The organism is Streptomyces sp. NPDC059909 (genome assembly GCF_042730885.1).
Taxonomy (GTDB): Bacteria; Actinomycetota; Actinomycetes; order Streptomycetales; family Streptomycetaceae; genus Streptomyces.
This window is the reverse complement of the sequence record NZ_JBHWKX010000020.1, coordinates 57,672-99,813: the sequence shown is the minus strand read 5'-3', so window position 1 is coordinate 99,813 and position 42,142 is coordinate 57,672. Positions and strand designations below refer to the sequence as shown.

General features: G+C 71.4%; 39 protein-coding genes (1 of these 39 running past the window's edge). 19 read left to right on the top strand and 20 right to left on the bottom strand.

The window, feature by feature from the left end; genetic code table 11:
• Positions 1-131 precede the first annotated feature (131 nt).
• On the bottom strand, positions 132-1,427 hold the full coding sequence (locus ACFV9O_RS16395) for an MFS transporter (RefSeq protein ID WP_385417896.1): 1,296 nt from the start codon (positions 1,425-1,427) through the stop codon (positions 132-134).
• The gene (locus tag ACFV9O_RS16390) at positions 1,424-4,792 is read right to left on the bottom strand and encodes a BTAD domain-containing putative transcriptional regulator (protein ID WP_385417893.1); all 3,369 of its coding nucleotides are present in this window, start codon (positions 4,790-4,792) and stop codon (positions 1,424-1,426) included. Before ACFV9O_RS16390 ends, ACFV9O_RS16395 begins: the two co-directional genes overlap by 4 nt.
• A gap of 207 nt (positions 4,793-4,999) precedes the next feature.
• Between ACFV9O_RS16390 and ACFV9O_RS16385 the strand changes: the two genes are divergently transcribed.
• The gene (locus tag ACFV9O_RS16385) at positions 5,000-5,755 is read left to right on the top strand and encodes a 4'-phosphopantetheinyl transferase (protein WP_385417891.1); all 756 of its coding nucleotides are present in this window, start codon (positions 5,000-5,002) and stop codon (positions 5,753-5,755) included.
• On the opposite strand, the gene ACFV9O_RS16380 is transcribed toward ACFV9O_RS16385, so the two are convergent.
• Together ACFV9O_RS16380 and ACFV9O_RS16375 are read right to left on the bottom strand one after the other, a co-directional pair.
• Positions 5,734-5,973, bottom strand: coding sequence for a hypothetical protein (locus tag ACFV9O_RS16380; protein ID WP_385417888.1), 240 nt, complete (start codon positions 5,971-5,973; stop codon positions 5,734-5,736). The genes ACFV9O_RS16385 and ACFV9O_RS16380 overlap by 22 nt on opposite strands.
• Positions 5,973-6,851 carry an alpha/beta fold hydrolase gene (locus tag ACFV9O_RS16375; protein WP_385417885.1) on the bottom strand — a complete coding sequence of 293 codons (879 nt, stop codon included), beginning with the start codon at positions 6,849-6,851 and terminating at the stop codon, positions 5,973-5,975. Before ACFV9O_RS16375 ends, ACFV9O_RS16380 begins: the two co-directional genes overlap by 1 nt.
• Positions 6,852-6,916: 65 nt before the next feature.
• Here ACFV9O_RS16375 and ACFV9O_RS16370 point away from each other — a divergent pair, with 65 nt between their 5' ends.
• Positions 6,917-7,450, top strand: coding sequence for a cysteine hydrolase family protein (locus tag ACFV9O_RS16370; RefSeq protein ID WP_385417883.1), 534 nt, complete (start codon positions 6,917-6,919; stop codon positions 7,448-7,450).
• Here the strand turns inward: ACFV9O_RS16370 and ACFV9O_RS16365 are convergent.
• From ACFV9O_RS16365 to ACFV9O_RS16320, 10 genes are all read right to left on the bottom strand, one after another.
• Entirely contained in the window at positions 7,437-7,826 is a 390-nt protein-coding gene (locus tag ACFV9O_RS16365; RefSeq protein ID WP_385417881.1) for a PPOX class F420-dependent oxidoreductase, read from the bottom strand. The genes ACFV9O_RS16370 and ACFV9O_RS16365 overlap by 14 nt on opposite strands.
• On the bottom strand, positions 7,823-9,346 hold the full coding sequence (locus tag ACFV9O_RS16360; RefSeq protein WP_385417878.1) for an FAD-dependent monooxygenase: 1,524 nt from the start codon (positions 9,344-9,346) through the stop codon (positions 7,823-7,825). The genes ACFV9O_RS16365 and ACFV9O_RS16360 overlap by 4 nt, the downstream gene beginning before the upstream one ends.
• Complete coding sequence (locus ACFV9O_RS16355; RefSeq protein ID WP_385417875.1) at positions 9,343-10,920, bottom strand: MFS transporter; 1,578 nt, start codon at positions 10,918-10,920, stop codon at positions 9,343-9,345. Before ACFV9O_RS16355 ends, ACFV9O_RS16360 begins: the two co-directional genes overlap by 4 nt.
• 148 nt (positions 10,921-11,068) lie before the next feature.
• Positions 11,069-12,106 (bottom strand): 3-oxoacyl-ACP synthase, encoded by a 1,038-nt coding sequence (locus ACFV9O_RS16350; protein ID WP_385417872.1) that lies wholly within the window; start codon positions 12,104-12,106, stop codon positions 11,069-11,071.
• Positions 12,093-12,788 carry an HAD family hydrolase gene (locus tag ACFV9O_RS16345; protein WP_385417869.1) on the bottom strand — a complete coding sequence of 232 codons (696 nt, stop codon included), beginning with the start codon at positions 12,786-12,788 and terminating at the stop codon, positions 12,093-12,095. The genes ACFV9O_RS16350 and ACFV9O_RS16345 overlap by 14 nt, the downstream gene beginning before the upstream one ends.
• Positions 12,789-12,792: 4 nt before the next feature.
• Positions 12,793-13,758, bottom strand: coding sequence for an aldo/keto reductase (locus ACFV9O_RS16340; RefSeq protein WP_385417939.1), 966 nt, complete (start codon positions 13,756-13,758; stop codon positions 12,793-12,795).
• Positions 13,759-13,882: 124 nt separating this feature from the next.
• Positions 13,883-15,121 (bottom strand): beta-ketoacyl-[acyl-carrier-protein] synthase family protein, encoded by a 1,239-nt coding sequence (locus ACFV9O_RS16335; RefSeq protein ID WP_385417866.1) that lies wholly within the window; start codon positions 15,119-15,121, stop codon positions 13,883-13,885.
• Positions 15,118-15,357, bottom strand: coding sequence for an acyl carrier protein (locus ACFV9O_RS16330; protein WP_385417863.1), 240 nt, complete (start codon positions 15,355-15,357; stop codon positions 15,118-15,120). The genes ACFV9O_RS16335 and ACFV9O_RS16330 overlap by 4 nt, the downstream gene beginning before the upstream one ends.
• Positions 15,358-15,367: 10 nt before the next feature.
• Positions 15,368-16,414 carry a beta-ketoacyl-ACP synthase III gene (locus tag ACFV9O_RS16325; RefSeq protein WP_385417860.1) on the bottom strand — a complete coding sequence of 349 codons (1,047 nt, stop codon included), beginning with the start codon at positions 16,412-16,414 and terminating at the stop codon, positions 15,368-15,370.
• Positions 16,411-17,406, bottom strand: a complete 996-nt coding sequence (locus ACFV9O_RS16320) for an AfsA-related hotdog domain-containing protein (protein WP_385417858.1) — start codon at positions 17,404-17,406, stop codon at positions 16,411-16,413. The genes ACFV9O_RS16325 and ACFV9O_RS16320 overlap by 4 nt, the downstream gene beginning before the upstream one ends.
• 296 nt (positions 17,407-17,702) lie before the next feature.
• On the opposite strand from ACFV9O_RS16320, the gene ACFV9O_RS16315 reads away from it, so the two are divergent.
• Positions 17,703-18,752 carry a DUF2278 family protein gene (locus ACFV9O_RS16315; protein WP_385417857.1) on the top strand — a complete coding sequence of 350 codons (1,050 nt, stop codon included), beginning with the start codon at positions 17,703-17,705 and terminating at the stop codon, positions 18,750-18,752.
• A gap of 113 nt (positions 18,753-18,865) precedes the next feature.
• On the opposite strand, the gene ACFV9O_RS16310 is transcribed toward ACFV9O_RS16315, so the two are convergent.
• Complete coding sequence (locus ACFV9O_RS16310) at positions 18,866-20,677, bottom strand: ABC transporter ATP-binding protein (protein ID WP_385417855.1); 1,812 nt, start codon at positions 20,675-20,677, stop codon at positions 18,866-18,868.
• 281 nt (positions 20,678-20,958) lie between these two features.
• Between ACFV9O_RS16310 and ACFV9O_RS16305 the strand changes: the two genes are divergently transcribed.
• Positions 20,959-21,321 (top strand): VOC family protein, encoded by a 363-nt coding sequence (locus tag ACFV9O_RS16305; RefSeq protein WP_385417853.1) that lies wholly within the window; start codon positions 20,959-20,961, stop codon positions 21,319-21,321.
• Between the two features lie 13 nt (positions 21,322-21,334).
• Here ACFV9O_RS16305 and ACFV9O_RS16300 read toward each other — a convergent pair whose 3' ends face one another.
• On the bottom strand, positions 21,335-22,597 hold the full coding sequence (locus tag ACFV9O_RS16300) for a CehA/McbA family metallohydrolase (RefSeq protein ID WP_385417850.1): 1,263 nt from the start codon (positions 22,595-22,597) through the stop codon (positions 21,335-21,337).
• Between the two features lie 139 nt (positions 22,598-22,736).
• On the opposite strand from ACFV9O_RS16300, the gene ACFV9O_RS16295 reads away from it, so the two are divergent.
• Positions 22,737-23,378 (top strand): cysteine hydrolase, encoded by a 642-nt coding sequence (locus ACFV9O_RS16295; protein WP_385417847.1) that lies wholly within the window; start codon positions 22,737-22,739, stop codon positions 23,376-23,378.
• Positions 23,379-23,534: 156 nt separating this feature from the next.
• On the opposite strand, the gene ACFV9O_RS16290 is transcribed toward ACFV9O_RS16295, so the two are convergent.
• Positions 23,535-24,164, bottom strand: coding sequence for a GNAT family N-acetyltransferase (locus ACFV9O_RS16290; RefSeq protein WP_385417844.1), 630 nt, complete (start codon positions 24,162-24,164; stop codon positions 23,535-23,537).
• A gap of 152 nt (positions 24,165-24,316) precedes the next feature.
• On the opposite strand from ACFV9O_RS16290, the gene ACFV9O_RS16285 reads away from it, so the two are divergent.
• Entirely contained in the window at positions 24,317-24,547 is a 231-nt protein-coding gene (locus tag ACFV9O_RS16285) for a hypothetical protein (protein ID WP_385417842.1), read from the top strand.
• A 188-nt stretch (positions 24,548-24,735) separates the two neighbouring features.
• Here ACFV9O_RS16285 and ACFV9O_RS16280 read toward each other — a convergent pair whose 3' ends face one another.
• The 3 genes from ACFV9O_RS16280 to ACFV9O_RS16270 form a co-directional block, all read right to left on the bottom strand.
• Positions 24,736-25,566, bottom strand: coding sequence for a rod shape-determining protein (locus tag ACFV9O_RS16280; protein ID WP_385417839.1), 831 nt, complete (start codon positions 25,564-25,566; stop codon positions 24,736-24,738).
• The gene (locus tag ACFV9O_RS16275) at positions 25,563-25,934 is read right to left on the bottom strand and encodes a TraR/DksA family transcriptional regulator (RefSeq protein WP_385417837.1); all 372 of its coding nucleotides are present in this window, start codon (positions 25,932-25,934) and stop codon (positions 25,563-25,565) included. The genes ACFV9O_RS16280 and ACFV9O_RS16275 overlap by 4 nt, the downstream gene beginning before the upstream one ends.
• Before the next feature lie 70 nt (positions 25,935-26,004).
• Positions 26,005-26,331: a TraR/DksA family transcriptional regulator gene (locus tag ACFV9O_RS16270; protein ID WP_385417834.1), complete on the bottom strand. Its 327-nt coding sequence runs from the start codon at positions 26,329-26,331 to the stop codon at positions 26,005-26,007.
• Positions 26,332-26,764: 433 nt separating this feature from the next.
• On the opposite strand from ACFV9O_RS16270, the gene ACFV9O_RS16265 reads away from it, so the two are divergent.
• From ACFV9O_RS16265 to kdpB, 13 genes are all read left to right on the top strand, one after another.
• On the top strand, positions 26,765-27,718 hold the full coding sequence (locus tag ACFV9O_RS16265) for a HAMP domain-containing sensor histidine kinase (RefSeq protein WP_385417936.1): 954 nt from the start codon (positions 26,765-26,767) through the stop codon (positions 27,716-27,718).
• A 2-nt stretch (positions 27,719-27,720) separates the two neighbouring features.
• On the top strand, positions 27,721-28,380 hold the full coding sequence (locus ACFV9O_RS16260; RefSeq protein ID WP_385417831.1) for a response regulator: 660 nt from the start codon (positions 27,721-27,723) through the stop codon (positions 28,378-28,380).
• A 660-nt stretch (positions 28,381-29,040) separates the two neighbouring features.
• A complete protein-coding gene (gene secD, locus ACFV9O_RS16255) occupies positions 29,041-31,407 on the top strand; it encodes a protein translocase subunit SecD (RefSeq protein WP_385417828.1) in 2,367 nt (788 codons plus the stop codon).
• Positions 31,408-31,603: 196 nt separating this feature from the next.
• Complete coding sequence (locus tag ACFV9O_RS16250; protein WP_385417826.1) at positions 31,604-32,119, top strand: (2Fe-2S)-binding protein; 516 nt, start codon at positions 31,604-31,606, stop codon at positions 32,117-32,119.
• Positions 32,116-34,545 carry a xanthine dehydrogenase family protein molybdopterin-binding subunit gene (locus tag ACFV9O_RS16245; protein WP_385417823.1) on the top strand — a complete coding sequence of 810 codons (2,430 nt, stop codon included), beginning with the start codon at positions 32,116-32,118 and terminating at the stop codon, positions 34,543-34,545. Before ACFV9O_RS16250 ends, ACFV9O_RS16245 begins: the two co-directional genes overlap by 4 nt.
• The gene (locus ACFV9O_RS16240; RefSeq protein WP_385417820.1) at positions 34,542-35,396 is read left to right on the top strand and encodes an FAD binding domain-containing protein; all 855 of its coding nucleotides are present in this window, start codon (positions 34,542-34,544) and stop codon (positions 35,394-35,396) included. The genes ACFV9O_RS16245 and ACFV9O_RS16240 overlap by 4 nt, the downstream gene beginning before the upstream one ends.
• A gap of 13 nt (positions 35,397-35,409) precedes the next feature.
• The gene (locus tag ACFV9O_RS16235) at positions 35,410-36,300 is read left to right on the top strand and encodes an AAA family ATPase (protein WP_385417817.1); all 891 of its coding nucleotides are present in this window, start codon (positions 35,410-35,412) and stop codon (positions 36,298-36,300) included.
• 5 nt (positions 36,301-36,305) lie between these two features.
• The gene (locus tag ACFV9O_RS16230; RefSeq protein ID WP_385417814.1) at positions 36,306-37,445 is read left to right on the top strand and encodes a VWA domain-containing protein; all 1,140 of its coding nucleotides are present in this window, start codon (positions 36,306-36,308) and stop codon (positions 37,443-37,445) included.
• A 418-nt stretch (positions 37,446-37,863) separates the two neighbouring features.
• Entirely contained in the window at positions 37,864-38,961 is a 1,098-nt protein-coding gene (locus tag ACFV9O_RS16225; RefSeq protein ID WP_385417811.1) for an XdhC family protein, read from the top strand.
• A 23-nt stretch (positions 38,962-38,984) separates the two neighbouring features.
• The gene (locus ACFV9O_RS16220; protein ID WP_385417808.1) at positions 38,985-39,620 is read left to right on the top strand and encodes an SRPBCC family protein; all 636 of its coding nucleotides are present in this window, start codon (positions 38,985-38,987) and stop codon (positions 39,618-39,620) included.
• A 574-nt stretch (positions 39,621-40,194) separates the two neighbouring features.
• A complete protein-coding gene (kdpF, locus tag ACFV9O_RS16215; protein ID WP_290353327.1) occupies positions 40,195-40,284 on the top strand; it encodes a K(+)-transporting ATPase subunit F in 90 nt (29 codons plus the stop codon).
• 4 nt (positions 40,285-40,288) lie between these two features.
• Complete coding sequence (gene kdpA, locus ACFV9O_RS16210) at positions 40,289-41,953, top strand: potassium-transporting ATPase subunit KdpA (RefSeq protein WP_385417806.1); 1,665 nt, start codon at positions 40,289-40,291, stop codon at positions 41,951-41,953.
• Positions 41,950-42,142 carry the start of a potassium-transporting ATPase subunit KdpB gene (kdpB, locus tag ACFV9O_RS16205; RefSeq protein ID WP_385417804.1) on the top strand. The gene runs 1,955 nt beyond the window's last position, so only the first 193 of its 2,148 coding nucleotides appear in the window; its start codon is at positions 41,950-41,952; its stop codon lies beyond the right edge, outside the window. Before kdpA ends, kdpB begins: the two co-directional genes overlap by 4 nt.

Here is a 42,142-nt window from a genome sequence, read left to right as displayed (position 1 = left end):
GGAGCCGCCCGTCCCGGCCCGCTGCCGGGACTGCTGCGGGGTCCGTTGTGGGGACCGCCGCGGCGCGGTCTCCCCCCCCGCTTCCTTCCTTCCCCCCCCCCCCCCCGGGGCCCGGTGCAGAGCCAGAGGCCCTAACCCACCTTGGTCAGCTCGACGTCCTTCGTCTCCCGGTAGCGGAAGAACGTGACGGTACTGATCAGGCACAGCGCGACGACGTACCACGGGTACCACTCGCCGTGACCGTGGGCGGACAGGTACTCGATCAGATAGGGCGCGGTTCCGCCGAACAGAGCCACCGTCAGCGAATAGGGCAGCCCGATACCGCTCGACCTGAGCCTCGTGGGGAACATCTCCAGCATGGCCGACGGTGCTGCCGCCGCGCAGCAGCCGAACAGGAGAAGCGCCGCCGTCATCACCACGAAAAGCCAGAGAGCGGAGCCGGTGACGAGGCTGAAGAACAGCGGGGAAAGGCAGGTGAATCCGGCGCCGAACACCAACAGCAGAGGGCGCCTTCCGAACCGGTCGGAAAGCATGCCGAGAAAGGGGAGCGCGGCCACGAAAATCACTTGGGCGCCCACCGAGGCCCACAGCGCGGAGTCCGCCGGAACGTTGAAAGCGTGCTGGGCGTACAGCGGCAGATACGAGGCGAAGGTGTAATAGACCACCGTCGTTCCGAGCGTGAATCCGACCACCCGGGCCGAGGCCCTGGGATGGTCGCGCAGAACGTGCCATGCCGGATTCCCGACCCGGTCGCCCGCCGCGCCGAAGACGTCCGTCTCATGAATACGCCGGCGCAGGTACCAGCCGTACACGGCGAGCAGTGCGCCGAAAGCGAAGGGGACGCGCCACCCCCAGCTGCCGAGGGCGTCGGCGGGGAGCGCACTGTGCAGGATCAGCGAGAGCAGGGTGGCCGCCAGCGTGCCCACGGTCGTGCTGATGTAGATGGCACTGGAGTACAGACCACGGCGCCCGTTCGGCGCGATCTCGTTCACGTAGGTGCTCATCGCCGTGATCTCGCCGCCGGCGGACAGGCCCTGAACGGCCCTGGCCAGCACGAGGAGCACCGGCGCCAGCACGCCCACCTCCTGATAGGGCGGCGCGATCGCGATCAGGAGGCTTCCGCCCGCCATCAGCATGAGGGAGAGCCGCAGTGCCGCGGAACGGCCACGACGGTCGCTGTACGCCCCGATCAGCGCCCCGCCGAGCGGCCGGAAGAAGAACCCGACCGCGAAGATCGCCAGGGCCTGCAGAACCGCCGCCGTCGCATCCCCGCCCGGATAGAACTGCGGGGCCAGCAGGGCGGCGAAGGCCACGTACGAACTCCAGTCGTACCACTCCATGGCATTGCCGATGGAGACCACTGCGACTGTTCTGGCGTTCCTGCTCTTCGATGTGCTGACAATAGGCGCGGTGGCCGTGCTGTTCACGTCGTCCCTCGGATCGTGGGGGTGGAGGAGCCGCTGCTGCGGCCGGTGGACGGAGGCTGGTGCGGCAGGTCGAGCCGGGCGCGTACGTCGTCGGCCTGGGGAGCGCCCACCTCGGTGAACGCCTCCAGGGCTTCGGACCAGTACGCCCGCGCCCTGCCGGGATCGTCGGCGATCGCCGCGACGGTGCCCAGGACCTGCTTCGCCTTGGCCACGTTCAGCCGCTGGGCGGTGGGCACGGACAGCGACAGCGCCCGCTCGGCGCACTCCTCCGCCCGATGCGGTTCGCCGAGGCTCAGATACAGGGGGCCGAGCTCCAGGAGGACCTTGCTGCGGGCGACCCGGTTCGCGCTCCCGTCCGCCAGCCGCCACGCCGACTCGGCATGAGCGGCGGCGCTTTCGCGGCCCAGGAGACAGTCCGCGGCGGCCATACGGGCCAGTGCGTAGGCCTCACCGTCGACATAGCCGATCTGCCGGGCCCCGTCGAGCGCCATGGACGCGTACCGAGCCGATTCCGGCAGGGAATTCAGCCCCGCGCTGATCGCCGACAGCACGCACAGCGTCTCGACCTCGTAGGTACGGTCGCCGCACTCCTGGAATGCGGCCAGTGCCCGCTGCGCCGACTCCAGCGCGGCCTCGTGCCGGCCCCGGTCCTGGTCGACGAGCGCCAGCCCGTACAGGGAGATGCTCCTGTCGTAGGACGAGTCGATGGACTCGGACACCTCCAGGGCCTGGGTGAAACAGTCCCGCGCACCGGACAGCTCCCCGGCCGCCTGGCGCACCAGACCCAGGTTGCGCAGACCGTACGACCTGATGTGGTGCAGCCCCAGCGCACTGGCGGTGGACAACGAGGCCGTGATGAACGTGGTGGCGCCGGCCATGTCGCCCTGGGTCCAGTGGATGGACCCCAGCAGCCCGAGGGTGGTGGCCTCCAGACGGGGGGAGCCGATGTCGCTCGCGATCCTCAGCGCCCGCTGCGCGGCCCGCTCCGCCTCCTCGACCTGGCCCAGGCTCAGATGGGCGAGACTCATGTTGTTGAGGGTGGCGGCGACCTCCTCCCGCATGCCGAGAGCGCTGTGCACGGCCAGGCTCTTCTCCTGATGGGCCATCGCCCGCCGGTAGTCGCCCACGGTGTTGTGCAGATTGGCCAGGCTGCGGTGCATCGACCCGATTCCGTGCTGGTCGTCGCACCTCTCGGCCGCGGCCAGGCCGATACGGGTCACCTCGTCCCACTCGGTCCGGTACTTACCGGTCCAGAAGAATCCCCGCAGCGCGTCCGCCAGATACCAGGAGAGGTAGTGCGGGCCCTCCGTGCCGAAGTACCTGACGCAGGCCATCAGATTGCGGCGCTCGGCCAGCAGCCAGGCCATCGCCTGGCTCTCGTCGGAGAACTGGGGGGCCTCGAAGACCGGCTTCACCGTCGCCGGCAGAGGCAGCCGGAGGAACTCCGTGTGCAGCACGTCCACCGCGGTGCGGGCCCCCATCAAGTACCACTGGCCGAGCCGTTCCACGGCCTCGGCGCGTTCGCGCGCCGGGTGCTCGGCATGGGCGCGGTCCCGCGCGTAGTCCCGCAGCAGGTCGTGGAACTGGTAGCGGCCGGGAGCGTGCTGCTGGAGAAGATTGGCCGCCTCCAGCCGGTTCAGGCTGGTGCGCGCCTGGGCCGCGCTGATGTCGGTCAGTACGGAAATGGCGGCGGGGGAGAAGTCGGCTCCGGGGAAGATACCGGCAAGCCGGAACACCACACGGTCCTCAGGACCCATGGCGTCGTAGGACAGCGAGATTGCCGCCGACACGGCGGAGGTGGTGTCGCCGTCGACGGACAGGGCCGCGAGCCGGTTCCCCTGCCGCAGGCGTTCCAGGTACGCGTCGGTCTGCCCACCCGGAGCGCTGATCAGGTTGGCCGCGGCGATACGCAGAGCCAGCGGCAGATACGCGCACAGGGACGCCACCTCGCGCACCACGTGCGGTGCGACCGCCACCGCGGACTGCCGCAGCATGCCCGTGACCAGTTCCTGCGACTCCTCCGGGCTGAGAGTGCTGACCTGGACCACCTGTGCGCCGTGGCTGACGGCGAGCGCCCGGAACTGCCGCCGGCTGGTGATCAGCACCGAGCATCCCGCGTCACCGGGAATGAGCGGCAGCACCTGGTCGATGCTCGACGCGTTGTCCAGCACCACCAGGACGTTCTTGCCGGTCAGCTTCGACCGGTAGAGGTTGACCTGCTCCGTCAGGTCGACGGGGATCTGGCCGGCCGGCACGCCCAGGCTGCGGAGGAACTGCGAGAGGACCTGTTCCGGGTTCAGCGGCGTGTGCTCGCCGACCCGCTCGTAGCCGCGGAGATTGACGTACAGCTGGCCGTGCGGGAACTCCGCCTGGACCCGGCGCCCGAGACACACCGCGAGCGCGGTCTTGCCCACACCGGGCGGACCCGAGAGCACGACGACGGGAACCCCGGTGCGGCCGGGCGACGGCGGCAGCTGGGCCTCGATCCGGTCGACGAGGTCGTCCCTGCCCACGAATCCCAGTGCCAGTGGCGGCAGTTGGGCCGGTGCGGTGACCGCCTCGGCGGTCTCGGGCCGGAATCCGCCCGGTACGGCCAGACCCGGGTCCGATTCGAGAATGCCCGAGTGCAGGGCCCGCAGCTGCTCGCCGGGCTCGATGCCCAGCTGCTCCACCAGCTCACGGCGGGCCTGCTGATAGACGTCCAGCGCCTCCGCCTGCCGCCCGGCCCGGTACAGGGCCAGCATCAGCAGGCCCCAGAAGTGCTCCCGTAACGGGTTGTCCATGGCTGCCGTACGCAGCTCCTTCACCAGCTGCGCATGGCGGCCGAGGCCGAGTTCGGTCTCGAAGTACGTCTCCAGGGCGGTGAGCCGCTCCTCCAGCAGCGCATCGAGCTCGTCCTGGCGCAGCGTGTCCGAAGGGATGTCGGACAAAGGGGTTCCCCGCCACATGTCCAGGGCCTCGGCCAGTAAGCGCGCGCGCTCGGCCGGCGCGTCGGCCTGGCCGGCGGTCCGGACCAGGCGGCGGAACCGGCTCAGGTCGAGTTGACCCTCGGCCACCTCGATCCGGTAGCCGTTGGCCGCGGTCACCACGAGGTCGGAGTCGCCGAGGAGCACACGCAGACGTCTGACGTACGTGTGCAGTGCCCCGCGCGGATTCGACGGCCTTTTCTCGTCCCACAACCAGTCGGCCAGGCGGTCGTTCTCGACGACCGAACCGGCCCGCAGCAGCAATGCTGTCAGGAGAACGCGCAGCTTCCCCGAATCAATTGCTATGTCTTTACCCGCCACGGATATGGAGAGCGGGCCGAGAATCCTGAAGTCGTTCTCGTCCGAGCATGCCTCGACACCCGTTGTCGCCCCCGTCATACCGTTCTCGACTCCCCCAGTCGTTCATGCCGTACGTTCCATGACGTACGAGCAAAGGGCTTGTGCGGAAGCCCGTTCGGCAGGATAGCCGAGCTTCGGGGCGAGCCGGGGGCGCGGGGTTGTCCGATTCATCACACGGTATCGTCACGGCGCGAAGAGCACGGGCTCCGAGATGATGCCCAGCACCTGAAGGAGGGGTTCCGGCCCGTGATCGAAGGCCTTCTGCCGAACGGCGTGGCGGTGGTTGAAGATGTAAGCGATGAGCCGGGAGATATCTCCGGCTTGTTTCCCGAAGAAGAAGCCGCCATTTCCGCGGCGTTGAAAGAGCGAAGGTATCAGTTCGCCGCTGCCCGTGCCTGTGTCCGCAAGGCGATGACGAGGTTGGGGGAGCCACCCCTGCCGGTCCCCGCCGATGCGGTCGGCGCGCCGAAGTGGCCCTCGGGGCTGGTCGGCAGCATCACGCACTGCCGGGGCTACCGGGCCGCGGCGCTCGCCCGGAGCGCCGACATCGAGACGCTCGGCATCGACGCCGAACCGAACCTTCCGCTGCGGGAAGGGGTGCTGCCGCTCGTCGCGTCCCCCGAGGAACAGGAGCGGCTGCGGGACCTCTCGTGCCATGTGCCCCAAGTCCACCTGGACCGTGTTCTCTTCAGCGCCAAGGAAGCGGCCTACAAGGCGTGGTACCCGCTGTACGGCGTCCGGCTGGGGTTCGGGGACGCGGAGCTCACCCTGTCCGGCCGGGTGTGCGACGGCGGCGGGCCCGGCCCTTGCGGTGACGAGGCGACCGGGACCTTCCGGGCCCGCCTCCTCGCCCGGGACAGCACAACGGCGCATTCCCCCCACGAGGAGTTCCAGGGCCGCTGGGCCGTACGGGGGTCCTTCATCCTGACGGCCGTGGCGCGGACACGAGATACGAGGGACCGAGGGCCCGGGACGGCCTCTCAGAGTTCTGAAGCCGTGTGAGCGGCCCGGAGTTCGGCATCCAGCGGTCCCGCCGATCCGATGAACCAGCAGAGCGCGGTCCACAGGGGCGCCGAGGAGTGAGCGTCGTCGAGCCGGAACGCGCCGTGCATGCTCCGCAGCGTTCGCAGGAAACGGTCCTGCACCTCGCTCTGCCTGCCGCCGCCCGCCGGGACCGGCGCGGCGTCGCTGAGCGGCCGGACACCGTCCGCCGGTTCCATCACCAGCTCCTTCGCAACTGGGCGGCCCGCAGATGGTCCACGATCAGCGACCGGATCACCGGCGCCCAGTGCGGGGGAAAGATGTGCCCCATTCCGGCGATGCGCCACAGGCGTGCACGCGGGATCGCCCGGCACAACTCCCGGCCGTGTTCCAGGGGGAACACCGGGTCCTGCTCCCCGTGGACGACGAGCGTCGGTACGTCGATGGCCCCGATCCGTGCGGTCAGCGGGGGCGTCCGGTCCAGGGCCGCCAGATGGTGGCCGGCGGTGTCCGGTGCCACGCTCCGCCGCATCACCCGCTTCACCAGGCCTTCCCAGTAGGACCGGTCGAACGCCACGGTCGGCCCCAGCAGCACACGCCAGCCGTCGACGGCCGCGGCGAACTGCTCCCGGGGACCGGACGGAGGGGAGGCGGTGAGCCGGGCCGCCCGCTCGAGCATCGGCCGGCGCGGGCCCGGCAGTCCCGTCCGCGGCGGCACCCGTACGTCGCCGTTCGCGTCCGGTGAGCTGGAGAGCAGGACGAGCGACCGTACGAGCTCGGGACGGTGCAGGGCGAGCAACTGGGCCACCATGCCCCCGACGGACTGGCCGACCACGTGCGCCGCGGCCAGGCCCAGTCCGACGATGACGTCGGCGGCGTCCGCCGCCAGCGCGGACAGGTCGTAGTCCCCGTCGGACTTCGAGGACTTCCCGGTGTCGCGGTGGTCGTAACGCACCACGAAGAATCCGTCGGCGGCGAGCAGTTCGCACAGCACGTCCGGCCAGACGATGCCCTGGGCCGTACCGCCCATCACCAGCAGGATCGCGGGATCCGCGGGGTGGCCGAACGTCTCCGTCCACAGCCTTGACCCGTCCTTTGTCGTGATTGACCTCTCCACCGGGCTGTGCTTTCCCCTCCTGATAGCGTGCCGGGAGACCGCCGATCATCCGCCATGGGGGAAGAATGACCAGCGCACGCACGGCACTTGTTCTGATTGATCTGCAGCAGTGGATCGTTGACATGCCGTGGGAGCCGGTCGCGGGAGGCGTCGTCGTCGACGCCTGCAGGGAACTGCGCGATCGCTTCACGAACGCCGGCTCCTCGGACGTGGTCCTCGTCCGGTACGTACGGGCCGACGGCGCCGACGGAGGTGTCGGCGCCGCCCCCAACCGGCTGGTCCCCGGCCTCGAACCCCGCGCGGACGACCATCTGGTGACCAAGAACGGGCTCGACGCCTTCGAGGGCACCGGCCTCGACGACCACCTGCGCGGATCCGGCGTCACCCGGCTCGTCCTGGCCGGGCTCTCCACCGCGCACGGGGTCGCCGCGACCGCCGCGACGGCGAAGGCGCTGGGCTACGACGTGGCGGTCGCCGCCGATGCGACCGCGAGCCGCAGCCAGGGCGAGCACCGTGCGGCACTGGAGCAGCTCGCCGGACTCGGCGTGCGGATCGGCCGCGTCGAGGACCTCCTGCCCGAACCGGTCACTGGTAGCTGACCGACGTGGGCTTGACCACGTAGACGATCCGGTGCGCGACGTCCGGCGGCGGGCCGTCGAGCTTCATGCCGTACCGCTCCGCCAGGGCCGCGAAGAACGCGCCGGACGAGTCGTCGTCGATGCGGACCACCTCGCCACGGATCTCGAGGTAACGGTAGGGCTGCTCGGGGTCGTTGACGGACACCGCGACATGCGGATCGGCCGTGATGTTCTTGTACTTGTAGCGCGTCGTCGTATTGGTGAACCGGACGAACTCCCCGTCCCAGGAGAACCACATGGGATTCACCTGCGGCCCGCCGGCCGGCCGGATCGTGGCCAGATGGCCGAACAACGGCCGCTCCAGAAGATCCCGGTGGCTTTCCGGAATGAGACTCATGGCTGTGCCTTCACTTTCTGTCGTTCGCTCTGTTGCGTGGTCTGCGACGCCCTGAGAAGGGGACGGAACAGGTCGGTCAGCCGTGCCCGCATCGCGGGGACGTCCTTCGCGATCCAGTCCACGTGACCGTCCGGCCGGGCGAGTACGAACGCGTCCCTGCCGCGCCGCGGGACGACGCGGATGTCGAGCACCGGACCCAGCTCGTCCCCGCACCACCTCGACAGGTCCCGCACCGCGTCGCCGGGGCGCGCGCAGACGATCAGGGTGTGGCGCAGGTCGTCGAGCTCCGCGCGCAGCGGCAGGGGCACCAGCGCCCCCGGGACGAAGCCGGCCGCTTTGCGGCCCGCCGCGGGCTCGGCCCGGTACTTCGTCCGCAGGCCGGCCAGCCACGGGATGTAGGCCAGGTCGAACAGGCGCAGGCCCGACGCGAGCCGCAGTACGTTGTCGCGCAGGGCGACGTGGTGGCCCTTGCGCAACAGCCAGATGCGGGTCTGCACGTCGGCCTGCCGTACGACCGACCGCGCGACGTCGCCGCGTTCGCTCACATAGCTGTCCAGCAGGCGTTCGCCCGTCCGCCCGTGCCAGACGAGGGCGAGCTTCCAGGCGAGGTTGTGCGCGTCCGTGACTCCCGTGTTGAGCCCCTGGCCGCCCGCCGGACTGTGGATGTGCGCGGCGTCCCCGATCAGGAACGTACGGCCCACCCGGGTCGTGTCGGCGTGCCGTGCGTGCACGGAGAAGACGCTGATCCAGTCGGGGTCGCGCAGGGTGATGCCTCCGGGCCCGCGCTCGTCGACCAGGGCCTGCACCGCGGCCAGATCGACCTCGTCCTGCGTGAGCCCCTGCGGCGCCGAGGTGAAGACGCGCCACCGGCCGTCCGGCAGACCGCAGGTCACCAGGATCCCGCGCGGTGAGCAGAAGTAGTGCGTCATCCGGTGGTCGAGCCGGGTGTCGATCATCACGTCCGCGACCACGAAACGCAGTTCGTATGTGGATCCCTCGAACCCGACCCCCAGGTGGCCGCGGACGGTGCTGCTCGCGCCGTCCGCTCCGATCAGATAGGCGAACTCCTCCTCGTGCTCCGTGCCGTCCGGGTACCTCAGCCTGGCCCGGACCCGGTCGGGGAGCTGATCGAAGCCGAGGAGCTCGGTCCGCCACTCCGGGGCTCCCCCGACGCGGGCGAGATTGGTCCGCAGGATCGCCTCGACGTCCGGCTGCGGGCAGATCAACGGCTGGGTCGCGGGCCGGTAGCGCAGGTTCGCGATCACCTTCCCGTCGGAGTAGTACCGCATCTGCGACTGCGGCAGCGCGCGGGTGGCCAGCAGCTCTTCCCCGCCGACACGACGGATCAGCTCGAGCGTCCTCGGCCAGAGTCCCAGCGCCTTCGAGAGCGTGCCCGGTCCTTCGGCCTTGTCCACGCAGCGGACGGGTACACCGCGCCGGGTGAGTTCGATCGCCGCCGTGAGCCCGGCCGGTCCCGCGCCTGCGACGAGGACCGGCAGCGCGTCGGACGGGCCGGTCATACCGCGGCCTCCTCGGGCACGAACCCGGCCGGGGCGGCCGGCTCCGCAGGCTTCCTGCGCTCGCGCAGCATCACGCTCACCAGGACGGCACTCGCGGCGCAGATGGCGGCCACCGTCCACAGAACGGTGTGCAGGGCGCCGGTGTAACTCCCGGTGAGCAGATCGAGGAACTCGGTCCGGGCCGCACCGGTCGTACCCTCGGCCGCCCCGGCCAGATCGCCGCTGATCACCCGGTCGGCAAGGGCCCCCGCGTCGCCGCCGGCCGCGCCCGGTACGGTCGCCAGTCCGTCGGCGATCCGGTCCCTGGTCGAGTTGAGGAGCACCGCGCTCATCACCGCGATGGCGAACGCCTCGCCGGCCAGGCGCATGGTGTTGAACATGCCGGCCGCGGCACCCGCCTGCGCGGGCTCGACGGAGGTGATCGCCACCCCGTCCACCAGACCGGCGGTCATGCCCATCGCGACGCCCAGGAGCAGCAGCGGGCCGGCCAGGGCGGGCACCGGGACATCCGGGGCGATGACGGTGAGCCAGCCGGCACCCACCGCGGCGACGACCAGGCTCAGGCCCAGGATCAGCCGGGTGGACACCCCGTGCTTGACCAGCTTGCTGACGACCAGCGGAACCACCAGCACCGGCAGGGTGAGCAGCATCATCGTGGCGCCGGAGCCGTTCGTGCCCATCCCTGCGACCCCGGTGAAGTAGGTGGGGAGCAGCACCAGCAGGCAGACGAAGCCGAAGGACAGGGCCACCGGGATCAGCGAAACCGCCATGAACCTGCCCTGCTTCAGCAGGGAGAGGTCGAACATCGGCTGCGCCTGACGGAGTTCCGCGACGACGAACAGCGCCATGAGCACGACCGCACCGGCGATCAGCGCGGGCGTCCCACCGCTCGTCCAGCCCTCCTGCGGCCCCCGCACGATGGCGAGCATCAGGCAGAACAGGCTGAGCGTGAAGGTCGTGGTGCCCGCCCAGTCGACCTTGGTCGCGGCAGGGTTCTTCGACTCGGGCATCAGGGGGACGGCGATCAGCACGACCACCGAGACGACCAGGTGGGAGAGGAAGACGGAGCGCCAGCCGAAGGCATCGACGAGGAATCCGGCGGTGGAGGGGCCGAGCGCGAGTCCCGCGCCGGCGGAGGAGCCGAGGACGGCGAAGGCCCGGGCCTGTGCCGCCCCCTCGAACGTCGTCGCGAGTATCGCGGCGCCGGCGGTCATGACCGCCGCGGCCCCGAGCCCGGCCAGGGCCCGTGCCACGTCCAGTACGAGGATGTCCGACGTCAGAGCGCTGGCCAGCGTCGACAGCGCGAACAGCGCGGTGCCGGCGCCGAAGACCAGCCGTCGGCCCAGGATGTCCGCGAGCGAGCCGCACCCGAGCATGAAGCAGGCGAACGCGAGGTTGTAGGCGTTGACCACCCACTGCAGCGGAGCGAGGCCCACGTGCAGCTCGGAGCTGATCTCCGGAAGCGCGACGGAGGTTCCGGTCAGCGACGCGGGCAGGACCAGAACAGCGAGGCATACCGCGATCAGGGTGATGGTCGGATTGCCGCGACCGGTTGCCGGATGAGCCGTGCTCATGGAAAAGGTTCCCTTTCAGGGGTCGGTTCAGGGGACGATGCGGGGTTCGAAGCCGGGTTCGAAGCGGGGTTCGAAGCGGTGCTGACGAGTGTTGGAGAGGGGAGGGGAAGGGGAGTGGACGGGAAGTCGATACGGGCCGTACGGCACCTCAGCGGGCGGGGCGGGCGACGACCACGCAGGTGAAGCCGAACCCGCCGCCGGCCGAGACGGCGATCGCGATCTCTCCGGGGGCGAGGAGGTTCTGCTCCCCGATGGCCGCCAGGTTGGCGGCCGTGTCGCCGGCGCCGAGGTGACCGGTCCGGTTGCCGAGTTCGACGATCGTGGCCTTGGTCAGACCCTCGACCGCGGGGTGGTAGGTCTCCCGGCGGACCTTGACGCCCACCCGGGGCAGGGCCAGCAGACGGATGCGCGGATCGTCGAATGCGATCCCGGCCTCGTCCAGAGCGGTCGTGACGACGGCGCGCAGCGCGTCGTGCACGCCCTGGTAGAAGCCGTCCAGGCCGACGTCGGTGATGAACGCCTTCTTGGTGCGCCTGACGTCGATCCGGTCGCTGATCCAGCGGCTCGCCGGCGTGAACGCGTCCCGGCCACGGTGCAGCCCTTCCGCGGCCGACACGGCCGCGCTGGACATGCCGAGAAGGGTGAACTCGTCGACGCTGTCGTCGCGTTCGTGCAGCAGCACGGCCGTCGCGCCGTCGCCGTAGAAGACGCCGTAGTCGCCCGCCCAGCGGTCGAATCCCTCGTCCGCGAAACGGTCACCCGTGGTGACCAGAGCGGTGCCGACCGAGCCGTCGGCCAGTATCCGGGCCGCCGCGGCCTCCAGCGCGGTGCCGCCGCCGTTGCACATCACCTGGATGCCCAGCGGTACGCCGTTCACGGCGCCGACCCGGTGGGCGACGTAGTGGGCGGGCGACCAGAAGTCGTGGCCCTGGTGATGGATCCACGCGTGGGCGGTGAAGCCGAGGTCCGCGCCGCTCCAGCCCGCGGCCATGAGTGCGCTGTCGGCCGCCGCCACGGCCATGTCCGGTGCCGAGATGCCGTACGACACGGGGACCTCGGTGACACCGGTGTTCGTCAGGTCCTCCACGCTGATCCGGTCCTGCGCGAGCGCGTTCCGCGCGGTCTCGACGGTCTCCGGCAGCCAGGTCCTGACCGCCCGGATCCCCAGTCCGTTACCGAGTCGCATGAGTGAGTTCCTCCGTGGTCTGCCGGGACGGGGCGGAAGGGTGCAGCCGGGTCCATCCGGAGCGGGCCGCGTGCGCGCCGAGTACCGGGTCGTCGCCGACGATCCCCGCGGTGCCCACGGCGAGCAGCAGGGGAAGGTCCGATGCGTGATCGCCGTAGGCGAAGCACTCCTCGGGCCGGGCGCCCGTCCTGCTCATCAGGGCGCGCGCGGCCGTCGCCTTTCCCTCACCGATGACCGTGGTGAGGACCTGGCCCGTGTAGCGGCCCGCGACGAGCTCGGGCTCCGTGCACAGCACGTGATCCGCGCCCAGATGGGCGGCGACGGGGTCGAGACAGGCCCGGAACGAGCCCGAGACCAGCGCGATCCGGGCCCCTTCCGCCTGATGCCTGCGGAGCTCCCGCACCACGTCGGCGTGGAAGAAGCCGTCGCGGGCGGCCTCCCGGGCGAACCAGGCCCGCCCGCTCCCGGCGACTTCGGCTTCCGTCATTCCCGCGTAGTTGCGGTAGTAGAGGCGGTTGGTCTCCTCCCGGGGTACGCCGGCCTCCGCCATCCCCGTCAGCTCGGCCGCCGCTGCGCGGTAACGCTCCGGATCGGCCAGGTGGAACTCGAGGAAGGAGAACATGCTCTTGACGTCGATGAGTGTCTCGTCGACGTCGAAGAACGCGATCGTCGTTCCGCTCATGGGGTCAGTACCTGCTTCCCAGAGCGGCGGGAAGCGAGCCGAGTTCGGCCAGGTCCTGCTCGGTGAGCACCAGGTCCGCCGCCGCCACGTTCTCGCGCAGATAACGGGAGTTCTTCGTGCCGGGGATCGGGACGACCCGCTCTCCCTGCGCGAGGGTCCACGCGATGGCGACCTGGGCGGGCGTCGCCGATCTGCGGTCGGCGACTTCCCGGATCACGTCCACGATCCGCTGGTTCGCCTCCATCGCGGCGCGGTGGAAGCGGGGATGGCCGGCCCGGAAGTCGGACTCCTCGAACTGGCCGGCGTGCAGCGTCCCGGTGAGGAATCCGCGGCCGAGCGGCGCGAAGGGAACGAAGCTCGCCCCCACGCTGTCGCACCAGCCCACCATGCCGCCGGAGGGCCCTTCGAGGGGATCACGCGTCCACAGCGAGAGTTCGGACTGGACGGCGGTCACCGGATGGATCCCGTGGGCCTCCACGGCCTGCTCGACGGTGGCCTCGGACAGCCCGAGGAAACGCACCTTCCCCTCCGCCACCAGCTCGGCCATCGCACCCCAGGTCTCGGCCAGGGGCACCGCCGGGTCGATCCGGTGCACGTAGTAGAGGTCGATGACGTCGACGTCCAGCCGTCGCAGACTCGCCTCGACCGCACGGCGCATGTAGGCGGGCGAGTTGTCGCGATGGGCCGACCGCGCGTCGAGGTCGTCGAGCACGATCCCGAACTTCGTGGCGAGGACGACCTCGTCCCGGCGCGCGGCGATCGCCCTGCCCACCAGCGTCTCGTTGTGGCCGGCGCCGTACAGATCGGCCGTGTCCAGGAGATTGACCCCGAGGTCCAGCGCCTCGTTGATGACCCGGACGGAACGCTCGTCGTCCCGGGCGGACTCCTGGTAGAGCCAGCTCATTCCCATGCACCCGAGGCCGACGGCGCCGATTTCGAGTCCTGTGTTGCCCAGCTTCCTCAGGCGCATCATGTGTGCCTCCTTTCCTGATGTCGCGGTGTCGCGGTGACGTGGATCGCGGTGATGTGATTCGCGGTTTCGCCGTTTCGTGGTGACGCGGCGGGTGCGGCGGCGCGGCGACGTGCGGCGCGGGTCACGCGGCCGAGAGCACGAGTGCCGCGTTGTGTCCGCCGAACCCGAGTGATGTGCTCACCGCGATCTCCATGGCGGCGGCCGTCGCCGCCCCCGTCGCCACGTCGACGTCGATCTCCGGATCGAGCTGCTCGAGGTTGGCCGTCGGGGGCACCACGCCGTGGTGCAGAGCCAGCGCGGTGAATCCCGCCTCCACCGCACCCGCCGCGGCGAGCGGGTGCCCGGTGACCCCCTTGGTCGAGGTGACCAGCGGACGCCCGCCCAGAACCCGGCGCAGCACCCGGCCCTCGGTGACGTCGTTCAGCGGAGTCGACGTGCCGTGCGCGTTCACGTGGTCCACCTCGTCCGGACCCACACCGGCGTCGGCGAGGGCGGCGCGCAGGGCGCGCTCCATGCCCGCTCCGCTCGGGTCCGGTGCGGTGGCATGGTACGCGTCCGACGACGAGCCGAACCCGACCACGTGGGCGTACGCCGAGGCGCCGCGGGCGCGGGCGTCCTCCGGGCGCTCCAGTACGAGGATGCCGGCGCCCTCCGCCGCGACGAAGCCGTCACGCGCCGCGTCGAACGGCCGGGACGCCCCGGCCGGGTCCTCGCCGCGCCCCGACAGTCCGCCCATCCGCTGCAGTCCGGTGATGGTGGCCCGGGTCAGCGCGGACTCGGTGCCGCCGGCCAGCACCACGTCGCACGCGCCGGACCTCAGGAGGTCCCTGGCCAGACCGATGGCGGTGGCGCCCGACGCACAGGCCGTGGCCGTGACCATGCTGGGGCCGAAGGCCTTGACGTCGATGGCCAGATAGCCGGCGACCATGTTCGACATCCCCATCGGGATCATCAGCGGAGAGACGCTCTTCGGCGCGTCCTCGAGGAACCTGCGGTACTGCAGCTCCAAAGTCGCGGTGCCGCCCAGCGAGTTGCCCACGACCACCCCGACGCGGGTGCCGTCCCAGGTGTCCGGGTCCAGTCCGGCGTCGGCCACGGCCTGGCGCGCGGCCACCATGGCCAGCTGGGTGAACCGGTCCAGCCGCCAGGCGCTGCCGGCACCCAGCAGTGCTCCGGCGTCGAAGTCCGGGACCCGGCACGAGAAGTCGACGGGGAGACCGGCGAGTTCCGGATCACGGGAGGCGGTCGCCTGCCCGGAGCACACCCTTTCCCAGCCGGTCTCCGCGTCGATGCCGGCGGCGGTGACGAGACCGAGACCGGTGATCGCCACGCCGAAGGGCCGCCTCGGTGGGAGCGTCACGCGCGCACGCCCTGGGACTCGATCAGCTCGACGGTGCCGGCGATGGTCGTCTCGCCCTGAAGGGCGTCGTCACCGAGGCCGGCCCCCAGCTCCTTGTTGAGGATCATCGTCAGCTCGATCAGCGCGAGCGAGTCCAGCGCGAGATCCTTGTACGTCATCTCCGGCCCGATCTTCGCGGCGGGCACCCCGAGCTGCGTGACGAGCACTTCGGCCAGCTTTTCCTGCACTGCACTCATGGTTCTTCCTTCACTTCGCCTGTGTGGACAGAGTTTTCGCCGGGAGCCCCGGCAGCGGTTCGACGGACAGTGCGGGGAACTCCAGGGCGGCTGCTCCCCAGGTGAGCCCGCCGCCGAAGCCGCAGAGCAGCACCCGGTCGCCCGGAGTGATCTCTCCCGAGTGCACGCCGTCGACCAGCGCGAGCGGGATGGAGGCGGCCACGGTGTTGCCGACCCGGTCCAGATTGACCACCAGCCGGTCGTCGGACAGGCCGAGTTCGGCCCCCACGGCCGTCAGGATGCGTATGTTGGCCTGGTGGGCGACGAGCCGGTCGACGGTGTCGACGGGCCAGCCGATGCGGTGCGCAAGCCTCCGGGAGGACTCGCTCATCCGCGTCACCGCGTTACGGAACACCGAGCGGCCCTGCATGGTGAAGTACAGGTCACCGGTGTCGAGGGCGCCTCGCGAGCGTTGCTCGGACCCACCGCCCGGCACGGTGATCATGTCGGCCTGGGAGCCGTCGCTGCCCAGGTCGAATCCGAGGAGTGCCCCGGGCTGTCCTGCTGTCCCCGCGTGCAGCAGGACGGCCCCGGCCCCGTCGCCGAAGATCGCCCTGGTCGTGCGGTCCTCGGGGTTGAGGATCGTGGAGAAGGTGTCCGCGCCGATCACCAGCGCGCTGTCGGCGACTCCCGCACTGATCATGCTCGACGCACTGGCCAGCGCGTACACGAACCCGGTGCAGACGGCGGCCACGTCGAACGCGGGAATCTCACCGAGCCCCAGCCGGCTGGCGACTTCGGGCGCCGTGGCCGGGCACGGGTGATCCGGGGTACTCGTCGCGAGCACCAGGAGATCCACCTTCGACCTCCCGGCCGAGGCCAGGGCACGCGCCCCGGCCTCGACCGCGACGCCCGACGTGGAGAGCTCGGGAGGGACCACGAACCGCTGCCGTATCCCCGTCCGCGTGGTGATCCACTCGTCCGTGGTGTCGAGCTGCAGGGCGAGGTCGTCGTTGGTGACCCTGACCGGCGGCAGCCAGCCCCCGAGCCCGGCCACCACCGCTGCCCGTCCGGTCACCGCTCACTCCGGTGGGACGCCGGGACGGCCGAGGCGTCCATGGTCCCGGCCGCGATCTCGTCACCGTTCTGGACGACCGAGATCCTGAACGTCTGGATCCCCTCGTTCCGGTGCTCGGGGACCGCGCTCACGGTCGTCGGCGCGTCGAGCTCGGCGAACTTGGAGAAGGCGAGATCGAAGCCGACCACCGTGGTCTCCGCCGCCTGCTGTCCGAAGAGCTCCGCTCCGGCCAGCAGGCACGCCTGGCGAGCGGCCTCCGTGAGGACCATGCCAGGAACGTGGTCCTGCGCGTGGTCGAACATGCTCACGTTGTCGTTCGCGACACGGACGCCGGCCGTGATCCCCTCCTCGTTCCGCACCGGATCGACCAGCAGGGCGTTGACCGCGTTCGCCCGCCCGACCTCCCCCGGGGAGACCGTCGCCGGCGTGGCCGGCACGTCGTCCGAGGAGACGGGTGCGCTGCCCCGCCGTGCCGACCGCAGATAGGAGTACGTCGCGGAGGAGAGGTAGCCGACCTCCATGTGGATGTCCCCGACCGCCCGGCCGCCGATCAGCAGTCCCATGTCGTAGGAGACGGAACGGGTCGGTGCCGACGATCCGAAGGCCCGGTCGGTCGTCACCTCCATGGTCAGCTCGGCAGGAGTGCCGGCGTGCGCGGTGAACAGGCCGGGCAGCCGCATCGACCACGACTGCAGGATGAACTTGGTGTCGTCGTCCACCCCGACGTGCACGTGCGCGCCGTACGTCTCGGCCTGCCGCGCGCACTCCAGCAGCAGAATCGGGTCGATCACGGTGTGTCCGGCGTGATCCGTGAAGTAGGCGTGGGAGGAGGGGAGTTGGGCTCCCGCCCGGAAGCTCTTCCCGCCCACCACCGCGGTGTCGGTGAGAAACACCTCCGACAACGCCCGGCGGTGGAGCAGCCGCCGGTCGACGGACCGGACGAACCGGAGCTCCTGCACGCCGGGATCGATGGCACTTTCGGACACCGTCATCGACGGATTCCCCCTCTCGGAAAAGCGCGGCGGTTCCGCTCCGGTGCTCACGGATCTCTCCGTGCTGAACGGGTGGACGGAAGCGTTCGCGACTGACGGGAGGAGAAGTTAGCGACGGGCTCTTTCATCTCACTGACAGCACGAGCAAGGCACCGATCGTGCACGGGGATTTCATGTGGGCGAAGGCGTGTCGGCCTGGAGGCCCGGTGATGCCACCGGTGTACTCCGGACGGTCGTCCGTGCGCCGCACGGGTGGCCGAAAAGGCCCGTCAGCCCACAACGCCGAAGGATGACCAATGCCGCTGAAGGAATACGGTGTGCTGGCCGCTCGTGCGGTCGCACGGCGCCGTGAGGGCGCCGACCGCACGCCCCACTACCAGATCCATCTCGTCGACGACACCGGTACCCACTACAGGGCCGCGGTCAACGTCAAGTCGCAGGAGGCCCCTTCGGAGCTGCTGTACGCGGTCGACGAGGACTTCCGCCACCCGGTGACGGAGCTGCTCCCGGCCGCGGGCAGCGGCTGGTCGCGGCTCGACTCACGCGAGGGACAGGGCGCCCTCGACTTCGTGCGCGGCGGCCTGTTCGACCCCGCGTCCCTGCGGCCCCTTCCCGCGGATCTGCCCGGCACGGCCAACGACCTTGCCGATCTCCTCGACCGCCATGTGGAGCGGGCGATCGCCGACGGGACGGCGGTGCTGTACGTGTTCGGGGAGCGCTGGGGTCCCGAGGACACGGCGGACAAGATCTTCGGCTTCCGTCCCGGCAACGGTGTGCACGACGTCCATATGAACCAGGGCAACAGCAAGCGTTTCGAGTCCCAGGACGGGGTGTGGCAGGACGGCGCGCTGCTCATCCGTCTGCCCGGGGACTCCGGCTGGGTGGCCGTCTTCCTGGCCTTCCAGTCGCAGGCGTGGCAGACCGACGACATCACGGGCCACGCCCTCGCGTCCCCGCCCCAGTGGCCGACCGACCCGGAGGCGCCCGGGCAGCCGGACGAGCCGGGCGACGGTGCCGCGCCGGTCGTGCGGATCGTGTCGGCGATGGTCAATCCGGCCGGCCAGGCGCCGGAGACCGAGACCGTCGTCCTCCTCAACGGCTCGCCGGCCGTGGTCGACCTCGACGGCTGGCATCTCGCCGACCGGAACGGGCGCCGTTTCTCCATACCCGCCCAGCGACTCGAAGCGGGTACGAGCATCACGGTCACCGGACGCGACGGATTCCAGCTGGGCAACCGGGGCGGCACCATCACGCTCACCGACCGGGCGGGCCGTACCGTCCACAGCGTGACGTACACGGAGGGGCAGGCCCGGCAGGAGGGGCACCCCATCAGCTTCGAGGCGTAGGGAGAGGGAGCGGGAACAGGGACGAGGGACCGGTCCAGGTCGCTTCCCCATGACCTGGACCGAGGCCCATGGGCGTCCGCCGTGCCCACCGCCAGGCGCCCTCGCGCGGTCGCTCAGTCGGCGGCCGTCAGGAACTGGGTCGTCGCGAGCTCGGCGTACAGCGGATCGGAACCCACCAGCTCGGAGTGCGTGCCGATGGCCTGGACCGTGCCGCCGTCCATGACGACGATCCGGTCGGCCAGCGTCACCGTGGACAGCCGGTGCGCGACCACGAGCACCGTCGTGGTGCGGGCGACCTCGGCCACGGTGTCCCGCAGCGCCGCCTCGTTGACGGCGTCGAGCTGCGACGTGGCCTCGTCGAGGAGCAGCAGTCGAGGACGGCGCAGAAGGGCGCGGGCGATGGCGACGCGCTGGCGCTCCCCTCCGGAGAGCTTCGTGCCGCGGTGGCCGACCAGGGTGTCGAGGCCCTTGGGCAGCCGGGCGACGAGGCCGTCGAGGCGGGTGGTGCGCAGGACCTCCCGCAGGTCGTCGCCGGTGGCGTCCGGCGCGCCGAGCAGTAGGTTGTCGCGCAGGGACCCCGACAGCACGGGCGCGTCCTGCTCGACGTAGCCGATGGCGGCCCGCAGTTCCGGGATCTTCCAGGACATCAGGTCCCGCTCGTCGAGGAGGATCGTGCCGGACGTCGGCTCGTAGAACCGCTCGATGAGGGAGAAGACCGTGGTCTTGCCGGCTCCTGACGGGCCGACGAAGGCGGTCATGCCGCGGGGCGGGACGGTGAAGCTCACCCCGTGGTGCACCGCGGGCAGGTCCGGTGCGTAACGGAAGTGCACGTTCTGGAAGGCCAGTCGGGCAGGCTCGGCACCGGACGCCGGCAGAGCCGCGGGGCTGCTCACCGGTTCGGTCGGCAGCCGCTGGGCCTCCTGGATGCGGCCCACGGCCGCGGCGCCGACCTGGTACTCGGTGACGGCGCCGACGAGTTGCTGGATCGGCGGCATCAGATAGAAGACGTACATCAGGAAGGCGATCAGCGTGCCCACGTCGATCGCCCCGGAGGCCACCCGCGACCCGCCGACGGCGAGGACCGTGAGAAATGCGATCTGCGAGGCCAGGCCCGCGGTGTTCCCCGCCAGCGCCGTCCACTTGGCCGCCCGCACGCTGGACCGCCAGGACTCGGCGGCGGCCCGGTGGATGGCCTCCTCCTCGCGGTGCTCGGCCCCGGACGCCTTGACCGTGCGCAGGGCACCGAGCATCCGCTCCAGCGCGGCGCCCATCAGACCCACCGATTCCTGGGCGCGCTTGCTGGCACGGTTGATCCTGGGCACGAGGATCCCGATGACCGTGCCGGCGAAGAGGAGCACGCCGAGCGTGACGGCCAGCAGCACCGGGTCGAGCACGCCCATCATCGTCACGGTCGCGACCAGCGTGAGGCTTCCGGTGACCGCGCCGACGAGGGAGTCCGTGGTGACCTCGCGCAGCAGGGTCGTGTCGGAGGTGACCCGGGACATCAGATCACCGGGCTCGGCGTGGTCGACGGCGGATATGCGCAGGCGCAGCAGATGGGAGACGAGCCGGCGCCGCGCGGTGAGCACCACCGACTCGGCGGTGCGCCGCAGCACGAAGGCGCCGAGTGCCCCGATCGCCGCGTTGCCGACGACCAGCAGGGTCATCAGCAGCAGCGCGCCGGTCACCGGCCGGTCCGCGCCCAGGTTGTCCACCAGCCGCTTGGCCGCCAGCGGCAGGATCAGCCCGGTGGCCCCGGTGATCAGGCTCAGCAGCCCGCCCAGCAGCAGCCAGTGCCGGTACGGGCGTACGTAACCCAGCAGCACGCGCCACGCCGGGGGATCCGCGGCCGCCCCGGCGACGCCGGGGGAGGTCTGCGCGTGCGCGGGCTGTGTGTCCGGCTGCGTGTCCTGCTGGGTGTCCATGAAGGTCCTCGCGGGGGTGCCATGACGGGCTGACGAACTGCTGTGCCCTCAGTGAAGCGGATCAGCGGGCCCGGCAAGGCAGGTTCACGAGTCCTGTGGCACTGCACGGGTCACACGTCGCGGTGCTGTGTGACGGTGACGGTGGCGGCCGCAGGCCGGCACGATCGCGATGCAGCCGCAGAAGACGCCGAGTCCGGTCCACGGCGGCAGCCCGTCGCCGTCGGTGCTGACGTTCGCGTGTCACGCCGGGTCGCCGCAGCGCCGTGGTGAACACTGGCCGCATGGCAACAGGCATGTTCAGCGGCGCACACGTCATTCTCTACAGCCAGGACGCCGACGCCGATCGGGCCTTCATCAAGGGTGTGCTCGGTTTCGCGCACGTCGACGCCGGGCACGGCTGGCTGATCTTCAAACTGCCGCCCGCCGAGATCGCGGTGCATCCGACCGAGGGGCCGGCGCAGACCGAGTTCTATCTGATGTGCGACGACCTGGACGCCGTACTCGCGAAACTGACCGAGCACGGCGTCGAGATCACGCAGCCGGTGAGCGAACAGGGCTGGGGGCGGCTCACGGCGGTGCGCATGCCGAGCGGGTCCGAACTTCCGCTCTACCAGCCGCTGCACCCCGTCGCCCACAGCCTCTGACGCACGTCGGGTCCTACGGCTGGAGCCACCACGGGCTGGAGTAGGCGACGCCGAGGTCGTTGCAGGGGTGGCCCGCCGGGCCGGGCTGCCCGTTCGGCTGCGAGGGATCCGAGATGCGCAGCACGACCCACGCACCGTCCTCGACGTCGAGCGGGACGGTGAACTCGACGAGGCTCCCGGACGTTGTCGCGATCACGTCGGCCACGTTCGGCGCATCGGTGCCGGGGCGCAGCACCTGGACGTGGAGGGGCTTGCCCGCCCAGTCGGGACCGCGGTCGAGGTCCACGGCGAAGCGCACGTCGCCGGAGGCGAGGGGCAGGGTGCCGCCCATCTGCACGCCGTACGCGGTGGCGTCGAGGCGCAGGCCCGAGTACCTGGTCGCGAAGAAGCGGCGGGCGCGCAGGGCTTCGAGCACACCGGCACGGGTGTTCTCGGTGACCCACAGCCCGGCGCGCCCCACGCCCTCGGGGTGGCCCCACTCGGTGCCGTGGTGGTCGCTCACACCGGTGATGCCGGTGCGCCAGCCGGCGTTGAGACAGGCGTTGAGGTGCGAGGACCCGCGGTCCGCCCAGCCGTCGAAGAGGTAGTCGTCCCCGCGGTTGAACATCTCGACGCTGACCATTTTGTCGCGTGCCGCGGGCACGTACGCGAAGTCGTCGAAGCGTCCGGCCTCACGCCCAGGGTGGTTGAAGCCGGCGACACCGTCCCGGCTGCCGAGCCAGCTGTAGAGCGAGCTCATCGAGCCGGCCCCGCCCAGGTCGACGAACTGGTCCGTGAACCAGACGTTGGCGTGGCCGATGAGCGGGTGCGACCACTCGAAACCGCGGATCGCGGTGTAGGCGCCCGGGTCGTCCGCGGCGTCGGCGAGCTGTTTGGTGCGGTCCCATTCGCTCTTCGTCAGGCCGTTGATGGCGAAGAGGGTGGTGTGGTCGGTGAGCGCCGCGACGTCGAGGCCGGCGTCGCGCATGGAGGCGAAGGCCGGCGCGGGGTCGCCGTCGCCGTCCGACATCAGCGTGTGGTTGTGCAGATCGGCATGGACCAGTTGGGTGCCCTGGGTGACCAGGGACGCGCGGGAGGCACCGGCCCGGGGCGCCGGCGCGGGGCCCGACGCGGTGCGGGTGGCGGCCGCGTGGGCGGTGCCGGGTGCGGCAGCGGCGATGAGCAGGCCGCTCGCACCGGCGAGCAGGGAACGCCGGCTCGGTCCGGGGCCGTGGGCGTGGGCGTGGGCATGACCGTGGGCGTGGGGGTGCGCTGCGTCATCGTGGTGTCCACTCATGGCCTACAGTTCAGCGGCTTGGCAGGAACACGACCAGAATGCGGGACTCCCGACGGGTGAACGGTCGAGTTCCCGCCGCGGGGCAGCCGTTCCGCGCGGGTGCGTTCGTGACGGGGAAGGCAGGGGTAGCGTCACGACCGTGGATGAGCGATATGGGCTTGGCGTTCCCCGTTCCCTGACGGAAGCGTGCGATCCGCGACGTACGGCACTGCTGGTCTACGACATGCAGATCGGTGTGCTGAACCAGATCGGCGAGCGCGGCCGAGTCGTCCGCCGGGCCGTCGAGGTCGTCGAGGCCGCCCGGGCCGCCGGGGTCCGCACGTACTTCCTGCGGCACGTCACACTTCCCACCCAGCTGATGGGCGCCTCCCAACTGCGCATGTGGCGCGCCTGGCAGCGGGCCGAGCGAGCCGCCGACGTGGTCTCCCCCTTCCCGCCGGACGCCGCGCAGACGCAGCTCACGCCCGAGTTGCGGCCGACGGACCGCGAGGCCGTGATCGACAAGATCACCATGTCGGCGTTCGAGGGCACCTGGCTCGACATCGCTCTGCGCGACTGCGGGATCACCACCGTCGCCGTCATCGGCGTCGCCCTGGAGATCGGCATCGAGCCCACCGTCCGCCACGCGGCGGACCTCGGCTACGTACCGGTCGTCATCACGGACGCCTGCGGGGCCGGCGACCCGGAGGCCGGCGAACGGTCGCTGGCCGCGCTGCGTTTCGCCGGTGACGCCCTGCTGACGACAACCGAGGAGTTCCGCGCCGTACTCGCTCCCCAGTGACGGGGAGTGCGAGCGCCACGGCGTCGGCGGCGCGAACGGACCCGTGCGCGAGCGGTCACCACCCCTGCCCGGCGCGGCCATGGCGAGAAGCTCCACCCAACTCCGCGGGAGCTGCGGAGGTCCGACAGTACAGCGGACCCCGACCGGGCAACGGGCTCAGAGCGCGCCGGGCAGCAGCCCGGTGGCGGCCGGGACCGCGTCGCGGCCGGGGGACGTCGGCGCCGGGGCCGTGAGGTACAACGCCTGGCGCTCTCCGTACTCCACGAGTTCGTCGGTGCAGCGCATGCCGATCGACTCCAGCAGTCTGCACGACGCCCGGTTCGCCGCCCGCGTCACGGCGACGATCCGCGCGGTCCCGGGGACGCTGTCGAGGGCCCAGCCCACGGCCGCTCCCACGGCCTCGCGACCCAGGCCCAACCCCCAGGACTCCGGCAGCAGTTGGTACGAGACCTCCGTGGCGCCCCGTGAGGACCGCGGGTCGATGGTGACCAGCCCGATCATCGCCCCCGTCTCCCGGAGGGCGACTGCGAACACCCCCACGGCACCCGGCAGGTACGCCCGCCGCATCCTGATCCTGTCCTCGCTGACGGGCCCGCCCATATAGGCCCGTACCCTCTCGTCCCGCCACAGGACCTCGGCGACGCGCAGGTCCTGCTCACCGGCCGGTCGCAGCACCAGGCGCTCGGTGCACAGCGTCGTCGGCCACCAAGCCGAGACGGGAGCCGAGACGGGCGCCGAGGTGGGGGAGGGAGAAGGCGAAACGGGAGGGACATCGGCATCGCTCATCCGCAGATCGTTGCACCACGAGGCCGCGCGACGTGGGAGCCGGGGCATGCGGCGCCACCGCGTGGCGCCGCGCGCCGCACCTCACCGGGACGCGCACGGGCGCGGAGTCGTGCCCGGCGTGCCCTTGGCGGATCCGGCCCGTTGTACCGGCCATGAACGTACGTCGCCTTTTCCACGCCCTCGCGGTCGGCGCGGCGCTCCCCGTCGCCCTGACGACCGCCGCCCAGGCCGCCGACGCCGCGCCGTCGCACGCACTGCCCGACGAGCCCCGGAGGCAGGCCACCGAACCGAAGGTCCTCGGCGGGGAGGGCCCGCTCGGCGAGGCCCTCACGACCCACATCAGGACGGTGGGCGAAGCCCTGGCAAGGAGTCAGGGGACCTAGGAAGGTGTCCTGCGGATCCTGCCGGGCTCGCGTGCCCCGGCACCGCACCTCGCTGCGTTGTCGTCGGTCACCGACTCTTCCGTACGTTGGCTTGCCCGGACGACGGGGACGGTTCCCGCAGCCCGGACACGCTGCCCCGGACGCCGTACTACTGCGGTCGGTTGGCGGGGCGTGCGCCGCACATCAGGTCAGTTCCCCGAGGGGTGGTCGGCGTCGGTAGTGGCGGTGATGGACGGGTGGCGGTGGGCCGATTCCAGGATTCGGGCGGCGCCGCGCAGGGCGACCGTGCGGGGTGCGGAGGCGGGCCTCACGGGGACGCGCAGTTGTCCGGTGAGGTGGTGGGCGAACTCCGGGCGCACGGCTCCGCCGCCGGCGAGAAGCACCCCGCGCCGGAGAGCGTCGACGGTCTGCGAGCTGAGGTCCCGGCGCAGCATGACGGTCACCATCGTGATCACGGACCGGGTGATTTCACGGAACGTTACCGTCTCATCGAGATCGCTGGTGCCCAGCGCGGTCCGGTAGGCATTGGTGACCTCGCCGTCGGTCAGCAGGGCGACCTCGGTGAGGTGGGCGCCGATGTCCACGATGAGCAGGGGTCGGGTCAGGTCGGCGTAGGCGCCCAGTGCGATGGCCCTCGCGGTGGGGACGGTCAGGACGGTGCGGGGCCGCAGTGCTTCCAGCGCGGTCAGAGCCGAGGCGCGGTAGCCGGGACCGGACAGCACCGGTGTGGTGAGCACGATCAGCGGGCGCCCGCAGCGGGGAATGCGGCGGCTCAGCAGGCGATCGAGCATCCTGGCGGTCCCGTGTGCGTCGACGATGGTCCCACGCTGGATCGGGTACGAGGCGCCGGTGCCGGGGAAGGCCACCGTGGGTACGTCGAGGAGTACACCGCGGCCGGGCGCCCAGGCGCGGGTGCGGGCACTGCCGAGTTCGATGGCGAGCCCGGTTCCCAGCAGCCGGCGAGCCGGCCACGCCGTGTGGCGGCGGGCGGAACCGAAAGGAGGGCGGGCGGCAGTCACCGTCGTGCCTCCCCGAGTTGTTGGCAGCGCGCGCAGTAGCGGGCCTGCGGCACGATCTTCAGACGCCGCAGGGGGATGGGGCGCGTGCACCGGGGGCAGATGCCGTACCGGCCCCGGTCCATCCGTTCCAGAGCCGCTTCCACATCGGCCAGGACCATGCGGGCGTATGCGGTCAGCTTGATGTGGACTTCGATCTGGGAGGCCGCCTGCTGCTCACGCGCCCGGTGCGCCCTGGTCGGTGCGGACTGTCCGATCTCCTGAAGCTGCTCCAGGCGGAAGACACGCTGCTCGTGCAGGCTCTCGCGCAGCAGGGCGAGGTCCTCCGGAGCGAGTTCTGAACTGTCCACGCCGACGACCTGGTTGTTCACGGCTTCATCCCTCCACAGGGCGCAAGGGGCGAGTGGATCCGGTTGTGGCCGGGCTGCCTTTCGGGGTGCGTCAGGCGGGGCGTTGCCGGCAGCCGACACAGCAGCGCGCGTACGGGAGGATCTCCAGCCGTTCGACCGGGATGGGCTTGGCGCAGTCCTGACAGGTCCCGTAGCTGCCCTCGTCCAGCCGCTGGAAGGCGGTGTCGATCTCTTTCAGCACGCGCTGGATGGAGGTCCTCTGCGCGGCCATGAGATCGTCGGCCGCCTCGTGCCCGGCCTCGTCGATCGCGTTGAGCTGGGTGATCCGCGAGTTGCGCTCATGCTGAAGGCGCTGCCGGATCTCGTGGGCGGTGAGACGTTCCGGGCGGGCTTCGTGTCGGGCCGCGTCGAGCGACATCAGTGCAGTCCTCTCCGTGAGATCGGTGACTCGGGGCTGGCCACGGGATCCACGGCGCCACCACCGCATGCGGCCGGGGCGCCGGGGGAGGCGAGCCAGGGGTATATGACTCCCACCCTGGTCGGGCCGCTCATCGGGGTCCATCGGTCCCAGCACCCATTTCCGGTGGGTTCGAGGGTGTACGCGACCGGGGGCGAGGACGCACACGGCGGGTTCAGATGGCTGCCAGGTCCCATCGACCAATGGGGCCCGGGCCCGGCAAGCTGGCCGCCGGGAAAGGGGTTGGCGCACGGCTGCCCGACCACGCCAGGGTGTCCCGCCCGGGCCGAGGCGGAGCCGGGCCGGACCAAGCCGAGGAGTACCCGGGCCGGACCGAGCCGAGGAGTAGCAGATAGTGGTAGGGACACTGGAGACCAAGGAGGCTCTGCACCCCGTGCCCTTGTTCTGGCGGATCTTCGGGCTCAACGCCCTCGTGCTCGGTACGGCCACGGCACTGTTGCTGTGGGCACCGGTGACCGTCTCGGTGCCGGTGCTGCTCACCGAAGCCGTCATCCTGATCGGCGGCCTGGCCGTGATGCTGGTCGCCAACGCCGCCCTGCTGCGCATAGGTCTGGCTCCGCTGGATCGGCTCACACGACTGATGACCAAGGTCGACCTGCTTCACCCGGGACAGCGGCTGCCGGTGTCCGGGCACGGCGGCGTCGCCGAGCTGATCAGCACGTTCAACGACATGCTCGACCGGCTGGAAGCGGAGCGCGCCACGAGCGCCGCCCGGGCACTGTCCGCGCAGGAATCGGAGCGGCGACGCATCGCGCAGGAGCTCCACGACGAGGTCGGGCAGAGCATGACGGCGGTCCTGCTGGGACTCAAACGTGCGGCGGACCAGGCCCCCGAGCCCCTGCGCACCGAACTGCGGCAGGCGCAGGAGACCACGCGCGAGAGCCTGGATGACGTGCGCCGCCTCGCCCGCAGGCTACGCCCCGGTGTGCTGGAAGATCTCGGCCTGGTCAGCGCGCTGACCTCGCTCGGCACCGACTTCGCCACCCATACCGGGCTGGAGGTGAGGCGCGGCTTCGACGCGGACCTCCCACCGCTCGACCGCGAGACGGAGTTGGTGGTCTATCGCGTCGCCCAGGAGGCTCTGACCAACATCGCCCGCCACGCCGATGCCGAACGCGTCGAGCTGACCCTGCGCCCCACTCCCTCCGGCGTGGTGCTGTGCATCGAGGACGACGGCCGCGGCACCGGGGCCGCCCGAGAAGGTGCCGGGATTCGCGGAATGCGGGAACGCGCCCTGCTCATCGGTGCCGGCCTGGAGATCGGCTCCCGCCCCGCAGGCGGCACGCGGGTGTCCCTGTCCGTCCCCACGGCTGTGAAGGGCCCATGACCATGTCCGACGCAGCACCGACCCGTATCCTCCTCGCCGACGACCACGCGCTGGTCCGGCGCGGCGTGCGGCTCATCCTCGACAACGAACCGGACCTCGAGGTCGTCGCCGAGGCCGGCGACGGTGCGGAGGCCATCGCCATGGCCCGCACCCATGCCATCGACCTGGCCGTCCTCGATATCGCCATGCCCCGGATGACGGGGCTCCAGGCCGCCCGTGAACTGTCGGCGCTGCAGCCCGGCCTGCGCATCCTCATGCTGACGATGTACGACAACGAGCAGTACTTCTTCCAGGCCCTCAGAGCGGGAGCCTCCGGATACGTGCTGAAGTCGGTCGCCGACCGCGACCTGGTCGAAGCGTGCCGAGCGGCGATGCGCGGTGAGCCCTTCCTCTACCCCGGCGCAGTCACGGCCCTCATCCGCAGTTTCCTCGACCGCGCCCGGCACGGCGAGGAGGTCCCGGACCGGATCGTCACGGCCCGGGAGGAGGAGGTCCTCAAGCTCATCGCCGAGGGCAACTCCTCCAAGGAGATCGCCGAGACGCTCGTCATCAGCGTCAAGACCGTCCAGCGGCACCGGGCGAACCTGCTGCACAAACTCGGGCTGCGTGACCGGCTGGAGCTGACCCGCTATGCCATCCGTGCCGGCCTGATCGAACCCTGAGCGCTGACCACGCCTCGCCCTGACCACGCCTCGCCCTGACCCATCCCGGCCAACGGGCCGGTGCCCCTGCCCCCGAACGGACCCAGCGCACTTCGGCCGCGAGCCGCCCGAGCCGAGTACGAGTTGAGGAGGAGGCATCGCATGGCCCGGCGCACCCGTGCCGCCTCCCCCAGCAGACCGTACCGAGCACCCGTCACCGGCCTGTTGCTGGCGGCACTGGCCGCACTCCTCGGCCTCCTGGGCACCTCCGCCCCGGCATCCCCCGGCACACCGACGCCGGGCGCGGCCGCCGTGCACCACGTCCCGGCACCGGGCGTGGCCTTTCCCCAGGACACGGACACAGGCGCAACTGCCCACACCGGTCACGGCACCGACGACACATGCACCGCCACCTGCGGCCCGCCGCCCCGCGTCTGCCGGGACACCCCGGCCGAGCGTCCCACCCCTCCTCCCGGCAGAGCCGCAGCCCCACCGTGCCTCGTGGTCCCCCTGCCGGAGCCCGGGCCACCACTGTGGCCGTCACCGGAGGCCACCACGCCTCCTCGGCACACCGCGCGTCACAACGGTCGGGCCCCGCCGCCTCCAGCAGGTATCTGACGTCCCCCGGTCGATCCCCACCGCGCCCGTATCGCGGCCGCGGTATGCCTGTTGGAGGCCCCCTTGACGCGCGCCACCCGTGTGCGGGCGCTGTTCGCCCTTGCCGTTCTCGCCCTTTCGCTCCATATCGCCGTGACCGTGCCGGTCCGCCTGGGTCTCGATCTCCGGGGCGGCACCCAGTTCGTGCTGGAAACCCGGAGTTCGCCCACGGCCGAGGCCAACGCCGAGGCCACTGACCGCACCTTGGAGGTGCTGCGCCGCCGTGTCGACGCGCTCGGCGTCGCCGAACCCACCATCGCGCGTTCCGGAGACAACCGGATCATCGTCGAGCTGCCCGGCGTCCAGGACCCGCGCGAGGCCGCCGAGGTCCTCGGCCGCACAGCCCAACTCACCTTCCACCCCGTCCTCGGCACCGCGGACACCGCAGAGCCGTCACCGCCGCCGCTGCCCAAGCGGCCGAAGGAACGCGTCCTCCCCGACGAATCCGGACAACCCCTGCGCCTGGGCCTGCCCACACTCACCGGCGCGGACGTCGACAGCGCCGAGGCCCGGATCGACCAGCAAAGCAGTCTCGGCTGGTACGTCGGCGTCGATTTCAAGGGGGCGGGCACGGACGCATGGGCCCACCTGACCGGCAAGGCGGCATGCCACCCGGCCGGCGACCCCGCCCGCCGCGTCGCCATCGTCCTGGACGACAAGGTCATCTCCTCCCCCCAGGTCACCCCCTCCGTCGCCTGCCGTACGGGCATCACGGGCGGATCCACCCGGATCACCGGTGCGTTCAGCCCGGAAGAAGCCCGGGAACTGGGCCTGCTCATCACCGGCGGGGCCCTGCCGGTGCCGGTCGAGACCGTCGAACAGCGCACCGTCGGCCCCACCCTGGGGGCCGAGGCCATCGAGTCCAGCGCCCGGGCCGCCGTCATCGGCACCTTGCTGACCTCGCTGTTCATCATCGCCGTCTACCGGATCCTCGGCGGTCTGGCCGCCCTGGCCCTGGCGTGCTACGGGCTCATCTCCTACGCGGCTCTGGCCGCGTTCGGCGCCACCCTCACCCTCCCGGGACTCGCCGGCTTCGTCCTGGCCATCGGCATGGCCGTCGACGCCAACGTGCTCGTCTTCGAACGCGCACGCGAGGAATACGCGGCCCGCAGCCGCAAGAGCCTTCGCTCCGCCCTGACCGCAGGATTCCGCAACGCGCTCAGCGCCATCGCCGACTCCAACATCACCACACTCATCGCCGCCGGACTGCTCTTCCTCCTCGCCTCAGGGCCCGTCCGCGGCTTCGGCGTCACCCTGGGCACCGGCGTCCTCGCCTCCATGCTCAGCGCCCTGGTCATCACCCGTGTCCTCGCCGATTTCGCCGTCGCCCGTCGCGCCGTACGGCGCCGCCCCCACCTCACCGGCATCGCGGGCACCGGGAAGGTCCGCGACTGGCTCGGCCACCGTGATCCCGACCTGATGCGCCATCGGCGGCGATGGCTGGCCGCATCTGCCGTCGTACTCATCCTGACCACGTCAGGAATCGCCGTCCGGGGGCTGAACTTCGGTATCGAATTCACCGGTGGACGACTCATCGAGTACTCCACCGCAGCCCCGGTGGACGCCGACCGCGCCCGAGAAGCTCTGGCCGACGCCGGCCTCCACGGCGCGGTCGTCCAGACCTCCGGCGACGGCGACCTCACCGTACGCACCAACCGGCTGTCCGACAGCGACGAGACGAGGCTGAACGAGACAGTCCGCGACCTCGCAGGCAAGGCCGACAAGGTCCGCGACGAGCTCATCGGACCCAGCCTCGGTGACGAACTGCGCCAAGGTGCCCTGATCGCCCTCGCCACAGCTCTGGCCGCCCAGTTGCTGTATCTCGCCGTTCGATTCCGCTGGACCTTCGGCACGGCGGCAGTCGCCGCGATGGCCCACGATGCGCTTGTTCTCATCGGCGTCTTCGCCTGGCTCGGCAAGCCGATCGACGGAGCCTTCCTGGCCGCCCTGCTGACCGTGATCGGCTACTCGGTCAACGACTCCGTGGTCGTCTTCGACCGTGTCAGAGAGCTGTGGGCCGACAAACGCGGGACACGCTTCTCGCGCATCGCCAACACCGCGATCCTGCAAACCCTTCCCCGCACCGTCAACACCGGCATGGGCGCCGTGTTCATCCTCTCCGCCCTCACCCTGCTGGGCGGCGACTCGCTGACCGACTTCGCCCTCGCGCTGCTCATCGGCATCGTCGTCGGCACCTACTCGTCGATGTTCACCGCAGCACCCCTGGCCATCGAACTCCACGCCCGCAGCGCCCCGCCGCCCGACACCGTGCGCCGCTCGGCCCCACGGAGCGCGGAAGCAATGGGAGACGCGGCACGGTCAGGCTCCGCCCCGGCGAGCCCGGGGCGCCTTCGCCGGGGTGAAAGCCCTCGCGGAGATCATCCCGCGTAGTGCCGTGGCCCGAACAGCTCGCCTCAGCGCACGGGACCTCCCTGTACGCGGGCCGAGCTGTGCGGCCACCGGACCGCGCTTCCTGATCCGACGGGTGGGGACAAGCGCGGTCGCGGGGGTGTCCTGGCGGCCCTAAAGTTGTGTATGTCACGACAAATCGGCTGGTACCCCCTGCCCGGGCCCCGTGGGAGGGCTCATGACCCGCATCTCGGTGACGGTGGACGGCACGCGCTACGAGGACGACGTCGAACCCCGTCTGCTGCTCGTCCACTACCTGCGAGACCGCCTCGGGCTGACCGGTACCCCCGTCGGCTGCGACACCAGCAACTGTGGTGCGTGCACGGTGGAGCTGGACGGGCAGAGCGTGAAGAGCTGTTCGGTCCTCGCCGTGCAGGCCGACGGCGGTGAGGTCGTCACCGTTCAGGGCCTGGGCGCGGCGGACGGCACGCCCGATCGGCTGCAGACCGCGTTCCATGAGCACCACGCGCTCCAGTGCGGCTACTGCACGCCGGGGATGATCATGGCGGCGCGGGATCTCCTCAAGGAGAACCCGCACCCGACCCCTGACCAGGTCAGGCACGCCCTGGAGGGCAACCTCTGCCGGTGCACGGGCTACCAGAACATCATCCGCGCCGTCCTCGCGGCGGCGGACGGTGACGGCTCTTCCGCCCGGCAGGCGTCCGCCGAGTCCGCCGAGGAGGCCGCGGCATGACCGATCAGCTCACCGGCCCCGACAGCGAAACCCGCGAGAAGGAAGTCGGCCGTCCACGGCTCCGCAAGGAGGACGCCCGCCTCGTCGCCGGTCAGACCACCTGGACCGACAACATCAGCGTGCCCGGGATGCTGCATCTCGCCATCCTCCGCAGCCCCATGGCGCACGCCCGCATCGACCGGGTCGATGTCGCCCCCGCGCTGGAGCGCCCCGGCGTCGTCGCCGCGTTCAGCGGCCGCGACCTCGCCGACGGGCTCGGCTCGCTGCCCTGCGCCTGGCCCGTTACCGAGGACATCGTGCTCCCCGACCATCCGCCGATCGCGGTCGACGAGGTCCGCCACGCCGGGGACCCGGTGGCCGTCGTCGCCGCCCGCGACCGGTACGCGGCCGCCGACGCCCTCGAGGCCGTGGAGGTCGACTACACACCCCTGGAGCCCGTCCTCGACCTGGAGGCGGCGCTCGCCGAAGGAGCACCCCTCGTCCACGCGGACAAGGGAACGAACCGCTGCTACGTCTGGCCGCTCGCCACCGGTGAGGACTGGGAGTCGGTCCGGTCCCGGGCCGACGTCGTCCTCAAGCGCCGCTTCACCCACCAGCGGCTCATCCCCAACGCCATGGAGCCCCGCGCCGTCGTCGCCACCCCGATCGCCTCCTCCGGCGAGTACACGCTGTACTCCTCCACCCAGATCCCGCACATCGTCCGCGTGATGATGGCCGTGGTCACCGGCATACCCGAGCACAAGCTCCGGGTGATCGCCCCCGACGTCGGCGGCGGCTTCGGCTCCAAACTCCAGGTGTACGGCGAGGAGGCGCTGGCCCTCGCCCTCGCCCGCAAGCTCGGACGCCCCGTGAAGTGGACCGAGTCCCGCTCCGAGGGCTATCTGGCCACCCACCACGGCCGCGGCCAGATCCAGGACATCGAGATCGCGGCGACACGGCAGGGCAGGCTGCTGGGCCTGAAGGTCGATCTCCTCGCCGACATGGGCGCGTATCTGATGATCGTCACGCCCGGAGTCCCGCTGCTGGGCGCGTTCATGTACCCGGCGATCTACAAGATGGACGCGTACTCCTTCACCTGCACCGGCGTCTTCACGACCAGGACGCCCACCGATGCGTACCGGGGCGCGGGCCGCCCCGAGGCGACCTTCGCCATCGAACGGATGATGGACGAGCTGGCCGCCGAGCTGGAGATGGACCCGCTGGAGCTGCGCCGGCTCAACTGGATCGGCCACGACGAGTTCCCCTACACGTCAGTTGCGGGACTGACGTACGACAGCGGCAACTACGAGGCTGCCACCGACAAGGCCCTCGCGCTCTTCGGCTACGACGGGCTGCGCGCCGAACAGCAGGAGCGGGCGGCCCGCGGCGACCCCGTCCGCCTCGGCATCGGCGTCTCCACGTACACGGAGATGTGCGGACTCGCACCGAGCCGGATCCTGCGGGACCTGCGGTACGCGGCCGGCGGCTGGGAGGCGGCGTCCATCCGGATGCTGCCGACCGGCAAGGTCGAGGTGATCACCGGCACCAGCCCGCACGGTCAGGGCCATGTGACCTGCTGGAGCCAGATCGCCGCCGACGTCCTCGGAGTGCCGTTCGACGACGTCGAGGTGCGCCACGGCGACACCCTCACCGCGCCGCAGGGGATGGACACCTACGGTTCGCGCTCGCTGGTGGTCGGCGGCGCGGCCGTGCACATGGCGGCGCAGAAGGTCGTCGAGAAGGCCAGGAAGGTCGCGGCGCATCTGCTGGAGGCGAGCGAGAACGACCTGGAGTTCACGGACGGGGTCTTCTCGGTGAAGGGCTCGCCCGAGGCGAAGCGCACCATCCAGGAGGTCGCGTTCGAGACGTTCTCGTCGCACGACCTGCCCGACGGCATGGAGCCGACCATCAACGCCGAGCACATCGTCGACCCCGAGAACTTCTCGTACCCGCACGGCACCCACCTGTGCGCGGTCGAGGTCGACACCGAGACCGGGCAGACCCGCATCCGTTCGTACGTGTGCGTCGACGACGTCGGCCGGGCCGTCAACCCGCTGATCGTCGAGGGCCAGGTGCACGGGGGAGTGGCGCAGGGCATCGCCCAGGCGCTGTACGAGGAGGCCGTGTACGACGAAGACGGCAACCTGGTCTCCGGCACCATGGCCGACTACCCCGTGCCCTCGGCCGTCGATCTGCCCGAGTTCACGACCGGGCGCACCGAGACCCCGGCGACCTCCAACCCGCTGGGCGCGAAGGGCGTCGGCGAGGCCGGGACGATCGCCTCGACCCCGGCCGTGGTCAACGCCATCGTGGACGCGCTGCGGCCGCTCGGAGTCACGGAGGTCACCATGCCGTGCACACCGGAGCGGGTGTGGCGGGCGATCCGCGAGGCAGAGGCACGTCAGGCACGTGAGCCAGGAGAGCCACGTGGGGAGGAGGCGGCATGATCCCCGCGGCCTTCGACTACACACGGCCCGAGACCGTGGACGAGGCCGTGCGTGCGCTCGCGGACGCCGGCGACGAAGGAAAGGTGCTGGCCGGCGGGCAGAGCCTGCTGCCGATGCTCCGGCTGCGGCTGGCGTTCCCCGAACTCATGGTGGACGTGGGCCGGATAGCGGAGCTGCGCGGCGTGCGCGAGGACCAGGACGCCCTCGTCATCGGCGCGATGACCACGCACCACGACGTGATCGCCGACCCGCTGGTGCGACGCCACGCCGGGCTGCTCGCCGCGGCGACGGAGACGGTCGCCGATCCCGCGATACGGCACCGGGGCACGCTCGGCGGCTCCCTCGCCCACGCCGACCCGGCCGGCGACCTGCCCGCCGTCGTCCTCGCCCTCGACGGCGAACTCGTCGCGGAGGGCCCGCAGGGGCGGCGCACGATCCCCGCGCGGGAGTTCTTCACCGACTATCTGCAGACCGTGCTCCGGCCCGACGAACTGCTGGTCGAGATACGCGTACCGAAGACCGACGGATGGGGCTTCCACTACGAGAAGTTCCAGCTGGTCGCCCAGGCCTGGGCCGTGGTCGGCGTCGCGGCGCTCGTACGGGGCGACGACGGCCGGATCGCCGAAGCCCGGATCGGCCTGACCCACATGGGCGCGACCCCGCTGCGGGCCGCGGCCACCGAGACCGCACTCGCCGGGGCCGACGGCCCGGACGCGATCGCGCGCGCCGCGGAGTCCGCGGCCGAGGGCACGCACCCCACGTCCGACCTCTCCGCCTCGCCCGGCTACCGCGAGCACCTGGCCCGGGTGCTCACCCGGCGGGCGGTGCTGGCCGCGGCGGGGATGGCATGACGGGGTCCCGTGGATGACCGTGCCCGAGGCGTTCCGGGGGCCGGACGAGGTACGGAGGCGGTTGGAGGACGTCGGATACCTCGTGGACGAAGGGCTGGCCATCGCCTGCTATCTGGCCCTGAAACTGCACCGGCCGGTCTTCTGCGAGGGGGACGCGGGAGTGGGCAAGACCTCGCTCGCCGGTGCCCTCGCCGAGGTGCTGGGCGCACCGCTCATCCGGCTCCAGTGCTACGAGGGCATCGACGCCTCGCAGGCGCTGTACGACTGGGACTTCCCGCGGCAGCTGCTGCACTTGCGGGCCGCGGAGGCCGCCGGGATCACCGACGCGGCGCGGCTGGAGGGCGAGCTGTACGACCGGCGGTTCCTCATCGAGCGGCCGCTGCTGCGGGCCCTGCGGACCCAGCCGTCCGTGCTGCTGGTCGACGAAGTGGACCGGGCCGACGACGAGTTCGAGGCGTTCCTGCTCGAGCTCCTGTCCGAGTACACGGTCACGGTGCCCGAGCTCGGCACGCTGCGGGCCGAGTCGCCGCCGGTGGTGGTGCTCACGTCGAACCGGACGCGCGAGGTGCACGACGCGCTCAAGCGGCGCTGCCTGTACCACTGGTTCGAGCATCCGTCCTACGCCCGCGAACTGGCCATCGTCCGCAGACGGCTGCCCGGCGTCACCGCGCGGCTCGCCGAGCAGGTGACCACGCTCGTCCAGGCCCTGCGGGCCGAGGACCTGCTCAAACCGCCCGGCGTTGCGGAGACGATCGACTGGGCCGAGGCCCTGGACGCGCTCGGCGCGACCGAGCTGGACGCCGAGCTGGCCGTGGCCACGCTCGGCTCGGTGCTCAAGTACCGGGAGGACGCCGAACGGGCCCGCACGCTGGACCTGTCCGCGATCCTGGCGGCGGGAGTGTGAGGGCCATGGCGATGGACGCCCCCGCGGTGCTGGTGGGGTTCGCGCGTGCGCTGCGGGCAGCGGGTCTGGACGCGGGGCCCGACCGGGTGCAGACGTATCTGCGGGCGCTCGACGTCCTGGGGCCCGGGCCGCGGACGAGCGTGTACTGGGCGGGGCGGCTCACGCTGTGCGGCAGCCAGGACGATCTCGACTGCTACGACCGCGTGTTCGCCGCGTACTTCGACGGCCGCACGGCCGGCAGGGCGGCACGAGGCGGGACGCGGCGCCCGCCCGCGGCCCCGCGGCCCCGTCCCGTCGTACGGGAAACGGACCGCTCCGGCGGAGTCCCGGCCCCTCCGGACGAAGAACAACGGCACGCGCGCACGGCCGCCGCACTCGCCAGCTCCACCGAAGTGCTCCGCCACCGCGACGTCGCCGAACTGACGGGCGCCGAACGCGAGCAGCTGCGACGGCTGCTGGCCGCCTTCGCGCTCCGTGGCGAGCCGCGGCGCACCGCCCGGCTGCGCCCGGCCCGCCACGGCGGCGTCGACCCCGGCCGGACCGTACGGGAGTGGCTGCGCCGCGGTGGTGAACCGGCCCGGCTCCGCCGCCGCGCACGGGTCCACCGGCCGCGCCGCGTGGTGCTGCTGCTGGACGTGAGCGGCTCGATGGCCCCGTACGCGGACGCACTGCTCCGCTTCGCGCACGCCGCCGCACGGGGCCCCGCGCGCACGGAGGTCTTCACGATCGGCACCCGGCTGACCCGCGTCACCGCCGCGCTGTCCCACCGCGACCCCGACACGGCCATGGCGGCGGTCGCCGCCGCGGTCCCCGACTGGCGTGGCGGCACCCGCCTCGGCGAGACGCTCCGCGGCTTCCTCGACCGCTGGGGCCGGCGCGGCATGGCCCGCGGCGCGGTGGTCGTCCTGCTCTCCGACGGCTGGGAACGCGCCGACCCCGCGCTCCTGGCCACCCAGATGCGCCGCCTCCACCGCCTCGCCCACCGCGTCATCTGGGCCAACCCCCGCAAGGCCCGCCCCGGTTACGCCCCCCTCGCGGCCGGCATGGCAGCGGCCCTGCCCAGCGTCGACGCGTTCGTGGAGGGCCACAGCCTGGCGGCCCTGGAGCGCCTCGCGGCGGTCGTGAGAGGAGCGGACGATGCGTGAGGATGCGGGCCGCCGGCCCGCGCCCTGGGGGCTCCGAAGGAACCCGGTACCGGCCGGGTGGGCCGGTGTGTCGGTCGTCAAGTGCCGGGCGGGCTGGGATGTACCCGAACCTGCGGGTGGGGTCGTGTGTCCGCGTGGTGCCCGGTACCGGCGGGTGGGCCGGTGTGTCCGTCCTCGAACGCCGGACGGGCTGGGAGTGCCCGGTACCCGCTCGCCTGGCCGGCGCCGGACGGGCAGCGACGCAGTCCTTGCCCCCACGCCCGCCAGGGCGTGTGGGGGTCCGGGGCGGAGCCCCCGAACGGAGGTCCGGGGCGGAGCCCCGGTCACGGGAAGGGTTGGGGTGGGGACGGAGCCGGCCGCAGACGTCCACGCGGCTGCCGCAAGCGACACGCGCGGACGTGCGTGAGAGGAGCCGAGCATGCGTGACATCCTCCCGGCGCTGAGCCGGTGGTACGGGGCCGGCGAACCCTTCGGGCTCGCCACCGTCGTCGCGGTGAGCCGCAGCGCCCCGCGCGGCCCGGGCGCCGCGATGGCCGTCGGGCCGGACGACGAGGTCGTCGGCAGCGTGTCCGGCGGATGCGTGGAGGGCGCGGTCTACGACCTCGCCAAAGAGGTCGTCGACGACGGCGAGGCGCGGCTGCAGACCTTCGGCTACAGCGACGAGGACGCGTTCGCCGTCGGTCTGACCTGCGGCGGCGCGATCACCCTGCTCGTACGCCGCGTCGCGCCCGACACCGATCCGTCGTTCGGCGCGGTCGCCGAGTCGGTGGCGGGGCACCGCCCCGTGACGGTGGCGATGGTGACGGACGGCCCGGCGCCCCACGGTGCAGCACTCGCCGTGTGGCCGGACACGGTCGAGGGCACGCTCGGCGCCCCCGGCCTCGACGCGGCCGTGACCGCCGACGCGCGCGGCGAGCTCGCACAGGGCGCTACCGGGCTCCGGCACTACGGCCCGCAGGGCCAGCGCCGGGAGGACGCCGTCACGGTGTTCCTGCAGTCGTTCGCCCCGCCGCCGCGGATGCTCGTCTTCGGCGCGATCGACTACGCGGCGGCCGTCGCCCGCATCGGCGCCTTCCTCGGCTACCGGGTGACCGTGTGCGACGCCCGCCCGGTCTTCGCCACGCCCAAGCGCTTCCCGGAAGGTGTGGAGGTCGTGGTCGACTGGCCGCACCGCTATCTGGGCGGCACCGAGACCGACTCCCGCACGGTGATCTGTGTCCTGACCCATGACCCGAAGTTCGATGTGCCGCTGCTGGAGGAGGCGTTGCGCCGGCCGGCCGCGTACATCGGCGCGATGGGCAGCCGCCGTACCCACGACGACCGCATGAAGAGGCTGCGGGAGGCGGGCCTGAGCGAGGCGGAACTGGCGCGGCTGCGCTCACCCGTGGGCCTGGATCTCGGGGCCCGTACCCCGGAGGAGGTGGCCGTGTCCGTCGCCGCGGAGATCGTCGCCCTGCGCTGGGGCGGCAGCGGCGCGCCGCTGACCGCGACGGCCGGAGCGATCCATCCTTCCTGAACGCCCGAAAGGACGTGCGGACCATGGAGTTGCAGCATGAATTCACCGTTCCCGTCCCGGTCGACGACGCCTGGCGCGCGCTCCTCGACATCGAGGCGGTGGCGCCCTGCATGCCCGGGGCGACCGTGGAGGCGTACGACGGCGAGACCATCACCGGCACGGTGAAGGTCAAGGTCGGCCCGATCACGGTCACGTACCGCGGAACCGCCGTCTTCGACGAGAAGGACGAGGCGGCCCACCGGATGGTGCTGACCGCCAGCGGCAAGGAGACCCGCGGCCAGGGCACGGCACGGGCCACGGTCACCGGCACGCTCACGCCGGCGGACGGCGGCGGCACGGCCGTGTCGGTCCGCACCGATCTCGCGGTCACCGGGCGGCCGGCCCAGTTCGGCCGCGGCGTGATGGCCGAGGTGGGCGACGAGCTCATCGGACAGTTCGCGGACTGCCTCTCGCGGAAGCTGTCCGCCTCCGCGGCGGAGCCGGAGGGCCCGGCAGCGCCGGACGTTCAGGCGGAGGAGGCCGGTGCCCCGTACACAGAGCCGATCGACCTCGTACGGACCGCGGGCCTCCCCGTCGCCAAGCGCGCCGTGGTGGCGGCGCTGGCGCTGGCGGCGGTGGCCGCGCTGGTCGTCGTACTCCGGCGGCGGTGCTGCCACTGACCGACGACGAGAGGCCGACGACAAGAGGCCGGCGACGAGAGGCCGAACAGTCGCCGAAACGGATCCTGCCCGTTCACGCCACCCGGCAGTGGCAGCGGATCCTGCAGAACCAGCGCGGAGCCGTGGTCGCGAACGCCGTGCGGCGCGACACGGACGCGGCGATCCGCCGACTGCGCTTCCGGCTGGAGGGAGCGGAGCCACAGAGGGCTCCCGGGGCCCCGGGAGCAGGGCTTCAGAAGGCCCCGAAACCGGCCATGGGCCGGCCGGCCGGTGACCGGACACCGAGGTCACCGGCCGGCCTTTCCCTGTCTCCCGGCGCGTCCGCATCGCCCCCGGCCTGCGCTTTCCGGGGTCGGCGGCAACACGCGTAAGAGACCCGTCAAGGACGTGTCGGTGGCCGTAAGGGCACCGTCAACGCAGCGGCCGCGGCCTCCGTCGCGAGGTTTCCTCTAACCGTCCGATCCGAAATTCCGAGCCTCACCTAGGAGCTCACGATGGCCGACGTGGCCTTCGTCGTCACCACGATCGCGGTCTTCGCGCTGGTGGCGTTCATCGCCAAGGGGGTGGCGAAGCTGTGACTGCCGAGAACATCGTCGGCCTGATCGTGGCTGCCGCCCTGCTGGGCTACCTCGTCCTCGCCCTCGTCAAGCCGGAGAGGTTCTGAGTCGATGAGCCCCGTTCTTGCCGGTGTGCTCCAGCTGCTCGCGCTGATAGCGGCGCTCGCGCTGGCCTACCGTCCGCTCGGCGACTACATGGCCCGGGTCTACTCCTCCGACAGGCATCTGCGCGTCGAGAAGTGGATCTACAAGGGCATCGGCGCCAACCCGAGTGCCGAGATGCGCTGGCCCGCCTATCTTCGCGGTGTCCTGGCCTTCTCCGCCGTCAGCGTCCTCTTCCTCTATCTGCTGCAGCGCGTCCAGGGCAGTCTGCCCGGCTCGCTCGGCTTCTCCTCGATCGACCCGGACCAGGCGTTCAACACCGCCGCGTCCTTCGTGTCGAACACGAACTGGCAGTCGTACTACGGCGAGCAGGCCATGGGCCACGTCGTCCAGACCGGCGGCCTGGCGGTGCAGAACTTCGTCTCCGCCGCCGTGGGTATCGCGGTCGCGGTCGCGCTGGTCCGCGGCTTCGCCCGGTCCCGCACGGGTGAGCTGGGCAACTTCTGGGCCGACCTGGTCCGCGGCACCGTCCGCATCCTGCTGCCGATCTCCGTGATCGGTGCGATCGTCCTGGTCGCGGCGGGCGCCATCCAGAACTTCGCCGGCATCCACGAGGTCGGCCAGTTCATGGGCGGTTCGCAGCAGTGGAACGGCGGGGCGGTCGCCTCGCAGGAGGCCATCAAGGAGCTGGGCACGAACGGTGGCGGCTACTTCAACGCCAACTCGGCCCACCCGTTCGAGAACCCGAACGCGTTCACGAACCTCTTCCAGATCTTCCTGATCCTGCTGATCCCGTTCGCCCTGACCCGCACCTTCGGCAAGATGGTCGGCTCGGTGAAGCAGGGCTACGCGCTCCTGGCGACCATGGGCATCATCTGGGTCGGCTTCACCGCACTGATGTGGTGGACCGAGTTCGCGGGCCGCGGCCCGGCCTTCGAGATCGCCGGCGGCGCGCTGGAGGGCAAGGAGACCCGCTTCGGCATCGGCGCCTCGTCGATCTTCGCGGTCTCCACGACGCTCACCTCGACCGGTGCGGTGGACTCCTTCCACTCCTCGTTCACCGGCCTGGGCGGCGGGATCACGATGCTCGGCATGATGCTGGGCGAGATTGCCCCCGGTGGTGTGGGCTCCGGCCTCTACGGCATGCTGATCATGGCGATCATCGCGGTGTTCATCGCGGGCCTGATGGTCGGCCGTACGCCCGAGTATCTCGGCAAGAAGCTCGGGACCCGTGAGATCAAGCTGGCCGCGCTCTACATCCTGGTCACCCCGGCGCTGGTGCTGTGCTTCACCGCGGCGGCGATGGCCCTGCCGACCCCGGCCCACTCGATGACCAACTCGGGTGCGCACGGCTTCTCCGAGATCCTCTACGCCTACACCTCGGGTGCCAACAACAACGGCTCCGCGTTCGCGGGTCTCAACGCCGACACGCAGTGGTTCAACACCACGATCGGTCTGGCGATGCTGCTCGGCCGTTTCCTTCCGATGGTGTTCGTGCTGGCGCTGGCCGGCTCGCTCGCCGAGCAGAAGCCGGTGCCGGCCACCGCGGGAACGCTGCGGACCGACAAGCCGCTGTATGCGGGTCTGCTGGTCGGCACCATCCTGATCATCACCGGTCTGACCTACTTCCCGGCCCTGGCGCTGGGTCCGCTTGCCGAAGGGCTGGCGTCATGACCACCGACGTAAAGAAGCATGAGGACCCCGTGTCCCAGACATCCACCGCCACCGCGACCCGGGCGCCGCACAGCGATGTGCCGACCGGGCACAAGCCCGACGCCGGGCGCGTCGGCGCCGGTCTGTTCGACCCCAGGCAGCTGGTCAAGTCCTTCCCGGACGCGATCCGCAAGCTCGACCCCCGGGTGA

Coding starts and splice junctions, on each gene's coding strand:
- ACFV9O_RS16390 (WP_385417893.1), bottom strand. CDS start 4,792: ATGACGGGGGCGACAACGGGTGTCGAGGCATGCTCGGACGAGAACGAC.
- ACFV9O_RS16380 (WP_385417888.1), bottom strand. CDS start 5,973: ATGGAACCGGCGGACGGTGTCCGGCCGCTCAGCGACGCCGCGCCGGTC.
- ACFV9O_RS16370 (WP_385417883.1), top strand. CDS start 6,917: ATGACCAGCGCACGCACGGCACTTGTTCTGATTGATCTGCAGCAGTGG.
- ACFV9O_RS16365 (WP_385417881.1), bottom strand. CDS start 7,826: ATGAGTCTCATTCCGGAAAGCCACCGGGATCTTCTGGAGCGGCCGTTG.
- ACFV9O_RS16360 (WP_385417878.1), bottom strand. CDS start 9,346: ATGACCGGCCCGTCCGACGCGCTGCCGGTCCTCGTCGCAGGCGCGGGA.
- ACFV9O_RS16355 (WP_385417875.1), bottom strand. CDS start 10,920: ATGAGCACGGCTCATCCGGCAACCGGTCGCGGCAATCCGACCATCACC.
- ACFV9O_RS16350 (WP_385417872.1), bottom strand. CDS start 12,106: ATGCGACTCGGTAACGGACTGGGGATCCGGGCGGTCAGGACCTGGCTG.
- ACFV9O_RS16345 (WP_385417869.1), bottom strand. CDS start 12,788: ATGAGCGGAACGACGATCGCGTTCTTCGACGTCGACGAGACACTCATC.
- ACFV9O_RS16340 (WP_385417939.1), bottom strand. CDS start 13,758: ATGCGCCTGAGGAAGCTGGGCAACACAGGACTCGAAATCGGCGCCGTC.
- ACFV9O_RS16330 (WP_385417863.1), bottom strand. CDS start 15,357: ATGAGTGCAGTGCAGGAAAAGCTGGCCGAAGTGCTCGTCACGCAGCTC.
- ACFV9O_RS16320 (WP_385417858.1), bottom strand. CDS start 17,406: ATGACGGTGTCCGAAAGTGCCATCGATCCCGGCGTGCAGGAGCTCCGG.
- ACFV9O_RS16315 (WP_385417857.1), top strand. CDS start 17,703: ATGCCGCTGAAGGAATACGGTGTGCTGGCCGCTCGTGCGGTCGCACGG.
- ACFV9O_RS16310 (WP_385417855.1), bottom strand. CDS start 20,677: ATGGACACCCAGCAGGACACGCAGCCGGACACACAGCCCGCGCACGCG.
- ACFV9O_RS16305 (WP_385417853.1), top strand. CDS start 20,959: ATGGCAACAGGCATGTTCAGCGGCGCACACGTCATTCTCTACAGCCAG.
- ACFV9O_RS16300 (WP_385417850.1), bottom strand. CDS start 22,597: ATGAGTGGACACCACGATGACGCAGCGCACCCCCACGCCCACGGTCAT.
- ACFV9O_RS16290 (WP_385417844.1), bottom strand. CDS start 24,164: ATGAGCGATGCCGATGTCCCTCCCGTTTCGCCTTCTCCCTCCCCCACC.
- ACFV9O_RS16285 (WP_385417842.1), top strand. CDS start 24,317: ATGAACGTACGTCGCCTTTTCCACGCCCTCGCGGTCGGCGCGGCGCTC.
- ACFV9O_RS16270 (WP_385417834.1), bottom strand. CDS start 26,331: ATGTCGCTCGACGCGGCCCGACACGAAGCCCGCCCGGAACGTCTCACC.
- ACFV9O_RS16260 (WP_385417831.1), top strand. CDS start 27,721: ATGTCCGACGCAGCACCGACCCGTATCCTCCTCGCCGACGACCACGCG.
- ACFV9O_RS16250 (WP_385417826.1), top strand. CDS start 31,604: ATGACCCGCATCTCGGTGACGGTGGACGGCACGCGCTACGAGGACGAC.
- ACFV9O_RS16245 (WP_385417823.1), top strand. CDS start 32,116: ATGACCGATCAGCTCACCGGCCCCGACAGCGAAACCCGCGAGAAGGAA.
- ACFV9O_RS16240 (WP_385417820.1), top strand. CDS start 34,542: ATGATCCCCGCGGCCTTCGACTACACACGGCCCGAGACCGTGGACGAG.
- ACFV9O_RS16235 (WP_385417817.1), top strand. CDS start 35,410: ATGACCGTGCCCGAGGCGTTCCGGGGGCCGGACGAGGTACGGAGGCGG.
- ACFV9O_RS16230 (WP_385417814.1), top strand. CDS start 36,306: ATGGCGATGGACGCCCCCGCGGTGCTGGTGGGGTTCGCGCGTGCGCTG.
- ACFV9O_RS16225 (WP_385417811.1), top strand. CDS start 37,864: ATGCGTGACATCCTCCCGGCGCTGAGCCGGTGGTACGGGGCCGGCGAA.
- ACFV9O_RS16220 (WP_385417808.1), top strand. CDS start 38,985: ATGGAGTTGCAGCATGAATTCACCGTTCCCGTCCCGGTCGACGACGCC.
- kdpA (WP_385417806.1), top strand. CDS start 40,289: ATGAGCCCCGTTCTTGCCGGTGTGCTCCAGCTGCTCGCGCTGATAGCG.